Below are 55195 nucleotides of genomic sequence, written 5' to 3'. Positions count from 1 at the left end.
TGCCGCTCGATCTGTCGCTCACCACGGCATTCGCCGGCTTCCGCCGCCGCATCGCCTATGAGCGGCTGCTGCTGGACCTGATCGAAGGCGATCCCACCCTGTTCGTCCGTCGCGACGAGGTGGAGGCGCAATGGGAATGGATCGACGCGATCCGCGACGGCTGGGATGCCGCCAATGTCACACCGCGTCCTTATGGTGCGGGGACGTGGGGGCCTTCGGCGGCGATCGCGCTGACGGAGAGAGATGGAGTGCATTGGCATGATTGAAGCCGAGTGGTGGGAATATGACACGTCCGACGAGATGGCCGATGCCGTCGCGGGCGATGTCGGCTTCATCATCGAAAGCGCGCTCGACGCCCGCAACGACTGCCTGCTGGCGCTGCCGGGCGGCAAGTCGCCGATCCCGATCTTCGATCGGCTGAAGGATGCGAAGATCAACTGGAAGCGCGTCACCATCGTGCCGGGCGACGACCGCCTCGTGCCGGTGGACGACCCGCTCTCCAACGTCGCGCTGCTGGCGAAGCATTTCATGCCGCTCGGCGCACGCGTCGTGCCGACGGTGAGCGCGAACCTCGGCTATCGCCAGGCCGGCGACGCGGCGGAAGCGCGCCTCAAGGATCTCAAGTGGCCGCCGGATCTGGTGTGGCTCGGCATGGGGACGGACGGGCACACCGCTTCGATCTTCCCCGGCCCCGATTATGACGAGGCGCTGTCGAGCCCGCGCCGCGCGATCGGCACCATGCCCGATCCGCTGCCGCCGGAGGCGCCGGTGGCACGCGTGACGCTCACCCGTTCGGCGATCCTGTCGGCGCGCACGATCCTGCTCACCATCGCGGGCGACAAGAAGCGCGCGGTGCTGGAGGAAGCGATCGAGCAGGGTGCGAAGTCGGCCTATCCGATCGGCCGCGTGCTGGCCGATGCCGAGCAGGCGATCGACATCCACTGGAGCCAGGCATGAGCCTCCATCCCGCCGTCGCGGCCGTCACCGCCCGCATCATCGAGCGTTCGGCCCCGACGCGGAAGCGCTATCTCGATCTGATCGAGGCCCAGCGCGAGCAGGGTGTCGACCGCTCGCGCATGGGCTGCGGCAACCTTGCCCACGGCTTCGCGGCGGCGGGCGAGGACAAGGCGAGCATCCGCGCGGGCGGTGCCATGAACATCGGCATCGTCACCGCCTACAACGACATGCTGTCGGCGCATCAGCCTTATTATCGCTACCCCGAGCAGATGAAGCTCTGGGCGCGCGAGGTGGGCGCGACGGCGCAGGTCGCGGGCGGCGTGCCGGCGATGTGCGACGGCGTGACGCAGGGGCTGGCGGGCATGGACCTGTCGCTGTTCAGCCGCGACGTGATCGCGCTGTCGGCGGCGGTCGGCCTGTCGCACGGCATGTTCGAGGGCACCGCGATGCTCGGCATCTGCGACAAGATCGTGCCGGGCCTGCTGATCGGCGCGCTGCGCTTCGGCCATCTGCCTGCAATCCTGATCCCGGCCGGCCCGATGCCCTCGGGCCTGGCCAACAAGGAGAAGGTGCGCGTCCGCCAGCTCTACGCGGAAGGCAAATGCGGCCGTGAGGAGCTGCTGGAGGCGGAGGCCGCCTCTTATCATGGCGCGGGCACCTGCACCTTCTACGGCACCGCCAACTCCAACCAGATGATGATGGAGATGATGGGGCTGCATGTCCCGAACTCGGCCTTCGTCAATCCGGGCACGAAGCTGCGTCAGGAGTTGACCCGCGCGGCCGTCCACCGCCTCGCCGAGATCGGCTGGGGCGGCGAGGATTATCGTCCGCTCGGCAAGGTCGTCGACGAGAAGGCGATCGTCAACGCGGCCATCGGCCTGCTGGCGACCGGCGGCTCGACCAACCATGCCATCCACCTCCCCGCCATCGCGCGGGCGGCGGGCATCATCATCGACTGGGAGGATTTCGATCGCCTCTCCTCCGTGATCCCGCTGGTGGCGCGCGTCTATCCCAACGGCGCGGGCGACGTGAACCATTTCGAGGCGGCGGGCGGCCTTGCCTACGTCATCTCGTCACTGCTGGAGCATGGCCTGCTCCACGGAGACATCCTGACGGTCGCGAAGGAGGGCTTCTCCGCCTATACCACCGCGCCGCGCTTCAAGGACGATGTGCTCGTGTGGGAGCCGGCGCCGGAAAAGCCGCTCGACGAGAACATGCTCCGCCCGGCCAGTCACCCGTTCCAGCCGGATGGCGGGATGCGGCTGGTGAAGGGCAATATCGGCCGCGCTATCTTCAAGAACAGCGCCGTCGATCCCGCACGCTGGACGATCGAGGCGCCCGCGCGCGTCTTCTCGGATCAGAACGAGGTGCTGGCCGCGTTCAAGGCGGGCGAACTGGAGCGTGACGTGGTGGTGGTGGTCCGCTTCCAGGGGCCGCGCGCCACGGGAATGCCGGAACTCCACAAGCTGACTCCGCCGCTCGGCGTGTTGCAGGACAAGGGCTTCCGTGTCGCGCTCGTCACCGACGGGCGCATGTCGGGCGCGTCGGGCAAGGTGCCTGCGGCGATCCATGTCTCCCCGGAAGCGCTGGGCGGCGGGCCGCTCGCGCGCGTCCGCGACGGCGACATGATCCGCCTGTCGGCCGAGGAGGGTTCGCTCGAAGTGCTGGTCGATCAGGACGAGTGGGAGGGCCGCGATCCCGCGTCCCCGCCGCCCCCGCCGCTCGGCACCGGCCGCGAACTCTTCGCCTTCATGCGCCACGGCGCGGACGAAGCGGAGAAGGGCGGCTCGGCGATGCTGGCGGCGATGGACGCCATCGTCTGAGCGGATTTCCTTCCATAGACGCCATCGGGGCCATCGGAGACCGTCTCCGGTGGCCCTTTTTGCTGGCGCTGTGAAATTGGGCTAATCTGCGGGACGGGCAGCGCCCGGACGCTCGACGAACGCCCGCCCGTGCGGCATGGGGCGTTGAACAAGACCAATCCCGGACAGGACACGCGCATGAGTAAGGCTTACAAGATTCTGACGGCGGGCCAGTGGGCAGGCTGGCAGGATCGTGGCGTGTTCACCGGCGCGCCGATCGACATTGAGGACGGCTATATCCACCTCTCCTCCGCCGATCAGGTGGCCGAGACGGCGGCCAAGCATTTCGCCGGCCTCTCCGATCTGGTGCTGGCCGAGGTCGATCTCGACGCGCTGGGCGACAGCGTGAAGTGGGAGCCGTCGCGGGGCGGGCAGCTCTTCCCGCACGTCTATGGCGCGATCCCGCTCGACGCCGTCACCGACGCCCGCGCCATCCCCGAGGATTGATCGGGCGGGAGGCGGCGTTCAGGCCGCCTCCCAGCGCTCCTCGTCGCCGAGCCGCACGCGCTCGGCCTGCGAGATCGCATCCGCCGCGCGCAGCGCCGCGAGGATGCGCATCAGGTGCGCGAGGTCATGCACCTCCAGGTCCACCAGGAAGGTGTGGAAGCTGCCGTCGCGGTGGACGAGCGTGAGGTTGAGGATGTTGGCCGCGTGCGCGCCGAGGATGCTCGCCATCGCGCCCAGCGCGCCGGGCTCGTTGCGCAGGATGATCGACAGCCGCGCGGTGCCGCCGTCCGACTTGTCGCCCCAGGCAAGGTCCACCCAGTCCGCATCCGCCGATCCGCTCGCCAGCGAGGCGCAGTCGATGGTGTGGACCTCGACCGGCGCATCGGGGCGGCGCAGGCCGACGATGCGGTCCCCCGGCACGGGATGGCAGCAGTCCGCCAGCCGGAAGGCGACGCCGGGGGTGAGGCCGCGGATCGACACGGCGTCGCGCTGCGGCAGCGGGCGGGTCGCGGGGCGCGCGATCCCGGCGGCGCCCGGCATCAGCGCCTCGGTCACGGCGGCATCGTCGATGGTGCGGCGCGCGATCGCTTCCATGAGCGCGCCCTCGTCGCCGAGATGGAGCCGCTTGAGCGCCTGCCCCAGTGCGTCCGGCCCCAGCGGGGCGGGAAGCCGCGAGACGATCTCGTCGTAGAATTTCCGGCCGAGCGCGATCATCTCCTCGCGCTCCTTGTGGCGGACGAAGCGGCGCAGCGACGCCCGCGCCTTGCCCGTCACCACGAAGTTCAGCCATTCGGGCTGCGGCTGCTGCGCGGCGGACTTCAGGATCTGCACCTGATCGCCATTCTGGATCGCGGTGCGCAGCGGCACCAGGCGGCCGTTGACCTTGGCGCCCACCGCCTGGTTGCCGAGATCGGTGTGGACCGCATAGGCGAAGTCGATCGGGGTCGAGCCCTTGGGAAGCTGGATCAGCTCGCCATTGGGCGTGAAGGCGAAGATGCGATCCTGATACATCGCCATGCGGGTATGCTCGAGCAGCTCTTCCGGGCTCTCGGCATGGTCGAGGATTTCGACGAGGTCGCGAATCCAGCTCACCTTGGTGCCGCCGATGTCGGCTGCGGTGCCCTGCTTGTAGGCCCAGTGCGCGGCATAGCCATATTCGGCCTGCGCGTGCATCGCCTCGGATCGGATCTGGATCTCGATCCGCACCTTCTCGTTGTGGATCACCGAGGTGTGCAGCGATCGATAGCCGTTGCGCTTGGGCGTCGAGACATAATCCTTGAAGCGCCCCGGCACCATCGGCCAGCGTTCGTGGATCAGGCCGAGCGTGCGGTAGCATTGCTCCGTATCCGCCACCACGCAGCGGAAGGCCATGACGTCGGAAAGCTGCTCGAAGCTGATGTGGCGCTCGGTCATCTTGCGCCAGATCGAGTAAGGATGCTTCTCGCGGCCCGTCACCTCGGCCTGGATGCCGTGGCGGCCGAGCAGCAGCGTGAGGCCGGAGGCGATCCGCGCGATCCGGTCCCCGCCGCCCTCCTGAAGCTGGGCGAGGCGCTTGGTGATCGACTCATAGGCTTCGGGTTCGAGGATCTGGAAGGCGAGCGTCTGCATTTCCTTCATGAACTCGTACATGCCCACGCGCTCGGCGAGCGGCGCGTAGATGTCCATCGTCTCCTTGGCGATGCGACGGCGCTTCGCTTCGTTGGGGATGTGATGGAGCGTGCGCATGTTGTGGAGCCGGTCGGCCAGCTTCACCAGCAGCACGCGGATGTCGTCGGACATCGCCAGCAGGAACTTGCGCAGATTCTCGGCGGCGCGCTCGCTTTCGGACTGCGCCTCGATCTTGGAGAGCTTGGTGACGCCGTCCACCATCCGCGCGACGTTCGGGCCGAACAGCCGCTCGATCTCCTCATAGGTGGCGACGGTGTCCTCGATCGTGTCGTGCAGGATCGCGGTGACGATCGTCTCGTCGTCGAGGCGGAGATCGGTGAGGATGCCGGCCACCTCGATCGGGTGGCTGAAATAGGGATCGCCCGACGCCCGCTTCTGCGAGCCGTGCGCCTGCATCGAAAACACATAGGCGCGGTTAATCAGCGCCTCGTCGGCCTCCGGGTCGTAGCGACGGACCCGTTCCACAAGTTCATACTGTCTGAGCACGCGCTATGATGTGGCTTTTCACCGTCCAAGCGCAACCACGGATGTGGCCTTTGAGGCGCGCTTTTTGGCTTTCTGTGCTTTCCATGCGTCGCGATTTGGGTTTTCGGCACGCTCATCCTATCTAGGGCTCCGTGGAGGAGAGCGACACCATTCGCCGGATCGTCACCGGTTGCAGCCTCACCGCGGCCCTGGAGGCCGTGGGAGAGCGCTGGTCGTTCCTGATTCTGCGCGGTTCGTTCAACGGCCTCAGCCATTTCGAGCAATTCCAGGCGACGCTCGGCATCGCCCGCAACATCCTCGCCAACCGTCTGGCGCGCCTCGTCGCGCATGGGTTGATGGAGCGCCTCCCCTGCGCGGACGATCGCCGCAAGGTGGAATATCGCCTCACCGAGAAGGGCATGGCGCTGATGCCGGCGCTGGTGGCGCTGCGCCAGTGGGGCGAGCGCTGGGGCGACGGGCCGCCCTGCAACACGCGGCTGGTCGATATCCGCGACGGTCTGCCGGTGGCAGAGGTATCGGTGCAGGCGGCGGACGGCCGCAAGCTGAGCCTCGACGAGCTGCGCTGGATCGTGATCGACCAGGACGAGGCCTCGCCCGGCAAGAGCGAGGAAGCCTGGCCGGGCCGCACGGCGGCGGGCTGAGCCTTCGGCGCTTCGCCCAAAGGAAAAAAGGCCGCCGGCTCTCGGGGAGCGGCGGCCTTTCCTGTTATCGGGCCTTATTCGTAGTCCGGCCCGACATTCTGGTTGCGGGCCGGCGCCGCGGCGGTCAGGCGGAGCGCCTCGGCCGACTGGGCCAGCGAGCCCATCTCGTCGACGGCGTCGTCCTCGTCCACGCGCACGCGCTGGAGGCCGGAGATCGCCGAATCCGACAGCTGGGCCGGCGTGATCGTCTGATCGGCGATCTCGCGGAGCGCGACAACCGGATTTTTGTCGCGATCGCGATCGATGGTGAGCTCCGCGCCGCCCGAGATCTGCCGGGCGCGATGCGCCGCGAGCAGCACGAGATCAAAGCGGTTCTGAACCTTGTCGACGCAATCCTCGACCGTAACGCGCGCCATGGTGGCTCCGTGCTTGCAAAACAGGAATGTCGGATAATCTCGACGCGCTAACGCCTTGCCATGATTCTGTCAATGAAGAGGGAGCCGCCCCGCACGGGCTTGCATTCCCTCCACCGCTATCGCCATCAAGGCATATGGCGACGCGCGAATGGATGCCGCAGGTGGAGGAGCGCGACCGATTCGAGGTCGACGGCAACCGTCTCGGCCTGCTGATCGATCGTGACGACCGGCTCGACGCGCTGATGGCGCTGATCGACGGTGCCGAGCGGGAGCTGCGCCTGCTTTATTACATCTTCAGCGACGATGCGGTGGGCGTCCGCGTCCGCGATGCGCTGGTGGCGGCGTGCGGGCGCGGCGTGGCGGTGTCTCTGCTGGTCGACGGATTCGGCAGCGAGGAGACGACGGAGGGCTTCTTCCAGCCGCTGCGCGATGCCGGGGGGACGGTGTGCCGCTTCCTCCCCCGCTTCGGGCGGCGCTATCTGCTGCGCAACCATCAGAAGATCGCGCTGGCGGATCATCGCCGCGCGCTGATCGGCGGGTTCAACATCGACAGCGGCTATTTCGCCTCCGCCGAGGAGGATGGCTGGCGCGATCTCGGCCTGCTGGTCGAGGGGCCGGCGGCGGCGCATCTGGCCGGCTATTTCGACGCCATGATGGCCTGGGCGCATGATCCGCAGGCGAAGATTCGCGGCCTCACCCGGACGCTCAGGCGCTGGAGCCAGAGGCGGGGGCATCTGCGCTGGCTGTTCGGCGGCCCCACCCAGCGGCTGAGCCCGTGGACCAGCGCGCTCAAGACCGACATCGTGCGCGGCCGCCGGCTGGACGTGATCGCCGCCTATTTCGCGCCCAACCCCGGCACGTTGCGCCGCCTCGGCCGGCTGGCGCGGCGGGGGGCGCTGCGCATCGTCACCGCGTCGAAATCCGACAATATGATGACGATCGGCGCGGCGCGGCATTGCTATCGCCGGCTGCTCAGGCGCGGCGCGCGCATCTGGGAATATCGGCCGATGAAGCTGCACACCAAGCTCTTCGTCGTCGACGACAAGACCTATATCGGCTCGTCCAACTTCGACATGCGCAGCCTCTACATCAACTGCGAGATCATGCTGCGCATCGAGAACGCGGCCTTCGCCGAGCGGATGCGGCTCTATGTCGACGGCGAGACGGCGGACGGGCGCGAGGCCAGCCTCGACTTTATCCGCGAGCGCGTCGGCTGGCTGACCCGCCTCAAGTGGCGGATCGCCTATTTCCTCGTCGCGATCGTGGACTACACCGTCACCCGCCGCGTGAATTTCGGCAGCGCGGGCGCGGAGATCGGCTGACCGTCAGTTGGTGTGGAACCACCAGAGCTGCGCCGGCGGCACGTTGATCGGCTCGAACGCATGGTCGACGCGCTGGAAGAAGGGCGCGATGATGTTCCGCACGCTCGGCCGGAACTGATAGACGAGGAAGGAGCCGCCGGGCTTCAGCGCCGCCGCCGTCGCCTTGGCGATCGCCGGGCCGACGCCGGCCGGCAGCGTCGAGAAAGGCAGGCCGGAGATGGTGTAATCCGCCTTGCCGAGGCCCAGCTCGGTCAGGATCTCCACCACGTCGGCGGCCGAGCCGTTGACGATCTGGAGGCGGGAATCGCTGATCGAGCGCTTCAGATAATCGCAGAAATCCGGGTTGGTATCGATCGCCACCAGCGTCGCGTCGGGCGCCAGCCGCTCCAGGATCGGCCGCGTGAAGGTGCCGACGCCGGGGCCATATTCGACGAACAGCTTGGTGTTCGCCCAATCCACCGGCTCCAGCATCCGGTTGATGAGCGTCTTGGACGACGGGATGATCGAACCGACCATGACCGGATGCTTGAGGAAACCGCGAAAGAACATCGCCATCGGCCCGAGGGCCTTCCTGGCGCGCTTGCGATCTGCGGTCTGCTCCGCGGAAAAACCGGTCATGTCGTCTCCACCATGGGGACTTGCCCCCCGTCCCAGCGTTGGCAAGCCAGCGCCGCGAAGGCAAGCATCCTTCGTGACGTTCGCGCGTATATGGCGTTTCAAGGGCGTGTCGGGCAAGAGTCGGCGCGACGAACGGCGCCGTTTCATCCTGAACGGAGGCCGGTCCGTCTGGAGAATATGGTGAATCCTCCTCCCGGCGCGATCGCCGTCATCTTTCTCTCGGGCCGCACCGCCGCCGATGCGGAGGGCTATGGGGCCGCCGCCGAGGCGATGGAGCGGGCCGCGAGCGTGCGGGACGGCTATCTCGGCATCGACTCCGCGCGCGACGCGGACGGCATCGGCATCACGGTGAGCTGGTGGCGCGACGAGGCGGCCGCGCTCGCCTGGCGCGACGATCCCGATCATGCGCGCATCCGCGATCGGGGCCGTGCCCTCTGGTACGACTGGTATCGCGTCGTGGTCGCCACGGTCGACCGTGCCTATGGTTGGACGCGGCCGACCTGAGGCGGCTCAGCGCGCCTTCACCTCGCCGCGCTCCATCGTGCCGGGCGTGACGAAGCCGATCGGCTGCAACGCCAGCGCATCCTGCTTCAGCCGCTGCGAGATCTGCTCATATTCGCGCTCCATCTCGGGGGTGACGGAGGCGCGGGTCTCCTCCAGCGCCTCGTCGAAATGCGCCATGCGGACCGCCGTGGCATCGAGCGACTGGCGCAGCGCGATCATGCCGGCGCGGCGGACCAGATCCTCCAGATCGGCGCCGGTGAAGCGCTCGGTCCGTGCCGCGAGCAGATCGAGGTTGACGTCATCCGCCAGCGGCATGTCGCCGACATGGATGGCGAGGATGCGCCGCCGCCCGCCCTCGTCGGGCACGGGGACGTAGATCAGCTCGTCGAAGCGGCCGGGGCGCAGCAGCGCCGGGTCGATCAGGTTGGGCCGGTTGGTGGCGCCGATGACGACCACCGATTGCAGCTCCTCCAGCCCGTCCATCTCGGCGAGGATGGTGTTGACCACCCGCTCCGTCACCGCCGGCTCGCCCATGCCGCCGCCGCGCGCCGGCACCAGCGAGTCGAGCTCGTCGATGAAGATCACGGTCGGCGCCACCTGCCGCGCGCGGGCGAACAGGCGGGCGATCTGCTGCTCGCTCTCGCCATACCATTTGCTCAGCATGTCGGAGGATTTGGTGGCGATGAAGTTCGCCTCCGCCTCCCGCGCGACCGCCTTGGCGAGCAGCGTCTTGCCGGTGCCGGGCGGGCCGTAGAGCAGGAAGCCCTTGGCCGGGCGGATGCCCATGCGGCGGAAGGCGTCGGGATGCTTCAACGGCAGCTCCACGCCCTCGCGCAGCCGCTCGCGCGCCTGATCGAGGCCGCCGACATCGGCCCAGCCGACATTGGGCGCCTGCACCATCACCTCGCGCATGGCCGACGGCTGGACGCGCTTCAGCGCCGAGAGGAAATCCTCGCGCGTCACCATCAGTTCCTCGAGCACCTCGGGCGGGATGGTGCGGTCCTCGAGGTTGAGGCGCGGCATGATCCGCCGGACCGCCTCGATTGCCGCCTCGCGGCACAAAGCGGCGAGATCGGCGCCGACGAAGCCGTAGGTGGTGCGCGCCAGCTCCTTGAGGTCGACATGCTCGCCGAGCGGCATACCGCGGGTGTGGATGCCGAGCACCTCGCGGCGGCCGCGCTCGTCGGGCACGCCGATCACGATCTCGCGGTCGAAGCGGCCGGGGCGGCGCAGCGCTTCGTCGATCGCCTCGGGCCGGTTGGTGGCCGCGATGACGACGAGGTTGGTGCGCTTCTCCAGCCCGTCCATCAGGGTGAGGAGCTGGGCGACGAGGCGCTTCTCGGCCTCGCCCGTCACCTGGCCCCGCTTGGGCGCGATCGAATCGATCTCGTCGATGAAGACGATCGAGGGCGCGGCCTTGGCCGCCTCCTCGAACACCTCGCGCAGGCGCTTCTCGCTCTCGCCATAGGCCGAGCCCATGATCTCGGGGCCGGCGATGTGGAAGAACTCGGCGTCGCTCTCGTTGGCGACGGCGCGGGCGAGGCGCGTCTTGCCGGTGCCGGGCGGGCCGTGGAGGAGAACGCCCTTGGGCGGCTCGACGCCGAGCCGCTCGAACAGCTCGGGGTAGCGCAGCGGCAGCTCGACCATCTCGCGGATCTGGTCGATCGTCTCGCCGAGGCCGCCGAGATCGTCATAGGTGACGTCGGCGCGCCGGGCCTCCTTGGGCTCCTCATATTCGGGCCGCAGCTCGACCTCGGTGTTCTGGTCGATATGCACCACGCCCTTGGGCGAGGTGGAGACGACCAGCAGGCGGATTTCCTGCAACGAATAGGCCGGGCGATTGAGCATCTGGCGGAGCTGCGGCGGCAGATCCTCCTGCGTCACGCGCTGCTGGCCGGTGGTGGAGACGATGTCGCCGGCGGTCAACGGCTTCATCTGGAAGCTGCGCTTCAACGCCTGCCCCGATCCCTGGAGCCGCAGATTCTGCTGGGCGGGCGCGAACACGACGCGCTGCGCCGGCTTGCTCTCGATCTTGCGGACGCGCACGAAATCGCCCGAGCCGACGCCGGCATTGGCGCGCTGGAGGCCGTCCAGCCGCAGGATGTCGAGCCCCTCGTCCTCGGGATAGGGCAGCACGGCGCGCGCCGGGGTGGAGCGCTTGCCCTCGATCTGGACGATATCCCCCTCGACCACGCCGAGAAGCTGCATCGCGCCGCGCGGCAGACGGGCGAGGCCATGGCCCGAATCATCTGGCCGGGCATTCGCCACCTGCAGTCGATGACTATGGTTTTCGCCGGGAGTCTCGGGGTCTGCCATCGTTGCTGCTCCGTTATGGGTCGGACAGAGATAAGCAACGCCTGAGCATCCCGTGAGAGGCAAGGGGCGAAAAAAAAGGCCGCCCCGAGGGACGGCCTGAAGTTTTAGGAGAGGATGCCTGAAAGGCAGGGACTTTCTGCCGTGATCCGACTTATTGTGCAAATGCGAAGGAACTGGGGTATGGTTGCATTTTCTGCATCTATGCCCTATTTCGCGCAACGAGGCCGGCGGCCGTCGTTGCAGGGAAGAGCCCGATGGCTTATTGCATCGCACAATCGACGCGAATTTTTCGCACGAACGAGGTTGTCCGATGAGACGCTTGCCGCCGCTCACCGCCGTCGAGGCGTTCGTGCAGGTCGCGCGCCTCGGCTCCGTGAAAGCCGCCGCGGAAGAGCTGGCGCTCTCCTCGCCCGCGCTCAGCCGCCGCGTGCAGGCGATGGAGCGTTTCATCGGCCGCCCGCTTTTCGCCCGCCGCCATCAGGCGATGCTGCTCAACGCCGACGGCGAACTGCTGCTCGCGCGCATCGCCCCCGCGCTCGATTCGCTGGGCGAGGCGATCGAGCAGGTCACCGGCGAGGCCGAGATCATGCGGCTCAAGCTCGGCGTGCTGCCGCTCTACGCCTCGCGCCAGCTCATCCACCGGCTGCCGGACCTGCGCGCGCGCCATCCGCATCTCCACATCGATATCGACACCGGCGGCCATGCGCTGACGCGGCTCAGCGACGGGCTGGATGCGGCGATCGTGCTGGCGCGGGAGATCGAGCCGCCGCTCTATGGCCGCAGGCTGGGCCGCAACCGCATCATCGCGATCGGCAATCGCGATCTGGCGCTGTCCGGCCCGCGCGATCTCGCCAATATGACGATCCTTCTGCACCGCGACATGCAGGAGAATTTCATGCTGTGGCGGCAGGCGGCGGGTATTCCCGGCCTGGAGCCGCGCGCCATCGATCTGTTCGATTCAGGCCAGCTCATGCTGGAATCGGCGGCCGAGGGGCTGGGCGTCGCCTTCATGCTCGACTTCCATCTGGAAGGCGCGAGCGATCCGCGGCTGGTCAAGCTCTTCGCGGAAGAGGCGGACAGCGAATCGAGCTACTGGTTCGTCTGCCGCCGCCCGGCCCTGTCGCGCCGGCCGGTCCGGCTGTTCCACGACTGGCTGGTGGGCGGACCGGAGGCCTGAGGCCCCTCCCCGAAGGGAAGGGGCCGGACAAGGGTCAGGCGTCCGCCGCGACCTTCATCGCATGGATCTTGCCCGGAGCGCGGGGCGGCTCGCCCTTGGGCAGCGCGTCGACATGCTCCATGCCTTCGGTCACCACGCCCCACACGGTGTACTGGCGATCGAGGAAGGTCGCGTCGTCGAAGCAGATGAAGAACTGGCTGTTGGCCGAGTTCGGGTCCGACGTGCGCGCCATCGAGCAGACGCCGCGGATGTGCGGCTCGGCGCTGAACTCGGCCTTGAGGTTCGGCTTCTTCGAGCCGCCCATGCCGGTGCCGTTCGGATCGCCGCCCTGCGCCATGAAGCCGGGGATGACGCGATGGAACACGATGCCGTCGTAAAAGCCTTCGCGCGCCAGTTCCTTGATGCGCTCGACATGGCCGGGCGCGAGATCGGGGCGAAGCTGGATCACGACGTCGCCGCCGTCGAGCGTCATGATGAGGGTGTTCTCGGGATCGGCGATGGTCGCCATGGTCAATCTCCTTTGGGATCTGGGGGCGGGTCTAGAGCGATTTGGAGGCGGGGGAAATGGCGCATGGCACGGGAAGGCGGAAAAGCGGCTGACAGGGCTGGTTTCCCCGCCTAAGAGGCGGCGACGCGCAGTTCAGCAGGGAGGCGGCACCCATGAGCGACACCGACCTCGAGGCGCCTGTTCCTCCCGCGATCGACGACGAGACGCCGCCGCCGCCCGCCGAGCCCAGCCATGACGAAGACAACCGCCTGACCCGCGATTTCGTCGACACCGTCGTCGAGCGGCTGGAGGAAGGCGACGACGAGGGCGCGCGCGCGCTGGTCCGCCCGCTCCACCCGGCCGACATCGCCGACCTGTTCGAGCTGGCGCCCAACGAGTGGCGCGCGCCGCTCGCCGCCGCGCTCGCCGAGCTGCTCGACGGCGACGTGCTGGCCGAGATGAACGACTGGGTGCGCGATGTCGTGCTCCAGGCGCTCGAACCGCAGCAGGTCGCGGCGCTCGCCACCGAACTCGATACCGACGACGCCGTCGCGATCATCGAGGACATGGACATCGAGGACCAGCGCGAGGTTCTGCGCGCGCTGGACCCCGACGATCGCGCCGCGATCGAGGAGGCGCTGAGCTACCCCGAGGAATCCGCCGGTCGCCTGATGCAGCGCGACCTGATCGCGGTGCCCGAGCATTGGCATGTCGGCGACGTGCTCGACTATCTGCGCCGCAACGAGGATCTGACGACCGATTTCTGGGAGATCTACGTCGTCGATGCGTCGCACCACCCGGTCGGCACCTGCAAGCTGAGCTGGGTGCTGCGCACGCCCCGCGACATCGCCATCGCCGACATCATGCAGCGCGAGCAGACGCTCGTGCCCGTCGACATGGATCAGGAGGAGGTGGCGCTCCGCTTCCAGAAATATGCGCTGATCTCGGCCGCCGTGATCGATGCGTCGGGCCGCCTCGTCGGCATGATAACGGTCGACGACGTCGTCCACATCATCCAGCAGGAAGCGAGCGAGGACATCCTCGCCATGTCCGGCGCGGGCGACGGCGACATCAACGAGCCGCTGCCCTCCACCATCAAGACGCGCATGTGGTGGCTGTTCGTCAATCTCGGCACGGCGATGCTCGCCTCGGCGGTGGTGGCGATCTTCCAGGACACCATCTCGCGGCTCGTCACGCTGGCGGTGCTGATGCCGATCGTGGCGGGCATGGGCGGCAATGCGGCGACGCAGACGATGGCGGTGACGGTCCGCGCGCTCGCCACCAACCAGCTCACCTCGTCCAACACGCTGCGCATGATCGTGCGCGAATGGTGGATCGCCAGCGCCAACGGCCTCGGCCTCGGCGCACTGATGGCGGTGGGGTGCCAGCTCGTCTATCACGACTGGGGGCTGACCCTCGTGCTGTTCCTCGCCATGCTCATCAACAGCCTCAACGCCGGCCTGTCGGGCGTGCTGATCCCGATCGGGCTGGAGAAGGTGCGGATCGACCCGGCCGTCACCTCCACCGTCTTCGTGACGACGATGACCGACTGCATGGGTTTCTTCAGTTTCCTGGGGCTGGCCGCGCTGTTCAACCTGCATTGAGCTTGTCGGCCGGGGCCGGAGCGCCCATCTGGCCGGCATGGCGGCAGAGTTGCACATCACCAAGGTCGCGGTCGGCTGCGCGGAGATCGAGACGCTTCGCGAACGTCTCATGTCGAGGGCGCAGGCGGGCGAGACCTTCATCACCACGCGCTTCCGGCCGAAGCGCGAGGGCGAGCTGGTCGGCGGCTCGCTGTTCTGGATCATCAAGCATCGGCTGGTGGCGCGGCAGGAGATTCTCGGCTTCGAGGACGATCCCGACGGCAAGCGTTGCCGCATCCTGCTCTCGGCCGATCTGCGGCCGGTCCGCGCGCATCCCAAGCGGGCGCATCAGGGCTGGCGCTACCTAGCAGGCGCCGATGCGCCGGCCGATCTCGGCGGCGACGAGGCGGAGGGCATGGCCGCCCTCCCCTCCGCCATGGCCGCCGAGCTGAGCGCGCTCGCGCTGATCTAGTTCTGCGCCTCGTGCGCGCAGTGGACGTCGCCCGAGCCGCTGCGCGAGATCGCGCAGGCGGCCGGGCCGGCGATGGTGATGTCGCCCGATCCGGCGAGACTGCCCTTCGCGGTATGGCGGGCGCCGATCGTCAGATCGCCGGAGCCGACGAGGCCGACGGTCGCGTCGTCCACCGCGAGGCCCGCCGCCTTGAGATCGCCCGATCCGGTGAGCGTCGTGCGGGCCTGTCGGCTGCGGCCGGCGAGCGTCACGTCGCCCGATCCGGTGAGCGTCGCGGTGAGGCTGGTGACGTCGATCGCGGCGACGTCGAGCGTGCCCGAGCCGGAGAGCACGAGGTCGAGCTGGTCGCCCTTCGCCCGATCGACCGAGACGTTGCCCGATCCCGAGACGACCAGGTTCGACACCGCCGGCGCCACGACATCGATCACGAGCTTGCCGTGGAAGCCCGTCGGCCAGCCACCCCAGCCGCCCGGCAGCGGCTTGATGACGAGCTGGTTGCCCTGCTGCTCCACCGAGAGGCGGTCGATCGCCTCCTGCGGGCCGGTGGCGCGCGCCGACGGTGATCCGCCGACATGGACATGCACGTCGAACGGCCCGCTGACCCGAATCCGGTCGAAGCTGGTGAGGCCATAGCTGTGCGTCGCGGCCACGGCCGATCCGGTCGAGCAGGCGGCGACGACGGGCAACAGGACGGCAAGCCCGAGACTCTTGGCACGCATGATGGAAGCTCCCCTCGATACGGGTGGGATATCAGCCGCAGCGGACGTTGCCGAGGCCGCTCTTGTGGACGGTGCAGCGCGGACTTCCGCCGATCTCGACATGGCCCATGCCGGACATGGTGACGTCGACCGGGCCGTTGACCTGCGCGCGGATCGAGCCGGTGCCCGACATGGTGGCGCGGCCTTCGCGTGCCGCCAGACGCGCCGCGTCGATCGAACCCACGCCCGAAACGCGCGCGTCGACCCGGCCGGTCGTGCCGGCGACCGTGATCGTGCCGGTGCCGCCCATGGTGAGGTCCGCCCGGTTGCTGCGGAGCTGGCCGACGCGGATCGAGCCGGCGCCGCCGACATCGGCGGTGAAGGCCGGGGCCTCGGCGCGGTCGATGGCGATGGTGCCGGCGCCCGACACGCCCGCGCCCGCGACGCGCGGCATGGTGACGGCGATGCGGAGCGGATTGTTGTGCGTCTCGACCGATCCGCTGTTCGGCTGCCAGCCGAGCACCAGCGTGCCGTTTCGCACATCGGCGGTGAGGCGCTGGACGAGCCGCGGATCGCCATCGGCATGGACGGCGAAGCGCGGCCCGGCGGTGATCGTCACCTCGGCGGCGGCGCGCAGATCGACATGATCGAAGTCGCGCGCCGGATAGTCGCGCGTGGCGGCACCCGCGGCAGAGGGAAGCAGCGCGGCGGCGGCGAGGGAACAGAGCAGCAGGCGCATCGATCGGTCTCCAACTGTATTGCCATTACAATACACCTGGAAGGGATAGGCGCAAGGGGCCGTCCTCCTCCAACAAAAAGGGCGGCCGAAGCCGCCCTTTCCGTCCGCGTGATGCGGGTTGCGCTTACTTGGCGTGAACCGCCGCGGCCTCGCGGAGGATGTCGAGAATCTTCTCCTGCGCGCGGGGCTCGTCGGTCTCTTCCATCGCGGCCAGCTCGCGGGCGAGGCGGCTGGTGGCCGCTTCGAAGATCTGGCGCTCGGAATAGCTCTGCTCGGGCTGGTCGTCCGCGCGGAACAGATCGCGCACCACCTCGGCGATCGACACGAGGTCGCCCGAGTTGATCTTCGCTTCATATTCCTGGGCGCGGCGCGACCACATGGTGCGCTTCACCTTGGGCTTGCCCTTGAGCGTGTCGAGCGCTTCGCGCAGCGTCACCGAGGAGGAGAGCTTGCGCATACCCACGGATTCGGCCTTGTTGGTCGGAACGCGCAGCGTCATGCGCTCCTTCTCGAAGCGCAGAACATAGAGTTCGAGCTTCGCGCCGGCGATTTCCTGGCTTTGCAGCTCGATCACCCGCCCCACGCCATGCTTGGGATAGACGACATAGTCGCCGACGTCGAAGCTCAGCGCCTTTGCAGCCATTTTACACCTTTCCGGACTGTCTGGCCGAAAGAATCCCTTACGGTCCGCACTCCACTCCCCTAGCCGCGCGGCCGCAGGCAATCCGATCGACCACCCACAAGAAGATAGGGGGACGCTCCATGCGATCACGCGAAATCGCAAGCCGTCCCCCGACAGGGTCGACTTGTAACACAGTTTCCACGGAAAGGGTAGCGTCTTGGGACGGGATGCGGCGAACCGCCCCGGATCAGTCGCCCTGGCCGGGCTCCGGCGAGAAATGGTTCTCGTACTTGCCCTCGACACCCTTCCACTGATCGGCGTCGGCCGGCGCCTCGCGCTTGCGGGTGATGTTGGGCCACTGGGCGGAGAAGGTGGCGTTCAGTTCCTGCCACTTCTCCAGCCCGCCCTCGGTGTCGGGCAGGATCGCCTCGGCCGGGCATTCCGGCTCGCACACGCCGCAATCGATGCACTCGTTCGGATTGATAACGAGCATGTTGTCGCCCTCGTAGAAGCAATCGACGGGGCAAACCTCCACGCAGTCCATATACTTGCAGCGGATGCAGGCATCAGTGACGACGTAGGTCATGGGATCGGATCTCTTGAGTGTGTGAAACGGCGTCCCTGCTAGTCGCGGCCATAAGGGGCGTCAATGGCGCCCGTGCGATCAGACCAGATCGGTGTAGCAGGTCCGTGCCTCGGGCGCCGGGCCGCGCCGCATCGGCAGCGCCTCGACGCGGACCACGCGGACATGGCCCCCGACCGGCACGCCGAGCACCGAGCCGACGCGCACCTGCGCGGAAGATTTGCAGACGGGCCTGCCGTCGATCCGAATATGCCCCTGGCCGACGAGGGCCTGGGCGATGCTCCGCGTCTTGGCGAAGCGGGCGAAACAGAGGAACTGGTCGAGCCGGATCGTCGTGTCAGCCATGCGCACCTTCGGCCTGGGCGGGAAGAAGTCGGGCGAGCGCGCCGAACGCATTGCCGGGGCGCAGCCTCGGCGCGTCGACCCGATCGGGACGGCGGCCACGCCAGAGCCAGGCGACATGGCCACCCTCGCCCTCGCGGCGGGCGAAGCCGAGCGTGCGCATCAGGCGCGCGACCGATGGCGGCTTCAGCCCAAGGGATGTGGAAAGCGAAGGATCGGGCACGAACGGGCGCCGCCCCTCGCGCGCGTCATGGGCCTGCCGCGCGAGCCGCTCGACGAGATCGACGCGCAGCATCTGGTCGCCGAGATCGCGGAAACCGGCATGGAGCGCGGCGGCGCGCAGCACCGGGTCCGGCCGGTCGATCATCGCGGCGCCCGGCGTCGGCAGCGGTGGCATCACGTCGTCGGCGCGGGCGGCGAGCAGCGCCAGCCGCCAGCGGATCGCCTCGGGCTTGAGCAGGCCGCTCACGAACAGGTCGAGCGTGCCGATCTTGAGGCCGAGATGGGCGGCGGCGCGGCGCTGGTCACGGCTGAGCGCCGGGAGTGCCGCCTCCACCGCCTCGCGCGCGACCATGCCGCCGGCCTCGGCGACGGGGGCGAGGATGCCGCGCAGCGCCGGCGCGGCCGCCCGGTCGCGCCCGGCGGCGGCGATGGCGGCGAGCGGGGCGAGCTGCTTCCCGATCTGGCTCTGGAGCCAAGCCTCCAGCCGCGCCGACACGCGCGCCCGGTCATCCGGCGAGAGCGGATCGAGCGTGCGGTGGAGCGTCATGCGCGGGGCGGTCAGCGAACGTCCCCGGCCGAGGCGGGCGACGACATCGCCGCGCCAGAAGATCGCGACCGGGCGGCCGGGGTCAGTCGCGAGGGTGAAAGCCTGGTCATTGTCGCCGGCGAGCGCCCCGGCCCGGCGCGCCATCTCGACGCCCAGGCGGCGTTCGGCGGCCGCCATCAGCCGCTTCATGTCGGCATGGCGGGCATTGGCGTCGGCGACGAAGCGGAAACCGGTGAGATGGCCGATCGGCTCGTCCGCCACGCTCACCTGTCCGTCCTCGGCGATGGTGACGGGGAGCATGTCGCTGCCCCGCGCCGACAGGTCGCGCAGCAGCACCGAGGTGCGGCGGTCGACGAAGCGCTGGGTCAGCCGCTCGTGCAGCGCGTCGGAGAGCTTCTCCTCCAGCACGCGGGTGCGCTCGGCCCAATGGGCGGGCTCGGCCAGCCAGTCGGCGCGGTGGGCGATATAGGCCCAGGTGCGCGCGGCGGCGATGCGGTCGGCGATCGTCTCGACATCGCCCTGCACCGTGTCGAGCCGCTGGATCTCGTCGGCGAACCATTGCGCGGGCAGGCGATGATCGCCCTCGCTCAGATGCTGGAAGATGCGGCCGACGAGGCGGGCATGATGCTCCGGCCCGGTCTTGCGGAAATCGGGGAGGCCGCAGGCCGCCCACAGCCGCTGCGTCATCGCCTGTCCGCGGGCGCGGTGGGCGACGTCGGGCTCGGCGGCGAGGCGTTTCAGCACCTTCATGTCCACCGCTTCCGGCGCGGCGCGCAGGCCGGGCTTGTCGGGCTTGGCCTCGAGGCTGGCGATCAGCCGGTCCACGGTGGCGAAATCGGGGGTGCCGCAGCGCCAGTAGAGATGATCGAGCGGGGTGAAATGATGGCCCTCGATCGCCATCACCTCCTCGGGCTCGAACGTCGCGCCCGAATGTTCGGAGCCCAATGTGCCGAAGGTGCCGTCGCGCTGGTGGCGCCCGGCGCGGCCGGCGATCTGCGCCATTTCGGGGATGGTCAGCCGGCGCGAGCGGCGCCCGTCGAACTTCCTGAGCGAGGCGAAGGCGACATGCGCCACGTCCATGTTGAGGCCCATGCCGATCGCGTCGGTGGCGACCAGATAATCCACCTCGCCCGCCTGATACATGGCGACCTGCGCGTTGCGGGTGCGGGGGCTGAGCGCGCCCATCACCACCGCCGCGCCGCCGCGCAGCCGGCGCAGCATCTCGGCCACCGCATAGACCTCCTCGGCCGAGAAGGCGACGACCACCGAGCGCTTGGGCAGGCGCGACAGCTTCTTCGGCCCGGCATAGGTGAGCGTCGAGAAACGCGGCCGGCCGATGATCTCGATCCCCGGCACCAGGGCGCGCAGCATCGGGCGCAGCATCTCGGAGCCGAGGATCAGCGTCTCCTCGCGCCCCCTCGCGCGCAGGAGGCGATCCGTGAAGACATGCCCCCGCTCGGTATCCGCGCCGAGCTGCGCCTCGTCCAATGCGACGAAGGCGAAGTCGCGGTCGGTCGGCATCGATTCCGCGGTGCAGAGGAAATAGCGGGCCTTGGGCGGCAGGATCTTCTCCTCGCCGGTCAAGAGCGCGACCTGATCCTTGCCCTTGATCGCGACGACCCGGTCATAGACCTCGCGGGCCAGCAGGCGCAGCGGGAATCCCATGAGGCCGGAGGAATGGCCGCACATGCGCTCGATCGCATAGTGGGTCTTGCCCGTGTTGGTCGGGCCGAGCACGGCGACGAGCCGATCGGTTTTAAGACTGCCCATCCTGCTGAGAATCTGGGGTTTCGCGCGCGCGAACGCAAGAGTCCGAAGCGGGATGCCGACTCGGCTCGTCGCGGGTTTGGAATCGTCCGTCGCGTGGCCCCAGGCGATTAGCTTGACCTTAACCCTGTCGGGGCAGACTCCCGCCACGTCGCCTGCCGGTGGCGGGAAGCGGCAGCAGGGGAAACAAGCGCTTGTACCAGCGCGAGAACCAGGAATTCGGATCGGGAATGGGCGGTGCGGTGGCGCTGGCCCCGGCGAGCTTCGGTCGCGCCGGGCGGATCGATGCGATCGAGCCCGCGCCCGTTCCAGAGGCGCCGCGCCGCCGTTCGTGGGGCGAGATCGACCTGGTGGTCGATCTCGGCGCGCGGCTGGGCTCGCCCGAATGGTTCCGCGGCCTCGCGACGCTGGGCGGGATGCTGGCGGCGCTGTGGTATGTCACGCCCGGCTTCACCCCGCTCCCCGGCAATATCCCGGCGACGCTCGCGCCCGCGCGGTTCGACGAGATGCGCGCGATCGGCATCGCCCCCGCCGCCTATGGCGCGGACAGCGGCCGCCGCCTTGCCGCGACCGATCGCGCCGAGCCGCTGACCTCGACGCCCGAGCGCCCGCGCCTCGATCTGGTCGCGACGATCGGTATGGGGGATGGCCTCGCCCGCGTGCTGGAGCGCGAGGGCGCGGGTGCGGCCGATGCCGCGCAGGCCGCGGCGCTGGTGGCGGAAGCCGTCCCGCTCAGCGACATTGCGGGGGGCACGAAGCTCGCCATCACGCTCGGCCGCCGCCCCAATCGCGAGGTGGCGCGGCCGCTCGACGGCCTCTCCTTCCGCGCGCGCTTCGATCTGGCGCTGAGCCTCGAGCGCGTGAATGGCGGGCTGGTGTTGACCCGCCGGCCGATCGCGGTGGACGATACGCCGATGCGGCTGACCGGCGATGTCGGCGACAGCCTCTATCGCTCGGAGCGTTCGGCCGGGGCCACGCCGTCGGTGGTGGCGGACTATATCCGCGCGGTCGCGCCGCATGTCGACATCGGCGACATCTCGCCCTTCGACCATTATGATCTCGTCTTCGAGCATAAGCGCGCGGCGACCGGCGAGGTGCAGACCGGACGGCTGCTCTATGCCGGCATCACCCATGAGGGGAAGCCGATCCGCCTGCTGCGCTGGACGCTCGACGGGCGCGAGCAATGGTTCGACGCGGCCGGTGTCGGCGAGCGGCGCGAGGGCTTCTCCATGCCGGTCGCGGGCGCGCGGCTCACCTCGAATTTCGGGATGCGCTTCCACCCGATCCTCGGCTTCAGCCGGATGCATCAGGGCATCGATCTCGCCGCGCCCTATGGCACGCCGATCGTGGCGGCGAGCGACGGCGTGGTGCGTTTCGCCGGCTGGCATGGCGGGCACGGCAATTTCGTCCAGATCGCGCACGCCGGCGGCATGGGCACCGGCTATGGCCATATGAGCCGCTATGTCGTCCATCCCGGCCAGAGCGTGCGGCAGGGGCAGTTGATCGGCTATGTCGGCTCGACCGGGCTTTCGACCGGGCCGCATTGCCATTTCGAGGTCTATCGCGGCGGCCACCCGATCAATCCGGCGACGGCGCGTTTCGCCATGACGTCACAGATCGGGGGCGAGGCGCTCAAGCGCTTCCGGGCGACGCTGGCGCGGCTGACCACGCTGCCGCCGGGTGGCCGGACCGAGATGGCCGCCACCGCCAAGGCGCCGCCCAGAGGCTAGCGCCCCTGACGCCGCCAGCGGCCGATCACGCGGGCGATCATCTCGCCCTCGCCGCCCGACTGGGTCCAGAGCTCGGAGAAGAGCGGATCGCTCGATGCCGGGCGCTTCGCCTCCTCCAGCGTGTCGAGCGCGACGCGCATCGGGATCGAGGTGCCCTCGCCGCACACCACGCATTCGCGGTTCCGAAGCGCGGGGATCGTCTCCATGAAGCCGCGCGCGCCCTCGGGCATGGCGGCCTTCACATGCGCCTGGTCGCGTTCGTTGTTGAGGCGCATCGCGATGATCGTGCCGCACTGGGAGAGCACGCCCTCGGCAAGGTCCGACGGGCGCTGGGTCACGAGGCCCAGCGAGACGCCGTATTTGCGGCCTTCCTTGGCGATCCGCTCCAGCACGTTGCGCACCGCCGATCCGGTGGTGACGCGATCGGACGGGATGTAGCGATGCGCCTCCTCGCAGACGAGCAGGATCGGGCGCGGCGTCTCATTGCGCGCCCAGATCGCATAGTCGAACACGAGGCGGCTGAGCAGCGCCACCACCACCGAGGTGATCTCGGACGGGACGCCCGACACGTCGACGATCGAGATCGGCTTGCCGTCGGTCGGCAGGCGGAAGATGCGCGACAGCGTGGCGGCCATCGTGTCGCCCACCAGCATCCCGGAGAACATGAAGCTGTAGCGCGGGTCCGACCGGATCTCCTCGATCTTGGTCTTGAGGCGCATATAGGGGCCGGTGTCGCCGGCGCGATCGAGCTTGCCCATCTCCTGGGTGATGAAATTGACCAGATCGGACAGCAGATAGGGAATCGGGCTGTCGACGGTGAGCTTGGAGAGCCCCTCGGCAGCACGGCTCTTCTGGCGCGCGGCGAGCAGGCATTTGGCGAGCACGTCCATGTCGCGCTGCCGCTCGGCGCCCTCCGAGGTGACGAGCACCTCGGCATGTTCCTCGAAGTTCATCAGCCAATAGGGCAGCGCGAGATTGTCGACGTCGAACAGCTCGCCCTCGCCCTTGAAGGCGGCCGGATATTCGCCGTGCGGATCGATCATCACGATATGGCCGTGCGGCGCCATCGCGCAGATCTTGTGAAGGATGAGCGCGAGGCTGGTCGACTTGCCGGTGCCGGTCGATCCGACCAGCGCGAAATGGCGGCCGAGCAGCGAATCGATATAGAGCGCGCCGCGCACGTCGGTGGTGGGGTAGACGGTGCCGATCTCGATATGCGGGCGATCCTCGGCGGCGAAGATCTGGAGCATGTCGGCATGGACCGCCGGATAGACCCGGTAGCCCGGCATCGGATAGCGCGTCACGCCGCGACGGAAATCGAGCATCCGGCCGGTGGCCGGGCAGACGCGGCCTTCGCCGAGGAAGTCGATCTCGGCGATGATGAGGTCGCCGTCCGCCACCTCCAGCTTCAGCGAGCGGACGTTCGCCACCAGCCACAGGCCGCCGGACTGCATCTTGACCTGGCTGCCCACCTCGCCGGCCAGCGCCAGCCCCTCGCCGGGATCGGCCTCGTGGAGGCGGCGCACGGTCGGCCCGTCGAGGATGATCCGCGCGGTGCCGCCGCCGATGTCGACGACGCGGCCGATCTCGACCGGCGCGCCGCGGGAAGCCGTGTGCGACGGGCCAATGCCGTCCGCGCCCTGCCAGGCCAATCCGTCCACCCGCTTCGCTCCTCTGATCTGGGGAGCGGCGATTCTAGGCGGTGGTGGGTAAACAAATCGCTCCGCCAAAGCAGTCAGCGGCGTCGGAACAGCGCGCCCGCGCCCCAGCCGATCGCGAGCGACATGCCCACCGCGACCAGCCCATAGGCGAGCGACCAGCGATCCGCCGCCTGCGCGACGAAGCGTTCGAAGCCGGATTTGTCGATGCGCACCTCGCGCACCGCGCCGGCGACCACCTTGCCGTCCTGGATCAGGAAGGTCTCGGCGACATAGCGGCCCACCGGCACGCGCGCCGGTATGGCGATACGCGCACGATAGAGCACGCCGTCGCTGATCTCGACGCCATGCGCGTCCTGCACATAGAGGCCGGCGCGGCGCTTGAGGTCGATCAGGCCTTGCTCGAAGCGGTTCTGCTCGTCCGGCGGCGCGCTGGAGGCCGGCGACATCTGGAGGCTGTCGAGCCCCAGTTCGTAGATCGCGGCCGTCCGCCCGTCGACGAGCCGGGCGAGCGGGCGCGAGGTGGCGATCGCGTAGAAGGAAGGCGCGGAGCGGAAGCGCGCGCTGTCGGCGTTGAGCCACATGCCCGCCACCTTCCGCTTCTCGCGCACCAGGATCGACTGGGTCGGCCCCTTGAGCACCACCGCGATGTCGGCGGGGTGATCGGGCGCGCGGCCCTGCGGATAGAGGATCGCGCCGAACAGCAGCAGGTCCGCGCCCGTGAAGCTGTAGACGATCTGCACCTGCCGGTCCGACACGTCGGGCACCAGCACCGGCTTGCCCGCGCCGAGGCAGGCGAGCGCGGCCACGGCCATCCACGCGCGCGTCATTCCAACGCCACGCTGAAGATCTCGCCCGGCCGCCAGGTCAGCCCCACCGCCATGCGCACCGCCACCGCCAGCACCAGCAGCGCCAGCAGCAGGCGCAGATATTCGGGCTTGAGCTTCATCGCGAAGCGGCTGCCGATCTGCGCCCCGATCGCCGATCCGACGAGCAGCAGCAGCGCCAGCACGATGTCCACCGCCTTGGTGGTGGTGGCGTGGATCATGGTGGTCGCGGCGGTGACGAACAGGATCTGGAAGAGCGAGGTGCCCACCACCACCTGCGCCGCCATGCCAAGCAGATAGATCATCGCCGGCACCATGACGAAGCCGCCGCCGACGCCGAGGCTGACGGTCAGCACGCCGGTCAGCACGCCGAGCAGGAACGGCGCGAGCGGCGAGATGTAGAGGCCCGAGCGATAGAAGCGCCAGCGCATCGGCAGCACGGCGATCAGCGGATGGTGGCGGCGCTGGCGATGGCGCGGCGCCTCGCCGCGGCGGTGCGCGAGGATGGTCTGGATCGATTCGCGCGCCATCATCCCGCCGATGCTGCCGAGCAGCGCGACATAAGTGAGCGAGATCACCGTATCGATCTGGCCGAGCCGCTCGAGGAAACGGAACAGCATCGCGCCGAGGCCGGAGCCGACGATGCCGCCCGCCACCATCACGCAGCCCATCTGGAAGTCGACGCCGTTGCGCCGCATCTGGGCGAGTACGCCGGAGACGCTGGCCCCGGTGATCTGCGTGGCGGAGGAGGCGACCGCGACGGTGGGCGGGATGCCGTAGAAGATCAGCAGCGGCGTGGTGAGGAAGCCGCCGCCCACCCCGAACATGCCCGAGAGCAGGCCGACGCCGCCGCCCAGCAGCACGATCACCAGCATGTTCACCGACAGACCGGCGATGGGCAGATAGACGTGCATGGCCTAGCGCTAACCGATCCGCGCGCGGAGGGCTAGAAGTCGCTGGCCAGGGTGAGCGCGGGGCCGGAGCCGGGCCGGGCCGCTCCGGCGACGCGCTGCCGCCAGTCGAGCGCGAGGGCGATGGCGCGCCGGGCCACGGGAAGCCGGAGCACGGCGGATGGGCCGAGGTCGAGCCGGGTTGCGCCGGGCTGGGCTGCCCCCCACGCTCCGCCGCCGAGCGCCAGCGATCGGCCATGTCCGAGATCCAGCGACCGGGCGATGCGGGCGGCACCGTCGGCGTAGAGGTCGCGGCGGCGCGTGCCCACCACGCCGGCCTCCGCATAGGCGTCGAGCCGCCAGCCCTTCGCCACCGGCACGGCATAGACCCCGCCCGCCGCCCCGGCGGTCCAGGCGTTGCGCCCGCCCCGGTCGAGCGCGACGCGGCGTTCGAACGTGAGGTGGAGAGGGATCGTCCTCGCCGGCTGCCAGTCGAGCCCGGCCGCCGCCTCGGTCTGTCGCGGTCCGCCGACGGTGCGCGAGAAGCGGCCGGAGAGCGAGAACCGCCCCGAATCGTCGAGATGGAAGAGCAGCCGCGCGCCCGCCTGTCCGTCGCCGATCTGCCCGCCCGGCGCGAGCGGAGAGGCTTTCCCGCCGCCTCGCGCCAAAGCCCATGCCGAACCGGACCAGCGGGAAGCGTGCGCGGCAGGGGGCGGGAGCGTGATGGCGGCGGCCGTCTCTCCCGTCAGCTCCCGTGGAGGCGGGGAAGCGGGCTTCCTGACGATGGAGGTGGACAGGGGTGGATTCAAAACGAACGTGCGCGCGCTCCATCGGAAGGGCGGCACAGCGTCTCCCGCGCCGTGAAAAGCGGCCACCTTCGCAGCTTTTCCGTCGCGGAACGGGGGGACGGATGGCTCCCGAATCAAAGCGGGTGCGGCGGCCTGCCGCGATGTGGCCATCCGAATCCGCTTCGACGGGCGTGGGGCCACGGGCTCCGTCGGCGCGGGCTCATCCGGCTGCCAGCCTGCCAGCACCACCCCGCGCCCGACCGTCCAGACGATGACGACGCCGATCAGGAACCGGATCGGCGCCGCCCGGTGGAGCGATCCCGTCACGCCAAATCCTCGCCGAGCGGAAGGACATGGGCCGTCTTGTCCCAGCGCAGCCGCCCATGCCGGACGAGGCCCGAATAGAGGCCGAACGCCCGCACGGCGGCGGCGATCGCGACGAGATTGCCGATCACCATATGAAGCGGCGTCAGCGCCGCCATGCGCCAGCCATGCGAGCGTGCCGTGATGGTGAAGCGTATCCCGATCCGCCATCCCAGCAGCCCGAGATTGGCGAGCAGCAGCGGCATGGGAATCGCGGGCCGTGGAGCCTCCGTGCCCAGCATCCGCGCGGCGAGGTGGGTCGCCGCCCAGCCGGCCAGCGCCGCATAGCCGCATGTCAGCACCAGCGCGGCGAGCGGCGCGCGGCGATCGCGCAGCCGCATCCAGCGCTCGGCGAGCCCGCCCGACCATCCGAGCCTGTCCCACCCCGCCAGCGCGATTCCGGTCAGCCAGCGGGACTTCTGCCGGACCGCCCCCACCACGCTATGCGGGAAGCAGGCGCGCACCGCGACTATCCCCCGCCCGTCCCCCGCCGGCAGCCGCACGAAGACTCCCCGCCCGCCGAGCGCGCCGATGCGCAGGCCCAGCTCATAATCCTCGGTGAGGCTGCGGGGATCGAACGGCCCGTCGCGCCCCTCCGCGATGGCGGCGAGCATCCCTCGCTCGATCGCGCAGCCCACGCCCGCCGACGGCACCGCCGCGCCGACCGCCTCGCGCACGACCACCTGCTTGCTGTGCGCCTCCGAGAACTCGCCGCAATAATGGGAGGAGATCAGCGCCGCGAAGGAGCCCGCGCCCCGCACCGTCACGGCATGGACCGGAAGCTGCACCAGATCGAAACGCCCGATCAGCGCGTCGTAGACGGTCAGTTCGTCGGGATGGACGACATCCTCGGCGTCATGGAGGATGACGGCCTTGAAGCGCGCGCCCTCCGCGCGCTCATCCCCCAGCATCGCCTGCCAGATCCAGTTGAGGCAGCCGGCTTTCGTCGTGCCGCCCGGTTCGTCGCCGATCACGATTCGCACGCGCGGATCGCCGCCGGATGCCCGTTCCACGGCGGCGATCGTCCCCGGATCGTTGGGATAGCAGCCGACATAGAGCCGCCAGTCGGGATGGCGCAGGCGGGCCAGCGCCGTCGACACCATGCCGCCGATCACCGCCTCCTCCCGCCAGGCGGCGACGAAGATGGCGAGGCGGCCCGGCTCCTCCGGGGCGGTGATGGTCGTGGCGCAGACGCGGCGGTGGCGGCGATAGACGACCAGCGATCGCCAGGCCGAACGGCCGAGCCAGATGAGGTCTATGAACAGATCGTCCAGCCCGCCGGCCAGGAATCCGCAGGCGGCGAACAAAGCCAGCTCACGCGTCGCCAGCCCGACGAGCAGGATCGGATACGCAACCATACACGGCCCCCCAACCGGAACCGGTGTACGGGAGGGTGGCGGGAATCGTAGCCGAAATGGCTTCAATCCGATGGCATCGCGCGAATGGCGGCCCGAAGCGGCGCGGGCTTGCCCCCGTGGCTGCCAGTCGCGAAGAAGGCGGGATGACCAAGCGCCAGTCCCTGCGGCTCGAAACCTTCCTGCCCTATCGTCTCTCGATCGCGTCCAACCGGGTGAGCGATCTGGTGGCGGAGGCCTATGACCGGCTGTTCGGCCTCAGCATCCCCGAATGGCGCGTGATCGCGGTTTTGGGCGAGGCGGCGCCGCTGACCCAGCTCGCCATCGTCAGGCAGACGGTGATGGACAAGATGACGGTCAGCCGCGCCGTGCGGCCGCTGGTCGAGCGCGGGCTGGTCGATCGCACGCCCCATAGCGGCGACAAGCGTTCCAGCCTGCTGTCGCTGAGCGACGCGGGGCGGACCCTCTACGAAAGCGTCGGGCCGGAGGCGCTGGCGATGGAGCGCGCGCTGCTGGAGGAGTTTTCCGTCGAGGAGATCCGCAGCCTCGACGCCGCGCTCCGCAAGATGGAGGCGGCGGCGATCCGGCTCAGTCGGCGGCCGGTTTGACCGGCGCCGGGTGCGGCGCGGCGGGCCAGCCCGATGCGCCCGGCGTCCGCGGCGTGCCCGGATCGAGCAGCGCCGCCGTCTCGATCTGATCGAGCGCGGCGCGGCCGCTCAGATAGCGGCGGGCGGCCACGATCCAGCCGTCGGCGGCGCGATGATCGGGCAGGCGCACGATCTCGGCCAGCGCGGCGTCGACCTGCCCCGCCTCCAGCCGCCGCCCGGCGCGGGCGACCCGATCGGCGGGGACGGCCGAGGGTTCGCCGCTGCGACGCACCACCACCATTCCGGCCAGTTCGTGACGGAAGCTCTGCCACCAGCTCTTCTGGGGCGCGCCGCTGGCCGAAAGGGTCGGCGCGATCGCGTCGAGGCCGTTCTGGAGGTCGACGAGCGTCACCGGCTGGCGCGCGGCGGAGAGGATGGTCGCCACCGCCTGCGGCTGGGTGTTGCCGAAGCGCTGGCGCAGCAGGCCTTCGAGATAGCCGAGTTCCACCCCGCGATCGAGCGCGCGGCGGGCGGCGAAGGTGACGAGCAGCCCCTCGGCGCGCGAGGCGTCGCCGGTGGCTTCCCTCGCCTGCGCCTCGATATCGTCGACCTTGTCCTCCAGCGTGGCGACGCGCGTCGCCATCTGCAGATCGGCGGCGGCGGAGGGGGGCGTCGTCGGGGCGGGCGCGGTCGCGGGAGACGGGCGTACCACGATATGCTGGGCGAGCGCCGCCTGCGCCTGGGCCTGCTCGATCGTCTGGAGATGCAGCATCCGCGCGGTGCGCGCGTCATGCGTCACCGCATAGCCCATCGCGAAGCCGCCGCCGACGAACGCGGCCAGCACGAGCAGAAGCGCCCACAACCAGGCGCGCGACCGGCGCTCATAAGGATCGTAATCGCGTTCCATGCAGGCCCCGTCTTCCTCAGGCCTCGTGATTGCACAGCTTGGCGGCCGCCGCCAGCAGGGAGGCGTCGGTGGGATGCTCCGCGACGACGGCGGCACGCCAGCCCTCGCCGGCCGCATCGCGTGTCGTCGGGCTGATCGCGGCGATGCGGATCGCCATGGGATCGACCAGACCGGCGAAGAGCGCGGCGGCGCGGGGCGAATGCAGCAGCGCGACGGCATGAGGCAGCGCCGCACGGGCGGCCTCGGGCAGTGTCGGGGCCGCGTCGGCCGCATAGACGAGCCGGCGCTCGATGGTGATTCCCATGTCGGCGGGCGCGCGATGCTCGCGGGCGGTGAGATGGAGGAGCGAGCGAACGCCGTCGCGCGCGGCGCGGGCCACGATCGCATCCACGCCCGCGTCTCCGGCGATCAGGTGGGTGAAGCCGGCCTGCCGCGCGGCGGCGGCGGTGGCCTCGCCCACCGCATAGAGCGGTCGATCGCGAAGCATGACGAGCCCCGCCCCGCCGAGACGCGCCGCCTGCGCGCTGGTCATCAGCACGGCTTCGGGAGGCGTCGCAGGCGGGGTCCAGTCGAGCGCGCGCACCTCGAACAGCGGCGCCGCGATCGCCTCCAGCCCGAGTGCCTGCGCCGCCGAGACGGTCGCCGTGGCGCCGGGCTCGGGGCGCAGCACCAGCACGGCGGGCATCAGCGCCCCGCGAACAGCCGCGCCAGAGCGGGCGGCGCCTCGGCCAGCAGCCGGTCGGCGAGCGTGCCGTCGGCGGCATTCTCGCCCGACGCCTCGCCGCCGACGCGGAGCGCGCCGTCCTCGCTCAGGATCTCGGCGCGGATCGTCAGGGTGCCGTCCGCGATCACCGCCAGCGCGCCGACCGGCGAGTGACAATCCGCCCCCAGCGCCGCGAGGAAGGCGCGCTCGGCCAGCACGCAGACATGCGTCTCGGCATGGTCGATCGCGGCGAGCAGCGCGAGGGTGGCCGCGTCGTCGGCGCGCGCCTCGATGCCGACCGCGCCCTGCGCTGGCGCCGGGAGCAGGATGTCGATCGGGATGGCATGGCCGATCTCGGGCCGCTCCAGCCGATCGAGCCCGGCGGCGGCGAGCAGGGTCGCTTCCGCCTCGCCGTCGGCGAGCTTGCGCAGGCGCGTGTCGACATTGCCGCGGAAGGGCACGATGGCGAGATCGGGCCGCAGATGGCGAAGCTGCGCCGCGCGGCGGGGCGAGGAGGTGCCGATTCGCGCATTCCGGGGCAACGCCGCCACGCTCTCGGCGCCCACCAGCCTGTCGCGCACATCGGCGCGCGGCAGCATCGCGGCGATGCGGATCGCCGCCGGGCGGATCGTCTCGACATCCTTCATCGAGTGGACGGCGAAGTCGATCTCGCCATCCAGAAGCGCGCGGTCCAGCTCTTTCGTCCACAGCGCTTTCCCGCCGATTTCCGCCAGCGGACGGTCCTGCACCCTGTCTCCGGTGGTGCGGACGGCATGGATGTCCACAGCCTCGCGCGGCCATCCATGGGCGGCGCAGAGGGCGGCCGCGACCATGCGGGCCTGGGTGAGCGCGAGCGGCGATCCGCGCGTGCCGAGACGAAGGGGGCGAGAGGGCATATCCATCGGAAGGTTGCTCTAAAGGCCCGAAGCGGTGCAGGGAAGCGCGCCATGCCCCTGATCCTCGGACTCGAATCCTCCTGCGACGAGACGGCCGCCGCGCTCGTCGACGGCGACCGCCTCATTCTCGCCCATCGCCTCGCCGGCCAGGAAGCCCAGCACCGTCCCTTCGGCGGCGTCGTGCCGGAGATCGCCGCGCGCGCCCATGTCGAGGCGCTGGGGCCGCTGATCGAGTGCGCGCTGGCCGATGCGGGCAAGACGCTCGCCGACGTCGACGCGATCGCCGCGACCGCCGGGCCGGGGCTGATCGGCGGCGTCATGGTGGGGCTGCTGATGGCCAAGGGCATCGCGCTTGCCGCCGGCAAGCCGCTGGTGGCGGTGAATCATCTCGAGGGCCATGCGCTCTCGCCCCGCCTCGCCGATCCGGCGCTGCGCTTCCCCTATCTGCTGCTGCTGGTGTCGGGCGGGCATTGCCAGTTGCTCTTCGTCGAGGGGGTCGGCCGTTATCGCCGGCTGGCGACCACGATCGACGATGCATCGGGCGAGGCTTTCGACAAGACCGCCAAGCTGCTCGGCCTCGGCTTCCCCGGTGGCCCCGCGGTCGAGCGCGCGGCGGCCGAGGGCGACCCTTACGCCGTGCCGCTGCCGCGCCCGCTGGTCGGTTCGGCCGAGCCGCATTTCTCCTTCGCGGGATTGAAGAGCGCCGTGCTGCGTGCCCGTGACGCGGGCATCCATCGCACCGAGGATATCGCCGCCTCCTTCCAGCAGGCGGTGGTCGACTGCCTGCTCGATCGCACACGCCGCGCTCTGGCCAGGGCGGAGGGCGCGACGGCGCTGGTCGTGGCGGGCGGTGTGGCCGCCAACAAGGCCGTGCGCGGCGCTCTGGAGGGGCTGGCCGCCGAGCATGGCCTGCCCTTCTCCGCGCCGCCGCAATGGCTCTGCACGGACAATGCGGCGATGATCGCCTGGGCCGGGGTCGAGCGTTTCGCGGCCGGCATCGCCGACCCGCTCGACACGCCGGCGCGGGCGCGCTGGCCGCTCGACCCGGAGGCGGAGAAGGTGCGCGGCGCGGGGGTGAAGGCATGAAGCTCGGAATCGTCGGTGGAGGCGCCTGGGGCACGGCGCTGGCGCAGGTCGCGGCGGCAGGCGGCCCGGTGACGCTGTGGGCGCGCTCGGCCGAGGTGGTCGATGCGATCAACGGCAGCCATGCCAACCCGGCCTATCTGCCGGACATCCCGCTCTCCCGCACGATCCGCGCGACCACGGATGCGGCGGATCTGGCGGATTGCGGCGCGCTGCTGCTGGTGACGCCGGCGCAGCATCTGCGTGGTGTGATGGCGAACCTGCCGGTGACGAGCCAGCCGCTGATCCTCTGCTCGAAGGGGATCGAGGCCGGGACGCAGCTCCTGATGTCCGAACTCGCCGCCGAGCTGCGGCCGGGCGCGCCGATCGCGGTGCTGTCCGGGCCGACCTTCGCGCATGAGGTGGCGAAAGGCCTTCCCACCGCCGTCACCCTCGCCTGCGCCGACGAAGCGTTGGGGCGGGCGCTGGCGATGCGGCTCGCGCGGCCGGGGTTCCGCCCCTATCGCTCGGACGACGTGCTCGGCGCGGAGATCGGCGGCGCGGTCAAGAATGTGCTGGCGATCGCCTGCGGTGTCGTGGCGGGGCGTGGGCTCGGGCAGAATGCCGCCGCCGCGCTGATCGCGCGCGGTTTCGCCGAGATGCGGCGCTTCGGCCATGCGCGCGGCGCGCGGGCCGAGACGCTGGCGGGTCTCTCGGGCCTTGGCGATCTGGTGCTGACCTGCTCGTCGACCAGCTCGCGCAATTTCAGCCTCGGGCTCGGGCTCGGCCGGGGCGAGAGCGCCGAGGCGCTGCTCTCCAACCGCCGCACCGTCGCGGAGGGCGCGGCCACCGCCCCGGTGCTTGCCGAGGCGGCGCGCGCGGCGGGCGTCGAGATGCCGATCGTCGAGGCGGTGCGCGAACTGCTGGCCGGCGTGGCGGGCGTCGATGCCGTGGTCGAGCGGCTGCTCGCTCGCCCGATCGGCGACGAAGCGCGCTGATGCCTAGAAGTCGATCGCGATTCCCTTGCGCTCCCAGTCGCCATAGCGCGTCGGGTCGAGCGCGGCGCGCCTGTCCTCGGCGGCTTTGGGCGCGGGCACGGGCGGGCTCGGCGAGAGGTGTGCGGGGGCTTTCACATGCGGGGGGCGTTCGCCGGGGCGTCGTTCGGTCATCATCTGTCTCCAGACCCCAGATCGGCGGTCGCATCCTGATTGGCAAGCCATGAACAAGACGTCTCCCGCCGGCGATCCGCCCGGCACCCCCGCCCGCCGCGCCGCGCTCCGCCTGCTCGACGCGGTGATGCGGCGCGGATTGCCGCTGGAGGCGGCGCTGGGCGCGGTCGGCGGTCTGCCCAAGGCCGAGGATCGCGGCCTCGCCCGCGCCATCGCCTCCGAAGCGCTGCGCCGGATGCCCGATCTCGACGCGCTGATCGACAGCGCCACCCAGCGCCCGTTGCCCGACGACGCCAAGGCGCGCTTCGCGCTCCGTATCGCGCTCGTCCAGGCGCTGGCGATGGACACGCCGCCCCACGCCGCGATCTCGACCGCGCTGCCGCTGGTCGACGGCGGCCCGCGCAAGCTCGTCCACGGCGTGTTCGGCACGCTGATGCGGAACGGCGCCACCCTCCCCACCCCGCCCGAGCTGCCGGTGCCGGTGGCGATGCGCTGGCGGGCGGCCTGGGGCGAGGACGCCACGGAAGCCGCGCGGACCGGGCTCACCGGCAAGCCGCCGCTCGACCTGACGCTGGCCGATCCCGCCCGGACCGCCGAATGGGCTGAACGCCTCGGCGCGCGGAGCCTGATGACGGGGCATCTGCGCCTCGACGAGGCTGGCGGCGTGACCGGCCTCGAAGGCTATGACGAAGGCGCATGGTGGGTGCAGGATCTCTCCGCCTCGATGCCGGCGCGCCTTCTCGGGCGCCCGACCGGCGATGGCCGCGCGCTCGATCTGTGCGCCGCGCCGGGCGGCAAGACGCTCCAGCTCGCCGCCGCCGGCTGGCGGGTGACGGCGGTCGAGATGGCCGGCACGCGCCTCGCACGGCTTTCCGAGAATCTGGAGCGCACCGGGCTCTCCGCCGAGACGGTGGAGGCCGACGTCATGCGCTGGTCGCCGCCCGCCCCGGTCGATGCGGTGCTGCTCGACGCGCCCTGTTCGGCGACCGGCATCTTCCGCCGTCACCCCGACGTCCTCCACCGCGTCCGCCCCTCCGCGATCGCCGAACTGGCCGAGACGCAGGCGGCGATGCTGGCGCGCGCGGCGGAGTGGGTGAAGCCGGGCGGCACACTGGTCTACGCGGTCTGCTCGCTGGAGCCGCGCGAGGGCGAGAAGGTGGCCGGAGCCTTTGCCGCACCCGGCTTTTCGCGCGATCCGATCCGGGCGGAGGAACTGCCCGAGGGCCTCGCGCCCGACGCCGACGGCTTCCTTCGCGTCGCGCCCGGAGCCCTCTCCGATCAGGGCGGTTGCGACGGCTTCTTCGTCGCGCGCTTCGTGAAGGCTTGAAGCCGACCCTCGCTTGCGGTTAGTCGCGCAGGGGATGGTGAAACCGGTCCGCATCGCCCCCTCGATCCTCTCCGCCGACTTCGCGCGGCTGGGCGAGGAGGTGCGCGCGATCGACGCGGCCGGCGCCGATTGGATCCATATCGACGTGATGGACGGCCATTTCGTGCCCAACATCACGATCGGCCCGGCGGTGGTGAAGGCGCTGCGCCCGCACACCGCCAAGCCGTTCGACGTGCATCTGATGATCCAGCCGATCGATCCCTATCTGGAGGCCTTCGCGGAGGCCGGGGCGGATTGCATCACGGTCCATCCCGAAGCCGGGCCGCACGTCCACCGCACCGTCCAGACGATCAAGGCGCTCGGCAAGCGCGCCGGCGTCGTGCTGTGCCCGGCGACGCCCGAGGATGCGCTCGATTATCTGATCGACGAGGTCGATCTCGTGCTCATCATGTCGGTGAACCCCGGTTTCGGCGGGCAGCGCTTTATCCATTCGCAGCTCCGCAAGATCGCCGCCGTGCGCGCGATGATCGACCGCTCGGGCCGCGACATCGATCTGGAAGTGGATGGCGGGGTCGATCACACGACCGCCGCCTTGTGCATCGAGGCGGGGGCCGATGCGCTGGTAGCGGGAAGCGCCACCTTCAGGGGCGGGCCGGACGCCTATGCCGCCAATATCCGCGCGCTGAGGGGGGGATAAGCCGCATATGACCGTCGTCCGCCGGATTGCAGAGGGCTCCGCCGTGCCCGTCCCGGATGCCGACGGTATCGAACCCGGCCGCCGGCTGATCCGTGTCGGGGACGAGAAGGGCGCGTCGCTCGCCGAACGCGTGGTCGCCCGCTTCAACCGGCTGACCTGGGGCACGCCGCTCCACAGCTTCCGCCTGCGCGGTCGTTTTCCGCTGAAACTCCTGGGCGTGCCGCGCGATCCGATTCCCGGCGATCGCGAGGCGGGCCTCGACATCATGGATGGCGAGATCAGCCTCGGCCGCGAGCGCGCCTCCACCGCGACGCTCGATTTCGCGGAAGCAGGCCGGCCCACGGGCTTCGCCGACCATCTCCAGAGCTTCGCCTGGCTGCGCGACCTCGCGGCGGCGGGCACCCGGCTCGATGTCGCGCCCTATGCCGAGCCGCTGATGCGCCGCTGGCTGGAGACGCATGGCAAGACGGCGGACGAGCTGGCATGGCGGCCAGACCTGTGGGGCCGCCGCATCCTCGCCTGGACGGCGCACGCTCCGATCATCCTGTCCTCTTCCGATCTGGTCTATCGATCGGCGGTGCTGAACGCGTTGGCGCGCGGCGCCCGCCATCTCGATCGCACGGCCGACAAGGTGCCGGCGGGCCTGCCTCGTGTCGCGGCCTGCGCCGGCACGATCGCCGCCGGGCTGCTGATCCCCGGCGGCGACCCGCGCCTCGCCCATGGCGAGCAGGGCATGACCAAGGCGCTGGCGCAGGCGGTGCTGCCCGATGGCGGCATCGTCAGCCGTTCGCCGGTCGAGCTTTTGGAGCTGGTCGAGATCCTGTCGCAGCTCGTGGCCGTCTATGACGAGCGACGGCGCGAGCCTCTCCCCGCCGTCGCCTCCGCGCTCGCCAAGGCGGTGCCGGCGCTGCTGGGCGTGACGCTCGGCGACGGGGCGTTGTCGAGCTGGCAGGGCGGCGGGCCGCTGCGCGCCGATCGCGTCACCCGCGCGGTGGGCGCGTCGGGCATCCGCACCCGGCCGCTGCGCCAGTCACGCGAATGGGGTTTCCAGCGGCTGGCGGGCGGGAGCACCGTCGCCGTCGTCGATTGCGCGCCGCCGCCCGCCAGCCGGCTGGGGCGCGGCGGCTGCGCTTCGACGCTGGGCTTCGAGCTGAGCGACGGCGCCTGGCGCCTGATCGTCAATTGCGGCGGCGACAAGCCATGGGGGGCTCTCCCCACCGCCATTTCCGAGGCGCTGCGCACCAGTGCCGCCCATTCCACCCTCGTGCTCGCCGATTCCAACTCGACCGCGATCCATGTCGACGGCTCGCTGGGCCGTGGCGTGACGATGGTCGAGCTCGACCGGCAGGAGCAGGAGAGCGCCAGCCGCATCGAGGCCAGCCATGACGGCTATGTCCGCCGCTACGGCCTGTCGCACCGCCGCAAGCTGGCGCTGTCGGCCGATGGGCGGGAGCTGGGCGGCGAGGACGTGCTGCTGCCGTCGGGCTCGCGCAAGTCGGGCCAGTCGATCGGTTTCGCGGCGCGCTTCCATCTCGCGCCCGGCGTCGAGGCGACGCCGACCGCCGACGGGCTCGGCGCGCTGCTGCGCGTCGAAGGCGGGCCGCTGTGGCAGTTCCGCTGCCGGGGCGGCGCGCTCGGCATCGAAGAAAGCATCTGGATCGACTCGCGCGGGCGCCCCGTGTCGACCAACCAGCTCGTCGTGACGGGGGAGACCCCGGCCGGCGGCACCAGCATTTCCTGGGCGTTCAAGCGGGCCGGTTGAGCCCGCCTTCTTCTTTCAAGGACCGGTCATGTCGAATGTGAAGATCACCCGCGCACTGCTCTCCGTATCGGACAAGAGCGGGCTGGCGGAGCTTGGGGCGGCGCTGGTGCGTCACGGCGTGGAGCTGGTCTCGACCGGCGGCACCGCCAGGGCGCTGCGCGAGGCCGGGCTCGAGGTGCGCGACGTGTCGGACCTGACCGGCTTCCCCGAGATGATGGACGGCCGCGTCAAGACGCTGCACCCGATGGTGCATGGCGGCCTGCTCGCGGTGCGCGACAATCGCGAGCACGCGCAGGCAATGGTCGATCATGGCATCGCGCCGATCGATCTGGTGGTGGTGAACCTCTATCCCTTCGCGCAGACGGTCGCGAAGGGCGCCGAGCGTGACGAGATCATCGAGAATATCGATATCGGCGGCCCGTCGATGGTGCGCTCGGCCGCCAAGAACCACGCCTATGTCGCGATCACGACCGACCCGGCCGATTATGCGACGATCATCGAGGAGCTGGACGCCAACGCCGGCTCGACCACGCTGGCGCTGCGCCGCAAGCTCGCCGCCAAGGCCTTCGCGGCGACGGCGGCCTATGACGGCATGATCTCCTCCTGGTTCGCCTTCGCCGATCAGGGCGAGACGCTGCCCGAGGCGCTGTCGGTGCCGCTCAGGAAGGGCGCTGCGCTGCGTTATGGCGAGAATCCGCACCAGTCGGCGGCGCTCTATCTCCCGCTCGGCCCCTCGGCGCGTGGCATCGCGCAGGCCGAGCAGGTGCAGGGCAAGGAGCTCAGCTACAACAATTACAACGACGCCGACGCGGCGCTGGAGCTGGTCAGCGAGTTCCGCGACGGCCCGCCGACCGTCGTCATCGTCAAGCACGCGAACCCCTGCGGCGTCGCCACGGCGGATACGCTGATCGAGGCCTATCAGGCGGCCCTCGCCTGCGACAGCGTCTCGGCGTTTGGCGGCATCATCGCGGTCAACCGTCCGCTCGACGGCCCGACGGCGGAAGCGATCTCCGGCATCTTCACTGAGGTGGTCTGTGCGCCGGATGCCGATGCCGACGCCCGCGCGGTGTTCGCGAAGAAGAAGAATCTCCGCCTGCTGCTGACCGGCGAGCTTCCCGATCCGGCACGCGGCGGCCTCACCATGAAGTCGATCGCGGGCGGGATGCTCGTCCAGTCGCGCGACAATGGCCGCATCACGCGCGACCTGCTCAAGGTGGTGACCAAGCGCGAGCCGACCGCTCAGGAACTGGAGGACTGCCTCTTCGCCTGGACGGTCGCCAAGCATGTCAAGTCGAACGCCATCGTCTATGCCAAGGGCGGCTCGACCGCCGGCGTCGGCGCGGGGCAGATGAACCGCCTCGAAAGCGCCCGCATCGCCGCGTGGAAGGCCAAGGACGCCGCCGACAAGGCCGGCTGGGCCGAGCCCCGCACGATCGGCTCGGCGGTCGCGTCGGACGCCTTCTTCCCCTTCGCGGACGGTCTGCTGGCGGCGGTCGAGGCGGGCGCCACGGCGGTGATCCAGCCGGGCGGCTCGATCCGCGACGAGGAGGTGATCGCCGCTGCCGACGAAGCCGGCCTCGCGATGGTCTTCACCGGAATGCGCCACTTCCGGCACTGATCCGAAAAGGGGCGGAGGTGTCGAAACCTCCGCCCCTTTTTCTCAGGCCGGTTGCGGCTCGGCGCCGGGCTTCAGGCTGAACAGCAGCCGGTCCTCCTCGCCGAAGCCGCGATACCAGATCACCGCGCCATAGGCGGCGAGGATCAGCGGCACGCCCAGCATCAGCTCCATCCATTCGGGGAACCAGGTCGCCAGCGCGCCGACCGCCATGCCCGCCGCCGCCGCCGGCACCAGCGGCCAGCGCCAGCCCGAGACGCGATGCCCGAGCAGCCGGCGCAGCAGCCGCGCCTTGGCGATCGAGGCGGCGCCCAGCATCAGCATCAGCGCGATGGCCGGGCCGGCGGCGGCGATGGCGTCGTCCTTGAGATCGGCCACGGGATGCGCGGCGCGGATCATGTAGATCAGGATCACCGACAGGATCGTCTGCCCCACGATCATCGCCACCGAGATGGCGAGGTTGCGCTTGGCCGCGATATAGATCAGCGCCGCCTCGCTCACCACGGCGGTGGCGGCGATCGCCTCGGCGGCGAGCAGCACGCCGAGCGCGCCCGTGCCGCCGACGAAGCGCGGGCCGACCAGCCCCATCACCGCCTCGCCCGGAATGCCGAGCGCCAGCGCGATGCCGATCTGGGCGGCGATGATCCAGAAGCCGACCTGCCGCACCTGCTTGGCGACGGCGGCCTTGTTGTTCTCGGCGAGGTTCTGGGTGATGACCGGGCCGAGGATCGGATCGAAGCTGGTCTTGAGCTTCTGCGGCAGCGAGGCGACCTGCTGGGCGACGTAGTAGATGCCGACGATCGCCGGCGAGAAGAACAGGCCGAGGATGGCGATGTCGAGCCGGCGCGAGCCCCATTCGATGGCATCCGCGCCCGCCAGCGGCAGGTTGCGCTTCATCATCGAGAACAGGCGCACGGGCTCCGGCGCCCAGCCGCGCGGGCGGCCATATTCGCGCATCAGCGGCACGATCGAGGCGATCAGTGCGGCGATGGCCGAGAGCGCGTAGGACAGGATCAGGCCGTCGCGCAGCGAATAGAAGGAGAAGGCGAAGGCCGCGATGCTGATCGTCCAGGGCTCGATCAGCGAGCGGGCGGTGACGGTGGCGCCGATATTGCCGCGATAGGCGAGGCCGGCGAGCGCGATGTCCGATCCCGTCCACGCGAACACCGTCATCGGCAGCATCCAGTCGAACCCGTTCACCTCGGAATTGGGGAAGAGCAGGATCGGCCAGAGCATCAGGATGCCGGCGGCGAGGATCGACACCAGCCAGCCGACCAGCATCCCGTCCCACACGACATGGACATGGGGGCGGCTGGTCTTGGCGAGCTGCTGGGCGAGGCCGCGCTTGAGGCCGAGCGTCGCGAGCTGGGCCGCGAACTCGACGATGATCGTCGCATAGGCGAAGCGGCCCAGCACGTCGGCGCCGTAGATGCGGCCGGCGATGAACAGGAAGGGCAGCCGCGCCGCCAGACGCAGCAGGAAGCCGAAGAAATTGGTGCGTCCGCCCTTGGCCAGCGCGGCGATGTCGCCCGGCCCCTCCTCGTTGGCGGTGAACGCGTTGCTCAATGCGCCGCTCCCCAGCTCGCACCCGTGCCGATCTCGACGCCGAGCGGCACCGAAAGGGTGACGGCGGGTCCGGCGGCCCCTTCCATCACGCGACGGATGACCGCGCTCGCCGCCTCGACATCGGCTTGCGGAAGCTCGAACACCAGTTCGTCATGGACCTGGAGCAGCATTCGCACATGGCCGAGCCCGGCGTCCGCCAGCGCCGGCCCGATGCGGACCATCGCCCGCTTGATGAGATCGGCCGACGTGCCCTGAATGGGAGCGTTGATCGCCTGCCGCTCGGCCGCCTGCCGCTCGCCCTGCATCTTGCCCTTGATGCCGGGCAGCCATGTCTTGCGGCCGAACAGCGTCGAGACGAAGCCCTTGTCGCGGACCAGGGTCAGCGTGTCGGCGATGTAGCGGCTGACGCCGGGGAAGCGCTCGAAATAGCGGTCGATGATCCGCTGCGCCTCGCCGCGATCGACACCGAGCCGCCCGGCGAGGCCAAAGGCCGAGATGCCGTAGAGGATGGCGAAGTTGATCGTCTTGGCGCGGCCGCGCGTGTCGCGGTTGACCTCGCCGAACAGCTCCTGCGCGGTGAGGTTGTGGATGTCCGTGCCCTGCCGGAAGGCCTCGCGCAGTTCGGGCACGTCGGCCATGTGCGCGGCGAGGCGCAGCTCGATCTGCGAATAGTCGGCCGAGAGGATGACGTTGCCCGGCGCCGCCACGAAGGCATCGCGGATGCGGCGGCCAAGCTCGGTGCGGATCGGGATATTCTGAAGATTGGGGTCGGTGGAGGACAAGCGTCCGGTCTGTGCGACCGCCAAGCTGAAGCTGGTGTGGACGCGGCCCGTCTCGGGGTTGATCTGCTGCTGGAGCGCGTCGGTATAGGTCGACTTGAGCTTGGAGAGCTGGCGCCATTCCAGCACGAGCCGCGCCACCTCGACGCCCTCGCCCGCAAGCCGCTCCATCTCGTTGACGTCGGTCGAATAGACGCCCGACTTGCCCTTGCGCCCGCCCTTGAGGCCCATGCGCTCGAACAGCACCTCGCCCAACTGCTTGGGGCTGCCGATGGTGAAGGGGCCACCGGCGGCCTCGTGGATCACGCCTTCGAGGCGGGCGATCTCGGCGGCATAATCGGTGGAAAGCCGCGCCAGCTCGGCGCGGTCGACGAGGATGCCGGCCGCCTCCATCGCGGCGACGACGGGCACCAGCGGGCGATCGACCATCTCATAGACGCGCGTCGCGCCTTCCTTCGGGAGACGCGGCTTGAGGCGCTTCCACAGGCGCAGCGTCACGTCGGCATCCTCGGCGGCGTAATGCGTCGCGCGATCGAGGGGGACGAGATCGAACGTAAGCTGATTCTTGCCGGTGCCGCAGACGTCCTTGAAGCTGATCGTGGTGTGGCCGAGGTGCGTCTTGCACAGATCGTCCATGCCATGGCCATGCTTGCCGGCGTCGAGATCGTAGCTCAGCAGCATGGTGTCGTCATAGGGCGCCACCACCGGCACGCCGGCGCGCTGGAACACCAGCAGATCATATTTGATGTTCTGCCCGATCTTCAGCACCGCCGGATCGGCCAGCAACGGCGCGAGCTTCGACAGCACGACATCGCGCGGCAGTTGCACCGGCGCTTCGGAGAGCAGCCCGTCGCCGCGATGGCCGACGGGGATGTAGCAGGCCTTGCCCGGCTTCGTGGCGAGGCTGATGCCGACGAGGGTCGCGCGCAGCGCGTCGAGCTGGTCGGTCTCGGTGTCGACTGCGACGAAGCCCTGTGCCGTGGCTTCCGCGATCCAGCGGTCGAGCGCCTCTTCGGTGACGACGGTCTCGTAATCGTCATGCTTGAACGGCGGCTCTTCCTCGGCGGCCGTCCCGGACGAGGGTATGGCGGCCGGCATGGCGGGCGCGTCGCCGAGCTTGGTCAGCAGCGAGCGGAAGCCATGCTCCTCCAGGAAGGCGCGCAGCGGCGCCGGCGGGATGCCCTGAAGCACCAGCTCGTCGAGCGGCTGCGGCAGCGGCGCATTGCATTCGAGCGCCACCAGACGGCGCGACAGGCGCGCCATCTCGGCATGGTCGATCAGCGATTGGCGCAGCTTGGGCTTGGTGATCGTCGGCGCGGCGGCCAGCACCGATTCGAGATCGCCATATTGCTGGATGAGCTGCGAGGCGGTCTTGGGGCCGACGCCCGGCACGCCCGGCACATTGTCGACGCTGTCGCCCATCAGCGCCAGCACGTCGCCGAGCTTGTCCGGCGTGACGCCGAACTTCTCGACGACATGCTCCGCGCCCATCCGGCGGTCGTTCATCGTGTCGAGCATGTCGAGGCCGGGCACGATGAGCTGCATCAGATCCTTGTCGGACGAGACGATCGTCACCTTCCAGCCCGCGCCGATCGCGGCCTGCGAGTAGCAGGCGATGATATCGTCCGCTTCCAGCCCCTCGGTCTCGATGCAGGGCACCGAGAAGGCGCGGGTGGCATCGCGGATCATCGGGAATTGCGGGATCAGATCCTCGGGCGCCGGCGGCCGGTTCGCCTTGTACTGATCGTACATGTCGTTGCGGAAGGTCTTGGACGAGGCGTCGAAGATCACCGCCAGATGGCTCGGCCCGCCCTCCCCCGTGAGATCGGTGAGCAGCTTCCACAACATGGTGGTGAAGCCGTAGACCGCGCCGGCCGGCTGGCCATGGCGGTTGGTCAGCGGCGGAAGCCGGTGATAGGCCCGGAAAATATAGCTCGATCCGTCGACGAGGTAGAGATGCTGGGAAGACATCGGCGGGCTTTAGCAAGCGGGCGCGGCGAAGGCGACAGGCGGCTTGCGTTCCGGCGGCGCTTGGCAGCGAAGCTGTGACGAAGTTACCATGGGCGACATGATCCGGGAGCACAGTGGCTGAACATGTATCCATCACGACTGGCGAAGGCCCTGCTGCTGGCTTTCCTCTGCGCCGCGCCGGCGGCCGCGGGGGTGTTTTCGAAGAAGGCGACGGCGCTCACCGATATCGTCGGCTCCTCGCGCCCGATGACCGTCAGCGCGCCCGACGACCGCACCCGCGCGGTCGCCCGCTTCACCGAGGACAAGGAGGAGGATAACCTCATCGTCTATCTCGGCACGCGCGGCGGTTTCCACTTCCCCGGCGGGCCGGGGGCGGAACTGCTCTGGGCGCCGGATTCGCGCGCGCTCGCGGTCACCTATGAGGATGGCGAGGAGAGGCTGCGGACCGCCATCCTGGTGCGGCGCAAGCCGCGCGGGTGGCGGCGGGTGAATCTCGCCGAGGTGGTGGCGAAGGTCTATCGCGCGCCGGCGGGCTGCGCCGGGGATATCGCGCCCGACCTGGTTTCGCTCGGCTGGACGAGCGGCAAGCGGCTGATCGTGGCGGCGACGATGCCCGAGAAGGCGGATTGCCCGGCGAAGAGGCGCTTCACCGCCTATTTCGTCGACGTGCCGAGCGGCAAGGTGCTGATGGAGGTCGACCAGCGCACCGCCGAGCGCCGCTATCGCGCGATGCTGGGCAGGAAGCTGGCGCCGGTGCGCCATCATCGCCGGGCGAGGCATCACGGCGGCTGACGCTTCCCTTCCCTCGCCAGTCTCCCTGTTTCGTCATGCCGGACTTGATCCGGCATCCAGAGCTTCAGGCGATGCCGTTCGCAACTCTGGACCCCGGATCAAGTCCGGGGTGACGGCAGGAGGGCGTCAGGGGACGAGGATGGTGTCCCTGGCCTCCGCCAGCATCTCGGGATAGTCGAGCGTGTAGTGGAGGCCCCGGCTCTCCTTGCGGGCGAGCGCGGAGCGGACGATCAGGTCGGCCACCTCGACGAGATTGCGCAGCTCGATCAGGTCCGCCGTCACGCGGAAGTTGCCGTAATATTCCTCCACCTCGCGGCGGAGCAGCTTGATGCGGTGCTGCGCCCGCTCCAGCCGCTTGGTGGTGCGGACGATGCCGACATAGTCCCACATGAAACGGCGGATCTCGCGCCAGTTGTGCTGGACGATGACCTCCTCGTCCGAATCGGTGACGCGGCTCTCGTCCCACGGCCGGATCGGCGGCGGCGAAGGCAGCTCGTCCCAGTGGCGGGTGATATGCCCCGCCGCCGCCTCGCCGAAGACGAAGCATTCGAGCAGCGAGTTCGAGGCCAGACGGTTCGCGCCGTGCAGCCCCGATTGCGTCACCTCGCCCGCCGCATAGAGGCCGGGCAGATCGGTGCGGCCCTTCAGGTCCACGATCACGCCGCCGCAGGTGTAATGCTGGGCCGGGACGACGGGGATCGGATCGGTGGTGATGTCGATGCCGAGGGTGAGCAGCTTGGCGTAGATGGTCGGGAAGTGGTGCTTCACGAACTCCGGCGGCTGATGGCTGATGTCGAGATGGACATAGTCGAGGCCGAGCCGCTTGATCTCATGGTCGATCGCGCGGGCGACGATGTCGCGCGGCGCCAGCTCCTCGCGGGGATCGAAGTCCGGCATGAAGCGGTGGCCCGCGCCCGGCACGCCCGGCGGCAGCTTCAGCCGCCCGCCCTCGCCGCGCATCGCCTCGGTGATGAGGAAATTCTTGACGTCGAGGTTCCAGAGGCAGGTCGGGTGGAACTGCATCATCTCCATGTTGGAGACGCGCCCGCCCGCCCGCCATGCCATCGCGATGCCGTCGCCGGTCGCGCCGCGCGGCGCGGTCGAATAGAGATAGGTCCGCCCCGCGCCGCCGGTGGCGAGGATGGTCGCCTTGCCGGTGAAGGTCTCGACCTGCCCGGTCCGCCGGTTGAGCGCATAGACGCCCCAGACATGCCCGTCGCCCAGATAGCGCTCGCCATGGCGCGAGGTGGCGAGGTCGATCGCCGCCATGTCGGGCACCAGCGTGATGTTGGGATGGCGCTTGGCGGCCGTCTCCAGCGCCTCCTGCACCGCCCAGCCGGTGGCGTCGTTGACATGGACGATGCGGCGATGGCTGTGCCCGCCTTCCCGCGTCAGGTGGAGCGCGTTGCCGTCCTGGTTGAAGGGGACGCCCAGCTCGACCAGCCGCTCGATCGAGCGCGGCGCATTCTCGATCACGAACTCGACCGAGGCCCGGTTGTTGAGGCCGGCGCCGGCCACCATCGTATCCTCGATATGGCTCTCGAAGGTGTCGCCCTCTTCGAGCACGGCGGCGATGCCGCCCTGCGCCCAGGCGGTCGATCCCTCCGAAAGCCCGCCCTTGGCGAGCACCGCGACCCGGAAGCGCTCCGCGAGGCTGAGTGCGGCGGTGAGCCCCGCCGCGCCCGAGCCGACGATGACGACGTCAAACGGGCGCGTGACCATCAGGCGGCGGCCCGATCGCTGGTGAGGCTGAGGAAGACATCCTCCAGGTCCGCCTCGCGGGTCGAGACGTCGACCACGCCGAAGCCCGCCGCGCTGACCGCCGCCAGCACATCACCGGCGTTCGCGCGGTCCTTCTGATAGGTGATCGCGATCACGCGCTCGCCCTTGAGTTCGGCCTTCTCGAACAGCGGGGACTGCGGCACGGCGGCGAGATCGCGGTCCACCGTCACCTCGACGACCTTCTCCTGCGCCTTGGAGAGGAGGCTCGCGGTCGGCTCGTTGGCGATCAGGCGGCCATGGTTGATGATCGCGATCCGGTCGCAGAGTTCCTGCGCCTCTTCGAGATAGTGCGTGGTCAGCACCACCGTCACGCCCTGCTCGTTCAACTGGCGGACATAGGCCCAGAGCTGCTGGCGAAGCTCGATATCGACGCCGGCGGTCGGCTCGTCGAGCACCAGCACCGGCGGCGTGTGGACCATCGCCTTGGCGACCAGCAGGCGCCGCTTCATGCCGCCCGACAGCGTGCGGGCATAGGCGTCGGCCTTGTCCTCGAGATGGACGGCGCGGAGCAGCTCCATCGTGCGGCGCTCGGCCCTCGGGATGCCGTAGAGCCCGGCCTGGATCTCCAGCGCTTCCTTGGGCGTGAAGAAGGGATCGAACAGGATCTCCTGCGGCACGATGCCGATCGAGCGCTTGGCGTTGCGGGGATGCTCGTCGATGTCGAAGCCCCAGATCGAGGCCTTGCCGCCCGTCTTGTTGACGAGGCCGGCGAGGATGTTGATGAGCGTCGACTTGCCCGCCCCGTTCGGCCCCAGCAGGCCGAAAATCTGCCCGCGCGGCACGTCGAAACTGACGCCGTGGAGCGCGGTCTTGCCGCCCGCATAGGTCTTTTGCAGATTCTGGATGCTGATCGCCGCGTCGCTCATGGGAGCGCAGATAGACGCTCGCGCGGGCACTCGCTAGGGGGCGCTGCATTCACCATGTTGCTTGACGATCCGTTAGGCCTTGAGGCGGACGCTCGCTCCATGACCGCGCTCGTCGCCCCGCGCCTGCTCCGTGGCTCGCAGATCGCGCTTCTGCTGGCGATGCTGGCGGCCGGGCTGCTCGCCGTGATGAACGTGCCGCACGAGGCGCCGCCGCTGATTCTTTCCTCGTTCGCCGCCGCCTGATCCGCCGCCCGTGATTGCGCGGCTGCGCGCCTCTTGCTATGCGGCGCCTCGTGAGCACGAACCAGCCCGAAACGATCCGCGTCACCACCTCGCGCGTGGTGTGCGACGGCGCCAGCGACATCCCCACCGGGGCTGCGCTCGGCCATCCGCGCGTCTTCCTCGAAATCGACGAGACCGGTTTCGTGGAATGCGGCTATTGCGACCGCCGCTTCGTGCTGATCGGCGGCCCCGCGGATCATTCCGCCGCCGCCTGACCCGTTGCGGGGATGACGCGGGCCAAGCCGGGGCCTATATGCCCGGCATGACGAGCCTCATCGATCCCCGCTCCTTCCTCTATCGCGACGGCGCGCTCGACCCCGATGCCGCGCTGCGCCTGACGGCCGACGCGCTCCAGCGGTCGGACGATGGCGAACTCTATCTCCAATATATCGCGTCGGAGAGCTTCGGCTTCGACGATGGCCGGCTGAAGACCGCCGATTTCAACACGCAGGCCGGCTTCGGCCTGCGCGGCGTGTCGGGCGAGACGACCGCCTTCGCCCACGCCAACGAAATCTCCGAGCGCGCGATCCGTCGCGCCGCCGAGACGATGAGCCTGCTCGATCCGGCTGTCGGCACCAAGGCGGCGCCCCCCGCCCGCACCAACCGCCACCTTTATGGCGACGCCGATCCGCTGAGCCTCGTCCCCTTCGCGAAGAAGGTCGAGCTGTGCCAGACCATCGACGCCATGGCCCGCGCCCGCGATCCGCGTGTGGCGCAGGTGTCGGTCGGCCTGTCGGGCTCGTGGAGCGTGGTCGAGATCGTGCGGCCGGATGGCTTCGTCGCGCTCGACGTGCGGCCGCTGGTGCGCCTCAACGTCTCGATCGTGGTCGAGCAGAATGGCCGCCGCGAGTCGGGCTTCTTCGGGCTCGGCGGGCGCTATCTCTACGATCGCCTGTTCGATCCCGCCACGGGTGCCCGTGCGGTGGACGAGGCGCTGGCACAGGCGCTGGTCAATCTCGAAGCGGTGGCGGCGCCCGCCGGCGAGATGACCGTGGTGTGCGGCCCCGGCTGGCCGGGCGTGCTGCTCCACGAGGCGGTCGGTCATGGCCTTGAGGGCGATTTCAACCGCAAGGGCTCGTCGGCCTTCTCCGGCCGCATCGGCGAGCGGGTGGCGGCCCCCGGCGTCACCGTGATCGACGACGGCTCGATGGGCGAGCGGCGCGGCTCGCTCTCGATCGACGACGAGGGCACGCCGACGCAGGCCAATGTCCTGATCGAGGACGGCATCCTCAAGGGCTATATGCAGGATCGCCTCAACGCCCGCCTGATGGGCGTGCCCGCCACCGGCAACGGCCGCCGCGAGAGCTTCGCCCACGCGCCGATGCCGCGCATGACCAACACCTTCATGCTCGGCGGCCAGGATGACCCGGACGAGATCCTCGGCCGCGTGAAGAACGGCATCTACGCCAAGAGCTTCGGCGGCGGGCAGGTCGACATCACGTCCGGCAAGTTCGTCTTCTCCTGCACTGAGGCCTACAGGATCGAGAACGGCAAGCTCGGCGCGCCGATCAAGGGCGCGACGCTGATCGGCGACGGCCCCTCGGTCCTCACCCACGTCTCGGCGATCGGCAACGACATGGCGCTGGATGAGGGCGTCGGCATCTGCGGCAAGGGCGGCCAGTCGGTGCCTGCGGGCGTCGGCCAGCCGACGCTGCTGATCGACCGGCTGACTGTCGGCGGCACGGCGGCCTGACCGTCATGGCGCTCGTCGAGATCGAGACCTTCCCGGAGCACGCTGTCGCCGAGATGGCGCGCGGGATGCTGGCGGCCGAGGGCATCCAGGCCGTGCTGTTCGACAGCGGGCTGGCGAGCCTCGGCTTCGGCGGGCTCACCCCCGTCCGCCTGATGGTGGACGAGAGCGATCGCGCCACCGCCGAGCGGCTGCTCGCGGACATCTCTGCCTAAATAACAGGCATCTCTGTCGAGGTGCCCAAGCACTAGGCGGTCGTTCCGCCCCTGAATCGTGCTGCGCCGCAGAAACGCGTCTGCGGAAAACTGGCACGCCCCTTGCGAAGGTTTCCTTCGGGATGGCCCACGGGGCCTGCGCAGGGAGGCGGCATGAAACTGATCATCGCGATCATCAAGCCATTCAAGCTGGACGAGGTGCGCGAGGCGCTCTCGTCCATCGGCGTCGCCGGCATGACGGTGACGGAGGTCAAGGGCTTCGGTCGGCAGAAGGGCCAGACCGAGATTTACCGCGGCGCGGAATACAGCACGAACATGGTGCCCAAGATCAAGATCGAGGTGGCCTGCACCTCCGATCTGTCGCCGCGCGTGGTCGAGGCGATCCAGCAGGCGGCCAACACCGGCGCGATCGGCGACGGCAAGATCTTCGTCCTCGATCTGGCCGAGGCGGTGCGCATCCGCACCGGCGAGACCGACGAAACCGCGCTTTGAGGGAAGGGGGAATGATGAAGCCATCGACCAAGCTCGCCGCAGGCGCGGGGGCGCTCGGCCTCGCCCTGTTCGCGGCGTTTCCGGCCTGGGCACAGGCGGCGGCCGCCGCGCCGACGGTCAACAAGGGCGACACCGCCTGGATGATGACCTCCACGGTGCTCGTGCTGATGATGATCGTGCCGGGCCTCGCTTTGTTCTACGGCGGCCTCACGCGCTCGAAGAACATGCTCGCGACCATGACGCAGATCGGCGCGGTCGCCGCGCTGGCGATGCTGATCTGGGTGATGTGGGGCTATGCGCTCGCCTTCGGTGACGGCGGCAATCCCTTCTTCGCGAGCCTCAGCAAGGCGTTCCTCGCCGGCGTCACGCCGGACACCACGGCGGCGACCTTCACGCCGGGCGTGGCCATCCCCGAATATGTCTTCATCTGCTTCCAGATGACCTTCGCGGCGATCACCGTGGCGCTGGTGCTGGGATCGGTGGTGGAGCGGATGAAGTTCTCCGCCGTGATGGTGTTCGGCGCGGTGTGGCTGACGATCGTCTATTTCCCGATCGCGCACATGGTATGGGCTCCCAACGGCTTCTTCTTCACCAAGGGCGCGCTCGATTTCGCGGGCGGCACGGTGGTGCATATCAACGCCGGCGTCTCCGCGCTGGTCGCCTGCCTGATTCTCGGCAAGCGCATCGGCTATCCGCAGGAGCGGATCGTCCCGCACTCGCTGACCATGACCGGCATCGGCACCGGCCTTCTCTGGGTGGGCTGGTTCGGCTTCAACGCGGGTTCCGCGCTGGAGGCCAACGGCTCGGCGGCGCTGGCGATGATGAACACCTTCGTGGCGACCGCCGCGGCCGGCCTCGCTTGGATGCTGATCGAGCGGCTGAACGGCCACAAGGGCTCGGCGCTGGGCTTCTGCTCGGGCATCGTCGCCGGCCTTGTCGCGGTCACGCCGGCGGCGGGCAATTCCGGCCCGTTCGGCGCGATCGTGCTCGGCGCCGTCGCTTCCGTCATCTGCTTCTACGCGGTCTCCGTCCTCAAGCCGAAGCTCGGCTATGACGACGCGCTGGACGCCTTCGGCGTGCATGGCATCGGCGGCATGATCGGCGCGATCGGCACCGGCATCGTCTATTCTCCGTCGCTCGGCGGTCCGGGCAAGGCGCCCTACGACATGGCGCACCAGCTTCTCGTGCAGTTCGAGACGGTCGTGACGACGATCGTCTGGACCAGCATCGGCACGGTGATCGCGATCTTCATCGCCAAGGCGGTGACGGGCCTGCGCGTCAGCCCTGAAGTCGAGCGCGAAGGCCTCGATCTCGGGGAGCATGGCGAGCGCGCCTACAACTGAGCTTCCTCCTGCGAAGACCTGGGCCGGCGGGGCGACTCGCCGGCCCTTTTTTCATGCGCGGGAGACTGTAGGATGCCCCGGACAGGAGAGCGCGACGATGCTGCATCATCCCCGCCGGTGGTTCCGGCCCAAGCGCCTGGGCTTCGGCTATTCGCCCGCCACCTGGGAGGGCTGGTTCGCCACCGCCCTCCTCGTCCTGGCCATTTTCGGAGTGCGCTCGCTGCTGCGCTGAGGCTCAGCCGCGCAGGCTCTGGATCATCGGCATGAGCGGCGAGACGTCATAGCCGGCGTTGGCGGCCTTGGCGGCGATCTCGGTCGGCTCGTCACCGGCGAGGCCGCGCGCGAGCGACCACAGGAACGTCGATCGCGTGCCCGAGCGGCAGAAGGCGAGCGCCGGGGCTGGCTGGGCGAGGGCCGCGGTCATCGCCTCGACCTGCTCCATCGAGAAGCCCGAATGGTCGACCGGGATATGGGCATAGCCGAGCCCCGCCGCCGTCGCTGCCGCCTCGATCTCGGCGGAGGTCGGCTGGCCGGGCTGCTCGCCGTCGGGCCGGTTGTTGATGATGGTGCGGATGCCCTGCGCCGCCGCCGCCGCCACGTCTGCGGGGGTGATCTGGCCGGCTACCTGAAGCGTCTCGTCGATGGTGCGGAACATGGGGGCCTCCTTGGGTTCGGAATTGCCCCTAGCCTATCCCCGCCAGTTGCGCAGCACTTCGAGGAAGGCCTCGCCATAGGCGTCACGCTTGGCCTGGCCCACGCCCGTCACCTGCGCGAGGCCGGCCATGGTGGTGGGATGCAGCCCGGACATCTCGCGCAGCGTCGAGTCGTGGAAGATCACATAGGGCGGCACGCCGCGTTCCATGGCGATTTCCCGGCGTTTCGCGCGCAGCGCCTCGAACAGCGGATCATGGGGATGCTCCTCGGCATCGCGGCTGCGGTGCTTGCGCTCGCGCTTGGGCGGCAGGACGAGGCCGACCGACTCCTCCCCCTTCAGGATCGGGCGGGCGCTGGGGCCGAAGGACAGGCCGCCATATTCGTCGGCGCGCAGCGCATCGCGGGCGATCAGCGCGCGGGCGACGGGGCGGATCAGCTTCAGCTCCTCCTCGTCGGCGATGCCATAGACCGACAGGCGGTTGTGGCCGTTGGAGATCACCTTGTCGGTGTCGCGGCCGGCCAGCACGTCGGTCAGGTGGCCGACGCCGAACCGCATCTCGGTGCGGAAGGCGGCGGAGAGCAGCTTGCGCGCGACCTCGGTCGCATCGACGGTGGCGGGCGGCGAGAGGCAATTGTCGCAATTGCCGCAGCGGGGCGCGGGCTGCTCGCCGAAATAGCGCAGCAGGATGGCGCGGCGGCATTCCGCCGTCTCGACCAGATCGCTGAGCGCCGAGAGCCGCGCGCGTTCGCCGCGCTGGCGGGCTTCGTCGACCTCGACGATGCGGCGCTGGGCGCGGGCGAAATCCTCGGCACCCCAGAAGAGCTGCGCCACCGCCGGTTCGCCGTCGCGGCCGGCGCGTCCGGTCTCCTGATAATAGGCCTCGACCGACTTGGGCAGGCCGGCATGGGCCACGAAGCGGACGTCAGGCTTGTCGATGCCCATGCCGAAGGCGATCGTCGCCACCATCACCATGTCTTCGGAGGCCACGAAGTCGCGCTGGTTCTGCGCGCGAATATGGGCGTCGAGCCCGGCATGATAGGCGCGCACCGGGCGGCCGATCTGCGCCACCTGCGCGGCGATCCGGTCGGTCGCGTCGCGGGTGGGGGCGTAGATGATGCCCGCGCCGGGCTGTTCGGCGAGGAAGCTCTTGAGCTGGGCGGTCAGGCTGTCGCGGGGCGAGATGCCGTAGCGGATGTTGGGCCGGTCGAAGCCGGCGACGATCAGCCCGTCCTGCGGCAGCCCGAGCTGCTGGAGGATGTCGGCCCGCGTATGCGCGTCGGCGGTGGCGGTGAGCGCGAGGCGCGGCACCTCGGGAAAGGCGTCGAGCAGCGGGCGGAGCAGCCGGTAGTCGGGGCGGAAATCATGCCCCCATTCCGACACGCAATGCGCCTCGTCGATCGCGAACAGCGCCAGCGGGGTCGATCGCAGCAGGTTGCGGAAGCTTTCGCCGGAAGCCCGCTCGGGCGCGACATAGAGCAGGTCCAGCTCTCCGCTGCGGAAGCGGCGCATCGTCTCGGCGCGATCGTCGTCGGCGGAGGTGAGCGTCGCGGCCCTGATCCCGAAGCCCTCGGCCGAGCGGACCTGATCGTGCATCAGCGCGATCAGCGGCGACACGACCACCGCCGTCCCTTCCCGCGCGAGCGCCGGAAGCTGGTAGCAGAGCGACTTGCCCGCGCCCGTCGGCATCACCGCGAGCGTCCCCGCGCCGGCCATCACGCGATCCACCACCGCCTGCTGGACCCCCCGGAAGCCCGAGAAGCCGAAAGTCGCGTGGAGGATGTCGAGGGGATCGGAGGCCATTTGCGCCCCGGTTACCGTCTGGGGCGGCGCGCGTCACCCCGGCGGCCCATGATTTCGTCGCGCGCCGTGCCAAGCTGGGCTTGATGCGGGGCAGCAAAGCCTTGCTGGCGGCCTCTTCCGGCACGGCGCTAGCATCGCCGCATGACGAAGCTCTCCGCGCTCCCTTTCCTCGCCATCGCCGCTGTGGCCCTGGCGGCTCCGCTCGCGGCCCAGGCGCCCGCGCCGCACCTTTCGATCACGAGCATCGACCAACTCGCCCAGCCGCTCCCCTATCCCTATGACGAGCAGGCCGACGCCAAGGTCGCCGTCGCCAGGGCCAAGGCGCAGGCGAAGCGCGAGCACAAGACGCTGCTGATCGATCTCGGCGGCAACTGGTGTGGCGATTGCCGCGTGCTGGCCGGCATCCTCGATCTGCCGGAACTGAAGCCCTATGTCGCGCGGCACTTCGTCGTCGTGAAGGTGGACATCGGCCGCTACGACAAGAATGGCGACATCGCCGCCCGCTACGGCATCGCCAAGCTGCAGGGGGTGCCCGCCATCCTCGCCGTCGACCCGGTGCATGACAGGCTGCTCAACAACGGCCGCCTCTTCGCGCTCACCGACGCGCGCCACATGAACCCGCAGGCGCTGGCCGACTGGCTGGCCCAATGGGCCTGAGCAAGCCGGCCTGATCGCCCCCGTCAGCCGATCGACGGGCGGGAGGCGATCAGCGACACCGTCTTGTGCTTGAAGTCGATCGACACGCGATCGAAACAGCGCAGCAGGTCCATGCCGACCAACATGCTCGGCTTCTTGTCGAGGCCGAAACGCTCGAAGGCGTGGGCATCGGAAAAGGCGATGGTCGACTGCTGGATGTGCGTCGTGCCGAGCCGGATGTCGTTGATCTGGGCATAATGGCCCTTGATGACATGGCCGGTGACGTCGATGATATCGACCGGCAGCGCCTGCGCCCGCTTGCGGCGGACCAGCTTGTCGCGCAGCACGATATTGCCGAGTGTCACGCTGCTGCCCGTGTCGATCACGGCATAGATGCGCGTGCCCACCGCATCCGCGTCGGCGAGCACGAGCTGGCCGTAGCGGCGGCGCGCCGTGACGACGATCTCGCCCAGTTCGGCGGGCGGGCGGTAGCGGCCGGCGGGCTCCACCTTCATGCGGTTGTTCTTGAGATCGATCACCACGCGCTTGTTGGCGAGCATGTCGATGCCGAGGATACCGACGCCGCCGAGGTCCGCCTCCGCCAGTTCCGGCGCGATGATGGGCTGGGCGGGCATGTCGCTGAGCGAGAGGGCGGCGATCTTGACCGCCTCGACCTGACTCTCGCCGCCGACGCTGTGCAGCGTGACCGTCCCCGCCGACGGCAATCCGAGCAGCGTTGCCAGCCGCCGGGAGATGACGGTGCGTGTCGCCCCGCTGTCGACGATGAAACGGAACGGCCCCGCGCCGTTTATCATCACCTTCACCGTCATGCGCTGATCCGCATTGCGGAGCGCCACGGCGGTCGAGCCGCTATCCCCGGGCGGCGCGGCGTCGTCGGGGAGCGGCTGCCCCGGTGCGGCGGGCGGCGGCGGCTGCACGGTGGCGCGCGTGGTGAGCGGCGCCGCCGGAGGGGATTGGCCCAGAGCCAGGAGCGCCGCCAGAGCGGCCGCGGGTGTCGACAATGGCATAGCCCTCTTCCCCCTCGTGTTTTAGGGAGATGCTACACCGATGCCGGGCGGGTTCAAGCGGCGGGAATCATTCCGCCGCCATCGCCTGCCCCGATTCGCGCTCGGCCGCCTGCCGCGCCCACATCTCGGCATAGAGTCCGCCCGCCGCCATCAGCGAGGCGTGGGTGCCCCGCTCGGCGACGCGGCCCGCTTCGAGCACCACGATCTGGTCGGCGTCGGCGATGGTGGAGAGGCGATGCGCGATGGTGATGGTGGTCCGCCGGGCCGTCACCGCGCCGAGCGTCTGGAGGATGTCCGCCTCGGTGCGGCTGTCGAGCGCGCTGGTCGCCTCGTCGAGGATCAGGATCGGCGGATCTTTCAGCAATGTCCGCGCGATCGCGACGCGCTGCTTCTCGCCGCCCGAGAGCTTGAGCCCGCGCTCGCCGACCTCCGTGCCATAGCCCTTGGGCTGGGCCTCGATGAAGCGGTCGATCGCGGCGCCCCGCG

55 protein-coding genes (2 of these 55 only partly in view) are annotated in these 55195 nt (G+C 69.7%); 27 read left to right on the top strand and 28 right to left on the bottom strand.

Annotation, left to right across the window (positions count from 1 at the left end; all coding sequences use genetic code 11):
• The 4 genes from zwf to FHS98_RS14630 all read left to right on the top strand — a co-directional run.
• Positions 1-266 carry the final stretch of a glucose-6-phosphate dehydrogenase gene (gene zwf / locus FHS98_RS14645; RefSeq protein WP_167106575.1) on the top strand. The gene continues 1228 nt to the left of window position 1, outside the view, so only the last 266 of its 1494 coding nucleotides appear in the window; the start codon falls outside the window, past its left edge; the stop codon is at positions 264-266.
• Entirely contained in the window at positions 259-957 is a 699-nt protein-coding gene (gene pgl, locus FHS98_RS14640) for a 6-phosphogluconolactonase (protein WP_167106572.1), read from the top strand. Before zwf ends, pgl begins: the two co-directional genes overlap by 8 nt.
• Positions 954-2780 carry a phosphogluconate dehydratase gene (gene edd / locus FHS98_RS14635; RefSeq protein WP_167106569.1) on the top strand — a complete coding sequence of 609 codons (1827 nt, stop codon included), beginning with the start codon at positions 954-956 and terminating at the stop codon, positions 2778-2780. Before pgl ends, edd begins: the two co-directional genes overlap by 4 nt.
• A 177-nt stretch (positions 2781-2957) precedes the next feature.
• Positions 2958-3266 (top strand): DUF952 domain-containing protein, encoded by a 309-nt coding sequence (locus tag FHS98_RS14630; protein ID WP_167106566.1) that lies wholly within the window; start codon positions 2958-2960, stop codon positions 3264-3266.
• Positions 3267-3284: 18 nt separating this feature from the next.
• On the opposite strand, the gene FHS98_RS14625 is transcribed toward FHS98_RS14630, so the two are convergent.
• Positions 3285-5420: a RelA/SpoT family protein gene (locus FHS98_RS14625; RefSeq protein ID WP_167106563.1), complete on the bottom strand. Its 2136-nt coding sequence runs from the start codon at positions 5418-5420 to the stop codon at positions 3285-3287.
• Positions 5421-5551: 131 nt separating this feature from the next.
• Between FHS98_RS14625 and FHS98_RS14620 the strand changes: the two genes are divergently transcribed.
• Positions 5552-6061 carry a winged helix-turn-helix transcriptional regulator gene (locus FHS98_RS14620; protein ID WP_167106560.1) on the top strand — a complete coding sequence of 170 codons (510 nt, stop codon included), beginning with the start codon at positions 5552-5554 and terminating at the stop codon, positions 6059-6061.
• 74 nt (positions 6062-6135) lie between these two features.
• Here the strand turns inward: FHS98_RS14620 and rpoZ are convergent, their stop codons facing one another.
• Positions 6136-6477, bottom strand: coding sequence for a DNA-directed RNA polymerase subunit omega (gene rpoZ, locus FHS98_RS14615; protein WP_019834238.1), 342 nt, complete (start codon positions 6475-6477; stop codon positions 6136-6138).
• Positions 6478-6611: 134 nt separating this feature from the next.
• Here rpoZ and FHS98_RS14610 point away from each other — a divergent pair, with 134 nt between their 5' ends.
• Positions 6612-7799 (top strand): phospholipase D-like domain-containing protein, encoded by a 1188-nt coding sequence (locus FHS98_RS14610; RefSeq protein ID WP_167106557.1) that lies wholly within the window; start codon positions 6612-6614, stop codon positions 7797-7799.
• Between the two features lie 3 nt (positions 7800-7802).
• Here FHS98_RS14610 and FHS98_RS14605 read toward each other — a convergent pair whose 3' ends face one another.
• Positions 7803-8417 carry a class I SAM-dependent methyltransferase gene (locus tag FHS98_RS14605; protein ID WP_167106555.1) on the bottom strand — a complete coding sequence of 205 codons (615 nt, stop codon included), beginning with the start codon at positions 8415-8417 and terminating at the stop codon, positions 7803-7805.
• Between the two features lie 177 nt (positions 8418-8594).
• Between FHS98_RS14605 and FHS98_RS14600 the strand changes: the two genes are divergently transcribed.
• Positions 8595-8921: an antibiotic biosynthesis monooxygenase family protein gene (locus FHS98_RS14600; protein WP_167106552.1), complete on the top strand. Its 327-nt coding sequence runs from the start codon at positions 8595-8597 to the stop codon at positions 8919-8921.
• A gap of 6 nt (positions 8922-8927) precedes the next feature.
• On the opposite strand, the gene FHS98_RS14595 is transcribed toward FHS98_RS14600, so the two are convergent.
• Positions 8928-11237 carry a CDC48 family AAA ATPase gene (locus FHS98_RS14595; protein WP_167106549.1) on the bottom strand — a complete coding sequence of 770 codons (2310 nt, stop codon included), beginning with the start codon at positions 11235-11237 and terminating at the stop codon, positions 8928-8930.
• Between the two features lie 310 nt (positions 11238-11547).
• Between FHS98_RS14595 and FHS98_RS14590 the strand changes: the two genes are divergently transcribed.
• On the top strand, positions 11548-12414 hold the full coding sequence (locus tag FHS98_RS14590; RefSeq protein WP_167106546.1) for a LysR substrate-binding domain-containing protein: 867 nt from the start codon (positions 11548-11550) through the stop codon (positions 12412-12414).
• 34 nt (positions 12415-12448) lie between these two features.
• On the opposite strand, the gene FHS98_RS14585 is transcribed toward FHS98_RS14590, so the two are convergent.
• Complete coding sequence (locus FHS98_RS14585; RefSeq protein ID WP_167106543.1) at positions 12449-12922, bottom strand: peptidylprolyl isomerase; 474 nt, start codon at positions 12920-12922, stop codon at positions 12449-12451.
• Positions 12923-13074: 152 nt separating this feature from the next.
• Here FHS98_RS14585 and mgtE point away from each other — a divergent pair, with 152 nt between their 5' ends.
• Positions 13075-14505, top strand: coding sequence for a magnesium transporter (gene mgtE / locus FHS98_RS14580; protein WP_167106540.1), 1431 nt, complete (start codon positions 13075-13077; stop codon positions 14503-14505).
• A 37-nt stretch (positions 14506-14542) separates the two neighbouring features.
• Complete coding sequence (locus FHS98_RS14575) at positions 14543-14956, top strand: DUF1489 family protein (RefSeq protein ID WP_167106537.1); 414 nt, start codon at positions 14543-14545, stop codon at positions 14954-14956.
• Here the strand turns inward: FHS98_RS14575 and FHS98_RS14570 are convergent.
• The 6 genes from FHS98_RS14570 to FHS98_RS14545 form a co-directional block, all read right to left on the bottom strand.
• Positions 14953-15675 (bottom strand): head GIN domain-containing protein, encoded by a 723-nt coding sequence (locus FHS98_RS14570; protein ID WP_167106534.1) that lies wholly within the window; start codon positions 15673-15675, stop codon positions 14953-14955. The two genes, FHS98_RS14575 and FHS98_RS14570, sit on opposite strands and share 4 nt — an antisense overlap.
• Before the next feature lie 31 nt (positions 15676-15706).
• Positions 15707-16393: a head GIN domain-containing protein gene (locus tag FHS98_RS14565; RefSeq protein ID WP_167106531.1), complete on the bottom strand. Its 687-nt coding sequence runs from the start codon at positions 16391-16393 to the stop codon at positions 15707-15709.
• 124 nt (positions 16394-16517) lie between these two features.
• Positions 16518-17036 carry a CarD family transcriptional regulator gene (locus FHS98_RS14560; RefSeq protein WP_167106528.1) on the bottom strand — a complete coding sequence of 173 codons (519 nt, stop codon included), beginning with the start codon at positions 17034-17036 and terminating at the stop codon, positions 16518-16520.
• 226 nt (positions 17037-17262) lie between these two features.
• Positions 17263-17601 carry a ferredoxin FdxA gene (gene fdxA / locus FHS98_RS14555; protein WP_019834250.1) on the bottom strand — a complete coding sequence of 113 codons (339 nt, stop codon included), beginning with the start codon at positions 17599-17601 and terminating at the stop codon, positions 17263-17265.
• 78 nt (positions 17602-17679) lie between these two features.
• Entirely contained in the window at positions 17680-17943 is a 264-nt protein-coding gene (locus tag FHS98_RS14550) for an RNA-binding S4 domain-containing protein (protein WP_167106525.1), read from the bottom strand.
• A complete protein-coding gene (locus tag FHS98_RS14545) occupies positions 17936-20479 on the bottom strand; it encodes a helicase-related protein (protein ID WP_167106522.1) in 2544 nt (847 codons plus the stop codon). The genes FHS98_RS14550 and FHS98_RS14545 overlap by 8 nt, the downstream gene beginning before the upstream one ends.
• A gap of 191 nt (positions 20480-20670) precedes the next feature.
• Here FHS98_RS14545 and FHS98_RS14540 point away from each other — a divergent pair, with 191 nt between their 5' ends.
• Positions 20671-22206 (top strand): M23 family metallopeptidase, encoded by a 1536-nt coding sequence (locus FHS98_RS14540; protein ID WP_167106519.1) that lies wholly within the window; start codon positions 20671-20673, stop codon positions 22204-22206.
• On the opposite strand, the gene FHS98_RS14535 is transcribed toward FHS98_RS14540, so the two are convergent.
• The 5 genes from FHS98_RS14535 to FHS98_RS14515 all read right to left on the bottom strand — a co-directional run bounded on the left by FHS98_RS14535 (position 22203) and on the right by FHS98_RS14515 (position 28090).
• Positions 22203-23867: an ATP-binding protein gene (locus tag FHS98_RS14535; protein ID WP_425057345.1), complete on the bottom strand. Its 1665-nt coding sequence runs from the start codon at positions 23865-23867 to the stop codon at positions 22203-22205. The genes FHS98_RS14540 and FHS98_RS14535 overlap by 4 nt on opposite strands.
• 74 nt (positions 23868-23941) lie before the next feature.
• Complete coding sequence (locus FHS98_RS14530) at positions 23942-24694, bottom strand: TIGR02186 family protein (RefSeq protein WP_167106516.1); 753 nt, start codon at positions 24692-24694, stop codon at positions 23942-23944.
• Positions 24691-25605 carry a sulfite exporter TauE/SafE family protein gene (locus tag FHS98_RS14525; RefSeq protein ID WP_167106513.1) on the bottom strand — a complete coding sequence of 305 codons (915 nt, stop codon included), beginning with the start codon at positions 25603-25605 and terminating at the stop codon, positions 24691-24693. Before FHS98_RS14525 ends, FHS98_RS14530 begins: the two co-directional genes overlap by 4 nt.
• Positions 25606-25637: 32 nt before the next feature.
• Positions 25638-26390 carry a hypothetical protein gene (locus tag FHS98_RS14520; RefSeq protein ID WP_167106509.1) on the bottom strand — a complete coding sequence of 251 codons (753 nt, stop codon included), beginning with the start codon at positions 26388-26390 and terminating at the stop codon, positions 25638-25640.
• A gap of 302 nt (positions 26391-26692) precedes the next feature.
• Entirely contained in the window at positions 26693-28090 is a 1398-nt protein-coding gene (locus FHS98_RS14515) for a glycosyl transferase family protein (RefSeq protein WP_167106506.1), read from the bottom strand.
• Positions 28091-28233: 143 nt separating this feature from the next.
• On the opposite strand from FHS98_RS14515, the gene FHS98_RS14510 reads away from it, so the two are divergent.
• Positions 28234-28695, top strand: coding sequence for a MarR family winged helix-turn-helix transcriptional regulator (locus tag FHS98_RS14510; protein ID WP_167106503.1), 462 nt, complete (start codon positions 28234-28236; stop codon positions 28693-28695).
• Here FHS98_RS14510 and FHS98_RS14505 read toward each other — a convergent pair.
• The 3 genes from FHS98_RS14505 to hemC are packed head-to-tail and all read right to left on the bottom strand — an operon-like array spanning position 28676 to position 31186.
• A complete protein-coding gene (locus FHS98_RS14505) occupies positions 28676-29581 on the bottom strand; it encodes a hypothetical protein (protein WP_167106500.1) in 906 nt (301 codons plus the stop codon). The genes FHS98_RS14510 and FHS98_RS14505 overlap by 20 nt on opposite strands.
• A 16-nt stretch (positions 29582-29597) precedes the next feature.
• Positions 29598-30266, bottom strand: a complete 669-nt coding sequence (locus FHS98_RS14500; RefSeq protein WP_167106497.1) for a uroporphyrinogen-III synthase — start codon at positions 30264-30266, stop codon at positions 29598-29600.
• Positions 30266-31186, bottom strand: a complete 921-nt coding sequence (gene hemC / locus FHS98_RS14495) for a hydroxymethylbilane synthase (RefSeq protein WP_167106494.1) — start codon at positions 31184-31186, stop codon at positions 30266-30268. The genes FHS98_RS14500 and hemC overlap by 1 nt, the downstream gene beginning before the upstream one ends.
• A 45-nt stretch (positions 31187-31231) precedes the next feature.
• Between hemC and tsaD the strand changes: the two genes are divergently transcribed.
• Positions 31232-32266, top strand: a complete 1035-nt coding sequence (tsaD, locus tag FHS98_RS14490) for a tRNA (adenosine(37)-N6)-threonylcarbamoyltransferase complex transferase subunit TsaD (protein ID WP_167106491.1) — start codon at positions 31232-31234, stop codon at positions 32264-32266.
• The gene (locus FHS98_RS14485; protein ID WP_167106488.1) at positions 32263-33240 is read left to right on the top strand and encodes an NAD(P)H-dependent glycerol-3-phosphate dehydrogenase; all 978 of its coding nucleotides are present in this window, start codon (positions 32263-32265) and stop codon (positions 33238-33240) included. The genes tsaD and FHS98_RS14485 overlap by 4 nt, the downstream gene beginning before the upstream one ends.
• A 3-nt stretch (positions 33241-33243) precedes the next feature.
• Here FHS98_RS14485 and FHS98_RS14480 read toward each other — a convergent pair whose 3' ends face one another.
• Positions 33244-33411 carry a DUF1674 domain-containing protein gene (locus FHS98_RS14480; protein ID WP_167106806.1) on the bottom strand — a complete coding sequence of 56 codons (168 nt, stop codon included), beginning with the start codon at positions 33409-33411 and terminating at the stop codon, positions 33244-33246.
• A gap of 49 nt (positions 33412-33460) precedes the next feature.
• Between FHS98_RS14480 and FHS98_RS14475 the strand changes: the two genes are divergently transcribed.
• Genes FHS98_RS14475 through purH form a run of 4 tightly spaced genes read left to right on the top strand, consistent with a single transcriptional unit; the run spans position 33461 to position 38815 of the window.
• Positions 33461-34738, top strand: coding sequence for an RsmB/NOP family class I SAM-dependent RNA methyltransferase (locus FHS98_RS14475; RefSeq protein WP_167106485.1), 1278 nt, complete (start codon positions 33461-33463; stop codon positions 34736-34738).
• Positions 34739-34772: 34 nt separating this feature from the next.
• Entirely contained in the window at positions 34773-35435 is a 663-nt protein-coding gene (gene rpe / locus FHS98_RS14470; RefSeq protein WP_167106482.1) for a ribulose-phosphate 3-epimerase, read from the top strand.
• 7 nt (positions 35436-35442) lie between these two features.
• Entirely contained in the window at positions 35443-37197 is a 1755-nt protein-coding gene (locus FHS98_RS14465) for a heparinase II/III family protein (protein ID WP_167106479.1), read from the top strand.
• 28 nt (positions 37198-37225) lie between these two features.
• Positions 37226-38815, top strand: coding sequence for a bifunctional phosphoribosylaminoimidazolecarboxamide formyltransferase/IMP cyclohydrolase (gene purH / locus FHS98_RS14460; protein WP_167106476.1), 1590 nt, complete (start codon positions 37226-37228; stop codon positions 38813-38815).
• 42 nt (positions 38816-38857) lie between these two features.
• Here purH and FHS98_RS14455 read toward each other — a convergent pair whose 3' ends face one another.
• On the bottom strand, positions 38858-40378 hold the full coding sequence (locus FHS98_RS14455) for a lipopolysaccharide biosynthesis protein (RefSeq protein WP_167106473.1): 1521 nt from the start codon (positions 40376-40378) through the stop codon (positions 38858-38860).
• Positions 40375-43128 (bottom strand): DNA polymerase I, encoded by a 2754-nt coding sequence (gene polA, locus FHS98_RS14450; protein ID WP_167106470.1) that lies wholly within the window; start codon positions 43126-43128, stop codon positions 40375-40377. Before polA ends, FHS98_RS14455 begins: the two co-directional genes overlap by 4 nt.
• A 123-nt stretch (positions 43129-43251) precedes the next feature.
• Here polA and FHS98_RS14445 point away from each other — a divergent pair, with 123 nt between their 5' ends.
• Positions 43252-43920, top strand: coding sequence for a hypothetical protein (locus FHS98_RS14445; RefSeq protein ID WP_167106467.1), 669 nt, complete (start codon positions 43252-43254; stop codon positions 43918-43920).
• A gap of 126 nt (positions 43921-44046) precedes the next feature.
• Here FHS98_RS14445 and nadB read toward each other — a convergent pair whose 3' ends face one another.
• Together nadB and FHS98_RS14435 are read right to left on the bottom strand one after the other, a co-directional pair.
• Positions 44047-45642, bottom strand: coding sequence for an L-aspartate oxidase (gene nadB / locus FHS98_RS14440; protein WP_167106463.1), 1596 nt, complete (start codon positions 45640-45642; stop codon positions 44047-44049).
• On the bottom strand, positions 45642-46568 hold the full coding sequence (locus FHS98_RS14435; protein WP_167106460.1) for an ABC transporter ATP-binding protein: 927 nt from the start codon (positions 46566-46568) through the stop codon (positions 45642-45644). Before FHS98_RS14435 ends, nadB begins: the two co-directional genes overlap by 1 nt.
• A 99-nt stretch (positions 46569-46667) precedes the next feature.
• On the opposite strand from FHS98_RS14435, the gene FHS98_RS14430 reads away from it, so the two are divergent.
• The 7 genes from FHS98_RS14430 (at position 46668) to FHS98_RS19005 (ending at position 50822) form a co-directional block, all read left to right on the top strand.
• Positions 46668-46811 (top strand): hypothetical protein, encoded by a 144-nt coding sequence (locus FHS98_RS14430; protein ID WP_167106458.1) that lies wholly within the window; start codon positions 46668-46670, stop codon positions 46809-46811.
• Between the two features lie 38 nt (positions 46812-46849).
• The gene (locus tag FHS98_RS14425; protein WP_019834276.1) at positions 46850-47065 is read left to right on the top strand and encodes a zinc-finger domain-containing protein; all 216 of its coding nucleotides are present in this window, start codon (positions 46850-46852) and stop codon (positions 47063-47065) included.
• A 47-nt stretch (positions 47066-47112) separates the two neighbouring features.
• On the top strand, positions 47113-48543 hold the full coding sequence (gene tldD / locus FHS98_RS14420) for a metalloprotease TldD (RefSeq protein ID WP_167106455.1): 1431 nt from the start codon (positions 47113-47115) through the stop codon (positions 48541-48543).
• 5 nt (positions 48544-48548) lie between these two features.
• Positions 48549-48755, top strand: coding sequence for a putative signal transducing protein (locus FHS98_RS14415; protein ID WP_167106452.1), 207 nt, complete (start codon positions 48549-48551; stop codon positions 48753-48755).
• A gap of 153 nt (positions 48756-48908) precedes the next feature.
• Entirely contained in the window at positions 48909-49247 is a 339-nt protein-coding gene (locus tag FHS98_RS14410; RefSeq protein WP_167106449.1) for a P-II family nitrogen regulator, read from the top strand.
• 14 nt (positions 49248-49261) lie between these two features.
• Positions 49262-50590 (top strand): ammonium transporter, encoded by a 1329-nt coding sequence (locus tag FHS98_RS14405; protein ID WP_167106803.1) that lies wholly within the window; start codon positions 49262-49264, stop codon positions 50588-50590.
• Positions 50591-50687: 97 nt separating this feature from the next.
• A complete protein-coding gene (locus FHS98_RS19005; protein WP_279588275.1) occupies positions 50688-50822 on the top strand; it encodes a hypothetical protein in 135 nt (44 codons plus the stop codon).
• Positions 50823-50825: 3 nt separating this feature from the next.
• Here FHS98_RS19005 and FHS98_RS14400 read toward each other — a convergent pair whose 3' ends face one another.
• Both FHS98_RS14400 and recQ read right to left on the bottom strand, forming a co-directional pair.
• Complete coding sequence (locus tag FHS98_RS14400) at positions 50826-51245, bottom strand: TIGR01244 family sulfur transferase (RefSeq protein ID WP_167106446.1); 420 nt, start codon at positions 51243-51245, stop codon at positions 50826-50828.
• A gap of 33 nt (positions 51246-51278) precedes the next feature.
• The gene (gene recQ / locus FHS98_RS14395; RefSeq protein WP_167106443.1) at positions 51279-53045 is read right to left on the bottom strand and encodes a DNA helicase RecQ; all 1767 of its coding nucleotides are present in this window, start codon (positions 53043-53045) and stop codon (positions 51279-51281) included.
• A 141-nt stretch (positions 53046-53186) separates the two neighbouring features.
• Between recQ and FHS98_RS14390 the strand changes: the two genes are divergently transcribed.
• Positions 53187-53702, top strand: coding sequence for a thioredoxin family protein (locus FHS98_RS14390; protein ID WP_167106440.1), 516 nt, complete (start codon positions 53187-53189; stop codon positions 53700-53702).
• A gap of 23 nt (positions 53703-53725) precedes the next feature.
• On the opposite strand, the gene FHS98_RS14385 is transcribed toward FHS98_RS14390, so the two are convergent.
• On the bottom strand, positions 53726-54703 hold the full coding sequence (locus tag FHS98_RS14385; RefSeq protein WP_167106437.1) for a retropepsin-like aspartic protease: 978 nt from the start codon (positions 54701-54703) through the stop codon (positions 53726-53728).
• A gap of 73 nt (positions 54704-54776) precedes the next feature.
• Positions 54777-55195, bottom strand: partial view of an ABCB family ABC transporter ATP-binding protein/permease gene (locus tag FHS98_RS14380; protein WP_167106434.1) — the final stretch only. 1408 nt of this gene lie beyond the right edge of the window; 419 of the gene's 1827 nt are visible here — the last part of the coding sequence; the start codon falls outside the window, past its right edge; its stop codon occupies positions 54777-54779.

The organism is Sphingomonas oligoaromativorans (genome assembly GCF_011762195.1).
GTDB classification, from domain to species: domain Bacteria; phylum Pseudomonadota; class Alphaproteobacteria; order Sphingomonadales; family Sphingomonadaceae; genus Solisphingomonas; species Solisphingomonas oligoaromativorans.
This window is presented reverse-complemented; position numbering and strand designations above follow the sequence as displayed.

Bases quoted from the DNA above. Each gene is read 5' to 3' on its own strand.
- FHS98_RS14485 (WP_167106488.1), top strand. From the start codon at position 32,263: ATGAAGCTCGGAATCGTCGGTGGAGGCGCCTGGGGCACGGCGCTGGCG.
- FHS98_RS14500 (WP_167106497.1), bottom strand. From the start codon at position 30,266: ATGCCCGCCGTGCTGGTGCTGCGCCCCGAGCCCGGCGCCACGGCGACC.
- FHS98_RS14445 (WP_167106467.1), top strand. From the start codon at position 43,252: ATGTATCCATCACGACTGGCGAAGGCCCTGCTGCTGGCTTTCCTCTGC.
- FHS98_RS14545 (WP_167106522.1), bottom strand. From the start codon at position 20,479: ATGGGCAGTCTTAAAACCGATCGGCTCGTCGCCGTGCTCGGCCCGACC.
- rpe (WP_167106482.1), top strand. From the start codon at position 34,773: ATGGTGAAACCGGTCCGCATCGCCCCCTCGATCCTCTCCGCCGACTTC.
- tldD (WP_167106455.1), top strand. From the start codon at position 47,113: ATGACGAGCCTCATCGATCCCCGCTCCTTCCTCTATCGCGACGGCGCG.
- purH (WP_167106476.1), top strand. From the start codon at position 37,226: ATGTCGAATGTGAAGATCACCCGCGCACTGCTCTCCGTATCGGACAAG.
- nadB (WP_167106463.1), bottom strand. From the start codon at position 45,642: ATGGTCACGCGCCCGTTTGACGTCGTCATCGTCGGCTCGGGCGCGGCG.
- hemC (WP_167106494.1), bottom strand. From the start codon at position 31,186: ATGGATATGCCCTCTCGCCCCCTTCGTCTCGGCACGCGCGGATCGCCG.
- FHS98_RS14405 (WP_167106803.1), top strand. From the start codon at position 49,262: ATGAAGCCATCGACCAAGCTCGCCGCAGGCGCGGGGGCGCTCGGCCTC.
- FHS98_RS14570 (WP_167106534.1), bottom strand. From the start codon at position 15,675: ATGCGTGCCAAGAGTCTCGGGCTTGCCGTCCTGTTGCCCGTCGTCGCC.
- FHS98_RS14480 (WP_167106806.1), bottom strand. From the start codon at position 33,411: ATGACCGAACGACGCCCCGGCGAACGCCCCCCGCATGTGAAAGCCCCC.
- recQ (WP_167106443.1), bottom strand. From the start codon at position 53,045: ATGGCCTCCGATCCCCTCGACATCCTCCACGCGACTTTCGGCTTCTCG.
- FHS98_RS14550 (WP_167106525.1), bottom strand. From the start codon at position 17,943: ATGGCTGACACGACGATCCGGCTCGACCAGTTCCTCTGTTTCGCCCGC.
- pgl (WP_167106572.1), top strand. From the start codon at position 259: ATGATTGAAGCCGAGTGGTGGGAATATGACACGTCCGACGAGATGGCC.
- FHS98_RS14390 (WP_167106440.1), top strand. From the start codon at position 53,187: ATGACGAAGCTCTCCGCGCTCCCTTTCCTCGCCATCGCCGCTGTGGCC.
- FHS98_RS14400 (WP_167106446.1), bottom strand. From the start codon at position 51,245: ATGTTCCGCACCATCGACGAGACGCTTCAGGTAGCCGGCCAGATCACC.
- fdxA (WP_019834250.1), bottom strand. From the start codon at position 17,601: ATGACCTACGTCGTCACTGATGCCTGCATCCGCTGCAAGTATATGGAC.
- FHS98_RS14525 (WP_167106513.1), bottom strand. From the start codon at position 25,605: ATGCACGTCTATCTGCCCATCGCCGGTCTGTCGGTGAACATGCTGGTG.
- FHS98_RS14560 (WP_167106528.1), bottom strand. From the start codon at position 17,036: ATGGCTGCAAAGGCGCTGAGCTTCGACGTCGGCGACTATGTCGTCTAT.
- FHS98_RS14410 (WP_167106449.1), top strand. From the start codon at position 48,909: ATGAAACTGATCATCGCGATCATCAAGCCATTCAAGCTGGACGAGGTG.
- FHS98_RS14505 (WP_167106500.1), bottom strand. From the start codon at position 29,581: ATGGAACGCGATTACGATCCTTATGAGCGCCGGTCGCGCGCCTGGTTG.
- FHS98_RS14515 (WP_167106506.1), bottom strand. From the start codon at position 28,090: ATGGTTGCGTATCCGATCCTGCTCGTCGGGCTGGCGACGCGTGAGCTG.
- FHS98_RS14430 (WP_167106458.1), top strand. From the start codon at position 46,668: ATGACCGCGCTCGTCGCCCCGCGCCTGCTCCGTGGCTCGCAGATCGCG.
- edd (WP_167106569.1), top strand. From the start codon at position 954: ATGAGCCTCCATCCCGCCGTCGCGGCCGTCACCGCCCGCATCATCGAG.
- FHS98_RS14575 (WP_167106537.1), top strand. From the start codon at position 14,543: ATGGCGGCAGAGTTGCACATCACCAAGGTCGCGGTCGGCTGCGCGGAG.
- FHS98_RS14630 (WP_167106566.1), top strand. From the start codon at position 2,958: ATGAGTAAGGCTTACAAGATTCTGACGGCGGGCCAGTGGGCAGGCTGG.
- FHS98_RS14415 (WP_167106452.1), top strand. From the start codon at position 48,549: ATGGCGCTCGTCGAGATCGAGACCTTCCCGGAGCACGCTGTCGCCGAG.
- FHS98_RS14595 (WP_167106549.1), bottom strand. From the start codon at position 11,237: ATGGCAGACCCCGAGACTCCCGGCGAAAACCATAGTCATCGACTGCAG.
- FHS98_RS14605 (WP_167106555.1), bottom strand. From the start codon at position 8,417: ATGACCGGTTTTTCCGCGGAGCAGACCGCAGATCGCAAGCGCGCCAGG.
- FHS98_RS14530 (WP_167106516.1), bottom strand. From the start codon at position 24,694: ATGACGCGCGCGTGGATGGCCGTGGCCGCGCTCGCCTGCCTCGGCGCG.
- FHS98_RS14475 (WP_167106485.1), top strand. From the start codon at position 33,461: ATGAACAAGACGTCTCCCGCCGGCGATCCGCCCGGCACCCCCGCCCGC.
- mgtE (WP_167106540.1), top strand. From the start codon at position 13,075: ATGAGCGACACCGACCTCGAGGCGCCTGTTCCTCCCGCGATCGACGAC.
- FHS98_RS14510 (WP_167106503.1), top strand. From the start codon at position 28,234: ATGACCAAGCGCCAGTCCCTGCGGCTCGAAACCTTCCTGCCCTATCGT.
- FHS98_RS14600 (WP_167106552.1), top strand. From the start codon at position 8,595: ATGGTGAATCCTCCTCCCGGCGCGATCGCCGTCATCTTTCTCTCGGGC.
- FHS98_RS14590 (WP_167106546.1), top strand. From the start codon at position 11,548: ATGAGACGCTTGCCGCCGCTCACCGCCGTCGAGGCGTTCGTGCAGGTC.
- tsaD (WP_167106491.1), top strand. From the start codon at position 31,232: ATGCCCCTGATCCTCGGACTCGAATCCTCCTGCGACGAGACGGCCGCC.
- rpoZ (WP_019834238.1), bottom strand. From the start codon at position 6,477: ATGGCGCGCGTTACGGTCGAGGATTGCGTCGACAAGGTTCAGAACCGC.
- FHS98_RS14565 (WP_167106531.1), bottom strand. From the start codon at position 16,393: ATGCGCCTGCTGCTCTGTTCCCTCGCCGCCGCCGCGCTGCTTCCCTCT.
- FHS98_RS14610 (WP_167106557.1), top strand. From the start codon at position 6,612: ATGGCGACGCGCGAATGGATGCCGCAGGTGGAGGAGCGCGACCGATTC.
- FHS98_RS14585 (WP_167106543.1), bottom strand. From the start codon at position 12,922: ATGGCGACCATCGCCGATCCCGAGAACACCCTCATCATGACGCTCGAC.
- FHS98_RS14435 (WP_167106460.1), bottom strand. From the start codon at position 46,568: ATGAGCGACGCGGCGATCAGCATCCAGAATCTGCAAAAGACCTATGCG.
- polA (WP_167106470.1), bottom strand. From the start codon at position 43,128: ATGTCTTCCCAGCATCTCTACCTCGTCGACGGATCGAGCTATATTTTC.
- FHS98_RS19005 (WP_279588275.1), top strand. From the start codon at position 50,688: ATGCTGCATCATCCCCGCCGGTGGTTCCGGCCCAAGCGCCTGGGCTTC.
- FHS98_RS14465 (WP_167106479.1), top strand. From the start codon at position 35,443: ATGACCGTCGTCCGCCGGATTGCAGAGGGCTCCGCCGTGCCCGTCCCG.
- FHS98_RS14425 (WP_019834276.1), top strand. From the start codon at position 46,850: ATGCGGCGCCTCGTGAGCACGAACCAGCCCGAAACGATCCGCGTCACC.